Below are 56,324 nucleotides of genomic sequence, written 5' to 3'. Positions count from 1 at the left end.
GGTCTGGACGCCAGCGGCCAGGCGCCGCGGGCGCTGAACATCGAGGCAGTGCGCGGCGCCGGGCACAGCCGCATGCCGCTGCACGGCTGGACGCCGGTGACGGTGCCGGGCTGCCCGGCGGGCTGGGCCGAGCTGTCGCGGCGCTTCGGCCGCCTGCCCTTCGCCGAGCTGCTGGCGCCGGCCATCGAGCTGGCGCGCGACGGTTTCCCGCTGTCGCCGGTGATCGCCTCGCTCTGGCAGAGCGGGCTGGACAAGTTCCGCGCGGCGCTGCCCGAACACCCGGAGCTGCACGCCTGGTTCGCCGAGTTCCTCATCGACGGCCGCGCCCCGCGCGCCGGCGAACTCTTCAGCAACCCGGCCCAGGCCGACACCTTACAGGCGCTGGCCGAGAGCCAGTGCGAGAGCTTCTATCGCGGCGCCCTGGCACGGCGCATCGCCGCCCACGCCGAGAGCGGCGGCGGCTACCTGCGCGAGGACGACCTGGCCGGCTACCAGCCACGCTGGGTCGAACCGATCTCGCTGAACTACCGTGGCTACGATGTCTGGGAAATCCCACCCAGCGGCCAGGGCCTGGTGGCGCTGATGGCGCTGAACATCCTCAAGGGCTTCGATTTCAGCGAGCGCGACAGCCCGGACACCTGGCACCGCCAGCTGGAGGCGATGAAGCTGGCCTACGCCGATGGCCGCGCCTATATCGGCCAGCCCGATTGCATGCGCGTCAGCGTCGCCGACCTGCTCAGCGACGAGTACGCCGCGCGCCGCCGCGCGCTGATCGGCGAGCGCGCCCTGGAGCCGCAGCCCGGCAAGCCCAGGGCCGGCGGCACCGTGTACCTGGCGACGGCGGACGGCGAAGGCAACATGGTTTCCTTCATCCAGAGCAACTACCACGGCTTCGGCTCCGGCGTGGTGGTGCCGGGCACCGGCATCGCCCTGCAGAACCGTGGCGCCGAGTTCAGCCTCGACCCACAGCACGTCAACTGCCTGCAGCCGGGCAAGAAGACCTTCCACACCATCATCCCCGGCTTCCTCAGCCAGGGCGGCGTGGCGCTCGGCCCCTTCGGCGTGATGGGCGCCTACATGCAGCCGCAGGGGCATGTGCAGATGGTGATGAACCTGGTGGACTTCGGCCTCAACCCACAGGCCGCGCTGGACGCCCCACGCTGGCAGTGGCTGGGCGACAAGCGCATCGGCATCGAACACGGCGCGCCACGCAGCCTGGCGGCGGTGCTGACGCGGCGCGGCCACCACGTCGAGGTAGCCCACGACCTGAGCAGCTACGGGCGCGGCCAGATCATCCTGCGCGATACCGCCAGCGGCGTGCTCTGCGGCGGCACCGAACCGCGCACCGACGCGCAGATCGCCGCCTGGTAGGCGAGCCGCCCGGCCGGCGGGGATGCCTGACGCGCGCGGCTCTGGCATCATCCGCGCCCGGAACGCGCGGGCAGCCCCGCGACGGAGCCGCCGAGCCGCCCTGTGTAGAAAGGTCACAGGCGTTTTGTATACATAATTCATGTTGATTCAATTCACTACATTGACGTTATGTATCCAAAATCATCGACTCGCGGTCGCCAGAATGGCGCCGTTCTGTACAATCCTGCCCCGTTTCAAGGCAGGACTTGTCCATTGGGTCAATAAACGCCCGCCGCAGAGCCCCGGACGCAACCGCCGGGGCGCAGCCGGATGACGCGTCCAAACCCTTGAAAACCCCTGAATCTGCCCGCCGGAGAGAATAAAAAACGGGCCACGGCAAGCATTGGCGTCGATCTTGCTTTTCCTGGCCAAGCCTGACCAAGCGGACAGGTTCCTATTCCAACTAGATCTGCACTTTCAAGAACACTAGGAGCACCACATGACTCGCACACTCGCATCCCTGCTGCTCGCCGGCGGGCTGCTGGCCGCCGGCCAGGCCATGGCCGGCGGTGAAGACCTGACCCCCGGGCCGGCGACCAACGACGGCCCGCTGCTCTGGCACAACGAGAGCCTGACCTACCTGTGGGGCAAGGACTTCAAGGTGAACCCGCCGATCCAGCAGACCTTCACCCTGGAGAGCGCGAGTGCCTGGACATGGGGTGACATCTGGTTCTTCGTCGATCAGATCAACTACAACGGCAAGAAAGACGCCAATAACGGCAGCAACACTTACTACGGCGAGTTCAGCCCGCGCCTGTCGTTCGGCAAGATCACCGGCACCGACCTGTCCTTCGGCCCGATCAAGGACGTGCTGCTGGCCACCACCTACGAGTTCGGCGAAGGCGACAACGAGTCCTACCTGGCCGGTCCGGGCTTCGACCTGGCGATTCCCGGCTTCGACTACTTCCAGCTGAACTTCTACTACCGCAAGCCCGACGGCCACCGCGTGCCGGCCGGCGCCTGGCAGATCACCCCGGCGTGGGCCTACACCATCCCGGTGGGCAACTCCGACATCCTCATCGACGGCTACATGGACTGGGTGGTGAACAACAAGGACGCCAGCTCGGGCCGCCCGAACCAGTCCGACTACCACGCCAACCTGCACTTCAACCCGCAGATCAAGTACGACCTGGGCAAGGCCATGGGCTACGAGGCCAAGCACCTGTACGTGGGCGTGGAGTACGACTACTGGTCCGACAAGTACGGCATCAAGGACTCCCAGTACTTCACCACCGACCAGAACACCACCAGCCTGCTGGTCAAGTACCACTTCTGATGGCACTCGCCCCGCCGCCAGGGCGGGGCCACGGGGCCGGCGGAGCAACAGCCGCCGGCCTGTGCGAAAGTCCTGCAGTGGATACGGAAAATCCGCCACCCCGGCGTGGCGCCTTCCAATATTCCCGGCCCCCCGCAGGCGGCATGGTTGGCAGTGAACACCTCTGTGCGGAGCCCAACCATGAACAAGTGCTGTTTCACCCTGCTGCTGGCCAGTTTCTGCCTGCCAGCGCTGGCCGCCGACGAACCGGCCGCCAACGACAAGAATCCCCACCGCGCGGCGCTCGCCGCCGCTCCCTGCGCGCCGCTGATCGGAGGCGCCAAGGACGACCAGGAACAGGCGTCCAGACCGCAACGGCAAGGCGAGCCGCAACGCCAGCACGATGAGCGCAAGGGTGCCCTCGCGCCCTTGCCGCCCGGCGATTGCTCGCCCCTGTCGCTGTCCCGTCCGCTGTACGGCAACCTGACCCCGGTCTACGTCATCGGTATCGGTGCGGCCGCCGCGGCGATAGGCCTGGCGGCATCCAACAACGGCGGTGGCAATGGTGGCGGCGGCAACGGCGGCACCAGCGGAACCACCGGCACCACCCGCTGAGACGGATCGGCGCCGCCCCGCCGCGGTGCGGCCCCGGCCCTGGCTGCGCCGACGTGCAGCAGTCCGGCGCGCGGCGGTGCTCGCCGCGATAGCCGACGTCGCCCACGCAGGCCGCGCACGGCGTGGCCTGCGCGGCTCATGTAGACAATTACCTGATCGATTGGACAGATTCTTGCAACGCCTCGGTATCCACTTGCGCAACCGATCCGCACCGAGGCGACCATGCAATCCGCGACCCCCGTCAGCAACGAACTCCTCTACGGCCTGGATGACCGGCCGCGTCCCCTGCCCGCCCTGCTCGCTGCCCTGCAGCATGTGCTGGCCAGCTTCGTCGGCATCATCACCCCGCCACTGGTGATCGGCTCGATCCTCGGCCTGCAGGCGCAACTGCCCTACCTGATCAGCATGGCGCTGATGGTCTCCGGCGTCGGCACCCTGATCCAGGCGCGCCGCCCGCTGGGAATCGGCGCCGGGATGATCTGCCTGCAGGGCACCAGCTTCGCCTTCCTCAGCGCCATCCTCGCCGCCGGCATGCTGGTCAAGCAGCGCGGCGGCAGCGCGGAGGACATCCTGGCGATGATTTTCGGCGTGTGCTTCTTCGGCGCCTTCGTGCAGGTCGCCCTCAGCCGCTGCATCGGCTACCTGCGCCGGGTGGTCACGCCGCTGGTGACCGGAATCGTCATCACCCTGATCGGCATCAGCCTGATCAAGGTCGGCATCACCGACCTGGGCGGCGGCTTCAAGGCCGCCGACTTCGGCGCGCCGATCAACCTGGCGCTGGGCGGCCTGGTGCTGCTCGGGATCATCCTGCTGAACCGCTCGCGGCGGCCCTGGGTGCGTCTCTCGGCGATCGTCATCGGCCTCGCCGTGGGCAGCCTGGCCGCCTGGGCCTGCGGCGTGCTGCAACCGCACGCGCTGCCGGCGCTGCCGCTGATCGCCCTGCCGCAGCCGTTCCGCTACGGCTTCGCCTTCGACTGGACGGTGTTCCTGCCGGTGGCGCTGATCTACCTGATCAGCTCGATCGAGACGGTCGGCGACCTCACCGCCAACTGCATGATCTCGCGCCAGCCGATCAGCGGCCCGGGCTACCTCGCGCGGCTCAAGGGCGGCGTCCTCGGCGATGGCGTCAGTTGCCTGCTGGCGGCCACCTTCAACGCCTTCCCCAACACCACCTTCGCGCAGAACAACGGGGTCATCCAGTTGACCGGCGTGGCCAGCCGCCACGTCGGCCTCTACATTGGCGCGCTGCTCATCGCCCTCGGCCTGTTCCCGCTGCTCGGCGCGATCCTCCAGCAGATTCCCAAGCCGGTGCTCGGCGGCGCCACCCTGGTGATGTTCGGCAGCGTCGCCGCCGCCGGCGTGCGCATCCTCGCCCAGGCGCCGCTGGACCGCCGCAGCCTGCTGATCATCGCCACCTCGTTCGGCGTCGGCCTGGGCATCGCCGCGCAGCCGTCCTTGCTCGACCAGTTGCCGGCGGTGGTCAAGACCCTGTTCGACTCGGCCATCACCAGTGGCGGCCTGAGCGCCATCCTGCTCAACCTGCTGCTGCCGGAGGAAAGCCTGCCGGCCAGCGCCGCGGCGTTGATCGAGGAGCCCTGAAGCGCGCCGCCGGGAACCCCGGCGAGCGGCGATCCGGCGCCTTGTTTCGGTGCATTCGCGGGGGCCGCGCGGCCAGTCAAACGGGCATTTGGATATTTTCCGCCGCGACGCTTGAATCGCCCGGCCCGCCTGGGGTATCCATGCTTCGCCCTTCCGCTGAAGCATGGATACGCCGTATGTCTTTCCCAGTTCCAGCCCACCTCACCGACGGTCAGGAAAAGCCCGCCGGCCGCATTCGCCAGAAGAATGAAGAGGTCATCCTCGCCGCCGCCGAAGAAGAGTTCGCCCGTCATGGCTTCAAGGGCACCAGCATGAACGCCATCGCCCAGCGCGCCGACCTGCCCAAGGCCAACCTGCACTACTACTTCAGCAACAAGCTGGGGCTGTACACCGCGGTGCTGGGCAACATCCTCCAGCTGTGGGACAGCACCTTCAACAACCTGACCGCCGACGACGACCCGGCCACCGCGCTGGCCGGCTACATCCGCGCCAAGATGGAGTTCTCCCGGCGCTACCCGCTGGCCTCGCGGATCTTCGCCATGGAGATCATCAGCGGCGGCGAATGCCTGAGCAGCCATTTCAACCAGGACTACCGCACCTGGTTCCGTGGCCGCGCGGCGGTGTTCGAGGCCTGGATCGCCGCCGGCAAGATGGACCCGGTGGACCCGGTCAACCTGATCTTCCTGCTCTGGGGCAGCACCCAGCACTACGCCGACTTCGCCAACCAGATCGCCTTCGTCACCGGGCGCAAGCGCATGTCCAAGCAGGACTTCGCCGAGGCCGGCGACAACCTCATCCGCATCATCCTCAAGGGTTGCGGGCTGACGCCGCCAGCCACGGCATGAGCTTCACCCTGGCCGGCCCGGCCACCTACGCCGAGGACATTCGCAAGAGCCGCTTCCACTGCCTCGCCGCACCCATCGCCAGCGAGGCCGAGGCCCAGGCCTTCCTCGCCGCCCGGCGCGACGCCAGCGCCGGGCACAACTGCTGGGCCTGGAAGCTCGGCGCGCAGTACCGCTTCAGCGACGACGGCGAACCCGGCGGCACCGCCGGCCGGCCGATCCTGGCCGCCATCGAGGGCCAGGACATGGACCGCGTGGTGGTGCTGGTCAGCCGCTGGTTCGGCGGCATCAAGCTCGGCACCGGCGGCCTCGCCCGCGCCTATGGCGGCTGCGCGGCCAAGTGCCTGCAGGACGCCGCCCGCCTCGAACTGGTGCCGAGCACGCGCCTGGCCTTCGCCTGTGCCTTCGCCGAGCACGCGCTGTTCAAGGCCCGCGTCCTGGCGCTGGGCGCCAGCATCGAGGACGAAGCCTATGGCACCGATGGCGTGGAACTGCGCCTGAGCCTGCCCAGCGCGAAAACCGAGGCGCTGCAGCGCCTGCTCAGCGACCTCAGCCGGGGACGCATCCAGGCCCGCAGCCTGGACGACTGAGCGTCGCCGCGGATTTATCCCCAGGGTCTGTCCAGCGATAGCGCCCCTTTGTCCCCGGTTCCTGTGCGGCATCCTGTGGACAAACTGTGCCCCCTCCCTTGCAGGCCACGCCAGCCGTGGCCTGCGTCACTCTGTTCAGATTTTGCGCAAACCCCGGGAACAGCCCATTCCGGCTATCCCCGGATAGCGTGGGCAAGGCTGTGGACAAGCTGTCGATGAAGGCCTCCGGCGCAGGCGTTTCGGGGCTTGCGCGGGGCTGTACGTTTTTTGTCCTTCGACACGCTGAAAGCCGCGTGGCGCAAGCTCTCCGCGCCGCCCAAAGGGGGCACTGGAAGGGGCCTGGATAAGCCCGGTAAAAGCCCTTGGCAAGCTGTGAATATCCTGGTGGAAAACTACCCCGGAGAGGGCCTTGCCAGGGGTAGCAGCGACATCGCCTCAACACCGCTGAAATCCCGCGTCAGGGCAGCGCGAGCGGTGAATTGCTCACAGAGCCGGTGGACAGTGCTGTGGATATCCTCTGGGGAAAACTTTCCAGGCGAGCCCCCTCGCCGGCTGGCGAAATGTGTACGTTATTTGAGCAGAATGCCGCAAAAAGACTGGGCTGCAGGCAGGTATCCACAGATCGCGAAGGCCGCTCGCCAGGCGCCACGGTCGACAAGCGCGCCAGCCTGCCTGTGGACAGCGAAATGGGCTTTTCAACAGTGGATAAATACCTAGCGCGGGAGCGCCCCGGGGCGACGCCGAACGGCGGATCAGCTCGCCGCTGCCGACATCGGTGTCGATGTTCAGCAGGAGGCCTGGGAGGCGATCAGCGCGCTGAAGGCTTGCTGCGCGGTGCGGATGCCGCCGAGGTAGCAGGCTGAGCAGCAGGGCTGCCGCCCATGCTGAGGATGAGTTGGCTCTGGATACTGCGTAAGCGCATGTTTTTATTGTCCTCGTGGCACGGCGCGGGAGAGGCAAGGCGTGATGACAGGGCCCACCGGCTATCGGCCAGCGGCTGAAGAACCGTTGTCCGATCGGTCGGGAATTTCGCACAAAGAGGGGCACGGGCGGACTAGCCCGGCGTGCTCGTCTCGCTGCACAGCGCCTGCCAGTCGACGCCGGCGCGGGTCGCGCGCGGCGGGGCGTCCTGCTGGTAGCGCGCGATGACCTGGGCGGCCACGGCGATGGCCACTTCCAGCGGGCGCTTGCCAGGCACGCCGGGCAGGCCGATGGGGCAGTGCAGGGTGGCGATGACCTCGGCCGGGACGCCGCGCTGTTCCAGGCGCAACTGGAAGCGCCGGGCCTTGGTCTGCGAACCGATCATGCCGAGGAAGCCGGCATCGCCGCGCTTGAGCACAGCTTCGGCGAGGGCGTAATCCAGCGGGTGGTTGTGGGTCATGATCAGGTAGTAACTGCCCGGCGCGGCCTTTTCCACCGCCTCCAGCGGATCGTCGAGCAGGCGCGCGCGCACGCCTGTGGGTAACTCGGCGGGGAACTCACCGGCGCGGCTATCGACCCATTCCAGGCGCAGCGGCAGCCCGGCGAGCAACGGCGCCAACGCACGGCCGACATGCCCGGCGCCGAACAGCAGCACCCGCGGACCGCGCACCGCGAAGCATTCGAAGAGCAGCGTGGCGCGGCCGCCACAGCACTGGCCGAGACGCGCACCGAGGGGGAAATGCTGCAGGCTCTGCGCATCCGCGCCGGCCTGCAGCAGGTGCCGCGCGTGCTCGATGGCGACCAGCTCCAGGTGGCCGCCGCCGATGCTGTCGTAGCTGGCGTCGCCGGTGACCAGCATCTTGCAGCCGGCCTCGCGCGGGGTGGAACCCTGCACGCCGATCACCGTGACCAGCACATAGGGCTCGGCACCGTCGCGCAGCCGGGCGATGGCGTCCATCCAGCCCGGAGTCATGACTGCGGCTCCTGCTCGCTGGCGCGGAGCCTGGGTTTATCCACAGGGGCGACGGCGCGCAGCGCCTCGCACGCCCACAACACCCGCTCGGGGGTCGCCGGGGTATCCAGCGCCGGGCTGACGCGGTAGTCGGCAAGGCTGGCAATGGCATCGCGCAGCGCCGACCAGACCGAGATCGCGAGCATGAACGGCGGCTCGCCGACGGCCTTGGACAGGTAGACGCTGTCCTCCTCGTTGGGACGCTCGAACAGCGCCACGCGGAAGTCCTCGGGCACGTCGCCGACCGTCGGGATCTTGTAGGTCGCCGGCCCCGTGGTGAGCAGCCGGCCCTTGGCGTCCCAGCGCAGTTCCTCGCTGGTCAGCCAGCCCAGGCCCTGGACGAAGCCGCCCTCGATCTGGCCGATGTCGATGGCCGGGTTCAGGCTGCGCCCGACGTCGTGGAGGATGTCCACGCGCAGCAGGCGGTATTCGCCGCTGAGGCTGTCCACCTGCACTTCGGCGACCGCCGCGCCGTAGGCGAAATAGAAGAACGGGTGGCCCTGGGCCTTGTCGCGGTCGTAGTAGATCTTCGGCGTGCGGTAGAAGCCGGTGGCGGACAGTTGCACCCGCGCGAAATAGGCTGCCTGCACCACCTCGGCGAATTCCAGCGGACGCTCGCCGACGCACACCTTGCCGTGCTCGAAACGCACCTCGGCGGCGGGTACGCCGTCGCGCTCGGCGAGGAACTCGGCCAGGCGCCGCTTCAGCGTGCGCGCCGCGTCGCGGGCGGCCATGCCGTTCAGGTCGGTGCCGCTGGAGGCGGCGGTGGGCGAGGCGTTGGGCACCTTGTCGGTGCGCGTGGCGGTGATCGTCACGCGCTCCAGCGGCACCTGGAATTCCTCGGCGACGATCTGCGCCACCTTGATATTCAGGCCCTGGCCCATCTCGGTGCCGCCGTGGTTCAGCTGGATGCTGCCGTCGGTGTACAGGTGGATCAGCGCGCCGGCCTGGTTCAGGTGCTGGGCGGTGAAGGAAATGCCGAACTTCACCGGGGTCAGCGCCAGGCCCTTCTTCAGCACCGGGCTGGCGGCATTGAAGGCGCGGATCGCCTGGCGCCGGGCGCGGTAGTCGCTGCTGCGTTCCAGGCGCTCGATCAAGTCGCCGAGCAGATTGTGCTCGACCTTCTGCCGATAGGGCGTCAGGTCGCGCCCGCTGCCGCCGTAGAGGTTGAGCTTGCGCACATCCAGCGGGTCCTTATCCACAGCCCGGGCGATATCGTCCATGGCGCGCTCGATCAGCATCATGCCCTGCGGCCCGCCGAAGCCTCGGAAGGCCGTGTTGGAGGCCAGGTTGGTGATACTGCGATAGCCGGAAATCGCCACATCAGGAATGAAATAGGCGTTATCGGCATGGAACATGGCGCGATCGACGATGGCGTCGGAGAGGTCCGGCGAGTGCCCGCAATCACCGATGACCTCCAGTTGCGCGGCGAGCAGCCGGCCGTCGTCGTCGAAGCCGACGCGGTAGTGGTTGTGGAACGGATGGCGCTTGCCGGTCAGGCGCATGTCGTCGCCGCGCGGCAAGCGCAGCTTCACCGCGCGCCCGGTCTTCCAGGCCAGCAACGCGGCCAGGCAGGCGAAGGGCGCGGCCTGGGTTTCCTTGCCACCGAAACCGCCGCCCATGCGCCGCACTTCCACGGTGACCTTGGCCAGCGGCAGGCCCAGCACCTCGGCGACCAGCTTCTGCACCTCGCCCGGATGCTGGCTGGAGCTGTACACCAGCATGCCGCCATCGTCGCAGGGCAGCGCCATGGACACCTGCCCTTCGAGGTAGAAATGCTCCTGGCCGCCGACGTACTGCCGCGCCTCCAGCACATGGGGCGCGGCCGCCAGGGACTTATCCACAGCGGCGCCGCGCTGCATGTGATGCGGCGGACGGACGAAGCGCTGTTCGGCCTTGGCCCGCAACGGATCGAGCAGCGGCGGCTCTTCGAGGTACTCGACCTTCGCCAGGCGCACCGCGCGGCGCGCCTGCAACAGGCTCTGCGCGGCGACCGCGAAGAGCGCCTGGCCGTGGTACTTCACCCGCTCGCCGGCGAGCAGCGGGTCACCGGGGAATACCGGACCGACGTCGGTCTGTCCGGGTATTTCGTCCAGGGTCAACAGCGCGACCACGCCGGGGGCGGCGCGCACGGCGTCGAGATCGAGTCGGCGGATGGCGCCGCAAGCGATGTCGCTCAGGCCGACGGCGGCGTGCAGCAGGTCGGCCGGCGCCTGGATATCGTCGACGTAACGCGCGGCACCGCTGACGTGCAGTTCGGCGCTGTCGTGGGGACGCGGCTGGCCGGCGCTGTGGCTATCGACCGCGACGCCGTTCGCGGCCACGGGCGGCAGGCTACGCATGGCGTACCTCGCGGTCGGTTTGCTTCGCTTCCAGTAATGCACGCTGCAGGAGATTCTGCGCCACCTTCAGGCGATAGGCGGCGCTCGCGCGGAGGTCGTCGATGGGCTGGAAGTCCTCAGCCAGCGCAGCTTGTGCGGCAGCCACGGCGGCACCATCGAATGGCCGCGCGCGCAGCGCCGCCTCGGTCTTGCGGCCGCGTAGCGGCGTAGCCGCCATGCCGCCGCAGGCCAGCCGTGCCTCGCCTACCCGGCCGCTCTCGTCGAAGTCCAGGCGCAGGGCCATGCACAGGGCGGAAATATCGTCGTCGTGGCGTTTGGATATCTTGTCCACACGGAATAGCTGGTGCGGCCGCAGCCTGGGGATAAGTATCCCTTCGATGTATTCGCCAGGCTGCAGGATGCTTTGCCGGTAGCCGCTGAAGAAGCCGTCGAGCGGCACCTCGCGCAGCGCCCCGGCGCGCCGCAGGCGCAAGCGGGCGTCCAGCGCCAGCAGCACGGGCGGCATGTCGCCGATCGGCGAGGCATTGGCGATGTTGCCGCCGAGCGTGCCGCGCTGGCGGATCTGCAACGAGCCGAGACGTTCCAGCAAGGCCGCCACGCCGGGGAATTCGGACAAGGCCGCGGCGCAATCGACATAGGGCCGCGCGGCGCCGATCAGCAGGAAGTCGGGGTGCTCTTCCAGGCGCAGCAGCTCGGCCACGCGCTCCAGGTGGATCAACTGCGGGAAGCTCTTCAGGGCCTGGGTCGCCTCCAGTTGCAGGTCGGTGCCGCCGGCCACCAGGCGCGCCTGTGGATAGTTTTTCAACAGGGCGTCCAGTTCATCCACAGAGGTTGGCAGGAAGGCGTGCTGCGCGCCGTCATGCAATTCGCCCGCAGGGGCGATCGCGCGCAGGCGCGCGGCAGTTTCGCGCGCCGCGGCGGCGAAGCGATCGGCGCCGGGTTGCGCGGCGATGCGCGCGGCGGCATCGAGGATCGGCCGGTAGCCGGTGCAGCGGCAGAGGTTGCCGGACAGCGCGCTCAGCGCCGTGTCGCGGTCATGCGCGCCCTCGGCGTGGCGCCAGGCGAACAGCGACATGACGATGCCCGGCGTGCAGAAGCCGCACTGCGCGCCATGGCAATCGACCATGGCCTGCTGCACTGGGTGCAGGACGGCGCCCTCGGCGAGGTGCTCCACGCTCAGCAACTGGCGCCCGTGCAGCGCGGCGAGCGGCGTGATGCAGGCGTTGATGGCGCGATAGCGCAGGCCGTCGCCGGCCGGTTCGGCGAGCACCACGGTGCAGGCGCCGCAATCGCCGGAGGCGCAGCCCTCCTTGGTCCCGGTGCGCCCCAGTCGGGTGCGCAGGTAATCGAGCAGGCTCGTTTCCGGTGCCAGGCCGTCGGCCTGCCGCAGTTCGTCGTCGAGCAGGAACTGGATCATGCGCGTACCTCGTTGCGGCGCGGCGGCGACGCTCGTCGATGAGCCGTCCAGACACCGCGCCAAAGCTGTCCACCTGGTCAGGTAATGCACGAACTCTGCCAGCCGGCGAGGCCGGCTGCATAAGCAAAGCATAGGCTTGCGGCGTTTTTTGACCAGCTGGCCAGGAATTTGCTTCGACCCTCGCCACTGCTGAATCCCTGACCGAGTCCCGCCCATGCCCACACCCCTTCCGCCCCGCCTGGAGCTGCGCGCCATCAGCAAGCGCTACCCCGGCTGCCTGGCCAACGACCGCGTCGACCTGAGCATCCAGCCCGGCGAAATCCACGCGCTGCTCGGCGAGAACGGCGCCGGCAAGAGCACCCTGATGAAGATCATCTACGGCGTGACCCGCCCGGACAGCGGCGAGCTGTTCTGGGACGGCCGCGCGGTGACCGTGAAGGACCCGGCGCAAGCCCGCGCGCTGGGCATCGGCATGGTCTTCCAGCACTTCTCGCTGTTCGACACCCTGAGCGTGGCGGAGAACATCGCCCTGGCCCTGGGCGCCGGCGCCGGTACGCCGAAGCAACTGGCGCCGCGCATCCGCGAGGTTTCGCGGCGCTACGGCATGCCGCTGGAACCCGAACGCCTGGTGCACAGCCTGTCGATCGGCGAGCGCCAGCGGGTGGAAATCGTCCGTTGCCTGATGCAGGACATCCGCCTGCTGATCCTCGACGAGCCGACCTCGGTGCTCACCCCGCAGGAGGCCGAGGAACTCTTCGCCGTGCTCCGCCGGCTGGCGGCCGAGGGCTGCAGCATCCTCTTCATCAGCCACAAGCTCGGCGAGGTGCGCGCGCTGTGCCAAGGCGCCACCGTGCTGCGCGGCGGGCGGGTGTCCGGCGCTTGCGTACCGGCGCAATGCAGCGACCTGGAATTGGCGCGGCTGATGGTCGGCAACGCCGAAGGGCTGGCCGCGCAGTACCCGAAGGCCAGCGGCGGCGAAGCGCTGCTGCGTGTCGCCGGGCTGCACTGGCGCAGCGCCGATCCGTTCGGCGTGTCCTTCGCCGGCCTCGACCTGGAGGTGCGCGGCGGCGAGATCGTCGGCATCGCCGGGGTCGCCGGCAACGGCCAGGACGAACTGCTTGCCCTGCTCAGCGGCGAGCAGCGCCTGCCGCGCCGCCAGGCCGATTGCATCCGCCTCGCCGGCGACGCGGTCGGCCATCTGCCGCCGGACGCCCGCCGCGCGCGCGGCCAGGCGTTCGTCCCGGCCGAACGCCTCGGCCATGGCGCGGTGCCGGAACTGAGCCTGGCCGACAACGCCCTGCTCACCGGCTTCCAGCGCGGCCTGGTGCGCCATGGCCTGGTGGACCGCCGCCAGGTGCTGGGCTTCGCCACGGCGATCATCCAGCGCTTCGCGGTCAAGACCCCGGACGCGCAGGCCGCCGCGCGCAGCCTGTCCGGCGGCAACCTGCAGAAGTTCATCCTCGGCCGCGAGATCCTGCAGAACCCGCGCCTGCTGATCGCCGCGCACCCGACCTGGGGCGTCGACGTCGGCGCCGCCGCGGTGATCCACAGGGCGCTGATCGCCCTGCGCGACGCCGGCGCGGCCATCCTGGTGATCTCCGAAGACCTCGACGAGCTGTTCCAGATCAGCGACCGCATCGGCGCCCTCTGCGGCGGCCGGCTGTCGCCCCTGGCGCCCACCGCCAGCACCGACGCCCTCGCCGTCGGCCGCTGGATGGCCGGGCAGTTCGACGCCGCCGCGTAAAGGAACCGTACCGATGCTGCTTTCCCTCGAACCGCGCGGCCAGCAATCGCGCGCCATGCTCCTGCTCTCGCCGTTGCTCGCCGGGCTACTCACCCTGCTCTGCGGCTCGGCCTTGTTCGCCGGCCTCGGCCACCCGCCGCTGGCGACCCTGCATACCCTGTTGATCGAACCGCTGCAGGACTGGTACGGGGTCGGCGAGCTGCTGGTCAAGGCCACGCCCATCCTGCTCTGCGCCCTCGGCCTGGCGCTGGCCTACCAGGCGCGCCTGTGGAACATCGGCGCCGAAGGCCAACTGCTGATCGGCGCGCTGGCCGGCAGCGCCGTGGCCCTGCAATTGCTCGACTGGCAAAGCCGCTGGGCGCTGGTCTGGGTGCTGCTCGCCGGGATCGGCGCCGGCGCCGCCTGGGCCGGCCTGGTGGCCTGGCTGCGCACGCGCTTCAACGCCAATGAGATCCTCACCAGCATCATGCTCAACTACATCGCGCTGAACCTCTTGCTGTTCTGCGTGCACGGCCCGCTGAAGGACCCACAGGGCTTCAACTTCCCGCAATCGGCGATGTTCGCCGATTCCGCCCACCTGCCGGCGCTGTTCGACGGCAGCCGCATGCACCTCGGCGCGCTCTTCGCCCTGTTCGCCCTGGTGGCGGTCTGGGTCCTGGTGCAACGCAGCTTCGTCGGCTTCCAGATCAAGGTCCTCGGCCTCGACCGCCGCGCCGCCGGCTTCGTCGGCTTCAGCGAAAAACGCCTGGTCTGGCTGGCGCTGCTGCTCTCCGGGGCGCTGGCCGGGCTGGCCGGGGTCTGCGAAGTCAGCGGGCCGATCGGCCAACTGGTGCCGCAGGTGTCGCCGGGCTATGGCTACGCGGCCATCACCGTGGCCTTCCTTGGCCGCCTCAACCCCATCGGCATCCTCTTCGCCAGCCTGCTGATGGCGCTGCTCTACCTGGGCGGCGAGACCGCGCAGATGAGCCTCAACCTGCCGCTGGCGCTGACCGGGCTGTTCCAGGGGATGATGCTGTTCTTCCTCCTCGCCTGCGACGTACTGATTCTCTACAAGCCGCGCCTGGCGCTGAACTGGACGCGCCGCGCGGCGGTGCGCGACGCCCTGGCCTGAGCGCCCCGAGGAATGCCAATGGACATCGATCTGCTGAGTAATGTGTTGTTCGCCATGGTCCGCACCGGCACCCCGCTGCTGCTGGTGGCCGTGGGCGAGCTGGTGTGCGAGAAGTCCGGGGTGCTCAACCTCGGCCAGGAAGGGATGATGCTGTTCGGCGCGGTGATCGGCTTCATGGTCGCCTTCAGCACCGGCAGCCTGTGGCTGGGCGTGCTCTTCGCGGTGCTCGCCGGGATGCTCCTGGCGGCGCTGTTCGCCGGCGTGGCGCTGGGCCTGAACGCCAACCAGGTGGCCTGCGGCCTGGCCCTGACCATCTTCGGCGTCGGCCTGTCGTCCTTCGTCGGCGCGGCCTGGGTCGGCAAGCCGCTGCAAGGCTTCGCGCCGCAGGCCATCCCGCTGCTCGCCGGGCTGCCCCTGGTGGGGCGCATGCTGTTCGCTCAGGACCTGCTGGTCTACCTGTCCTTCGCGCTCTTCGCCCTGGTCGCCTGGGTGCTGTTGAAGAGCCGCATCGGCCTGATCGTCCAGGCGGTCGGCGAGAACCCCGACGCGGCCAGCGCCATGGGCCTGCCGGTGCTGCGCGTGCGCACCCTGGCGGTGCTCTTCGGCGGCGCCATGGCGGGCCTGGCGGGCGGCTACCTGTCACTGGCCTACACGCCGATGTGGGCGGAAAACATGAGCGCCGGACGCGGCTGGATCGCCCTGGCGCTGGTGGTGTTCGCCAGTTGGCGGGTGTTCCGCGTGCTGCTCGGCGCCTGGCTGTTCGGCCTGGCCAGCATCCTCCACCTGGTGGCCCAGGGCGTCGGCGTGAGCATCCCGGCCAACCTGCTGGCGATGCTGCCCTACCTGGCGACCATCGTCGTGCTGGTGCTGCTTTCCCGCGATGGCGCGCGCACCCGGCTGTTCGCCCCGGTATCGCTGGGACAGCCGTGGAAGGCCGGACATTGAGCGGCGCTGTCACGCATCGGTAGCGCGGGGCGGGCAAGCTCGCCAGCAGGGGAGCGCCTCGCCGTCGATAGCGAGGATCTTCCTTTTATTAATCTTCCGATAGAGAAAGCAAATACTTGCGATGCCTTTAATCAATGAGGCATTTCCAGCGTCCGCGCATAACCTTCACCTCGTCGAATTTCAAACCGACCTTCGAGCAACACTCACTCTACGAGGAATCGCCAAATGTCCCTGATCAATACCCAAGTCCAACCGTTCAAGGTCAACGCTTTCCACAACGGCAAGTTCATCGAAGTGACCGAGCAGTCCCTGAAGGGCAAGTGGTCGGTGCTGATCTTCATGCCGGCCGCCTTCACCTTCAACTGCCCGACCGAGATCGAAGACGCCGCCAACAACTACGCCGAGTTCCGTGAAGCCGGCGCCGAGGTGTACATCGTCACCACCGACACCCACTTCTCGCACAAGGTCTGGCACGAAACCTCCCCGGCCGTGGGCAAGGCTCAGTTCCCGCTGATCGGCGACCCGACCCACCAACTGACCAACGCCTTCGGCGTGCACATCCCGGAAGAAGGCCTGGCCCTGCGCGGCACCTTCGTGATCAACCCGGAAGGCGTGATCAAGACCGTCGAGATCCACTCCAACGAGATCGCCCGCGACGTTTCCGAGACCCTGCGCAAGCTGAAGGCTGCCCAGTACACCGCCGCCCACCCGGGTGAAGTCTGCCCGGCCAAGTGGAAGGAAGGCGCCGCCACCCTGGCTCCGTCGCTGGACCTGGTCGGCAAGATCTAAGGAACGGCCGGGAAGCCGTTGCGCAGCGCTGACGCTGCGTTGCAAGCAGGCGCGGGCGGGTCATTCAGCGCTCGTGAACTTCGCGCCCGCGCCTGGTCGCACCCCTGCCTGAGCGCTTGCTCAGGACACTTCCCAACCCGTTTGACGCAGTACCCCAAGGGGGTCTACCGGCCCCCTCTCCCGACGTAGCCAAAAGCATGCGGTAGGGTGGGCGATTTCGCTCGCCGGGGCCCCTTTTTGCCTGAATTTCGCAGGAGTTGAATCATGTTGGACGCCAATCTTAAAACCCAGTTGAAGGCCTACCTGGAAAAGGTCACCCAGCCGTTCGAGATAGTCGCGTCCCTCGATGACAGCGACAAATCCCGCGAGCTGAGCGCGCTGCTCCACGACATCGTCGGCCTGACCGACAAGATCAGCCTGCGCGAAGACGGCAACGATGCGCGCAAGCCGTCCTTCTCGCTGAACCGCCCGGGCGCGGACATCGGCCTGCGTTTCGCCGGTATCCCCATGGGCCACGAATTCACCTCGCTGGTGCTGGCTCTGCTGCAGGTCGGCGGCCACCCGTCGAAACTGGCGGCGGAGGTGATCGAGCAGGTCAAGGGCATCCAGGGCCGATTCGAGTTCGAAACCTACTTCTCGCTGTCCTGCCAGAACTGCCCGGACGTGGTCCAGGCGCTGAACCTGATGGCCGTGCTCAACCCGAACATCCGCCACGTCGCCATCGACGGCGCGCTGTTCCAGGATGAAGTCGAGCGGCGCCAGATCATGTCGGTGCCGAGCATCTACCTGAACGGTGAGGTGTTCGGCCAGGGCCGCATGGGCGTGGAAGAAATCCTCGCCAAGATCGATACCGGCGCCGCCGCCCGCGACGCCGAGAAGATGAGCGGCAAGGACGCCTTCGACGTGCTCGTGGTCGGCGGTGGCCCGGCCGGCGCGTCGGCGGCCATCTATGCCGCGCGCAAGGGCATCCGCACCGGCGTCGCCGCCGAGCGCTTCGGCGGCCAGGTGCTGGACACCATGGCCATCGAGAACTTCATCTCGGTGCAAGAAACCGAAGGTCCGAAACTGGCCCGCGCGCTCGAAGAGCACGTCAGGCAGTACGAGGTCGACATCATGAACCTGCAGCGCGCCAGCGCGCTGATCCCGGCGAAGCATGCCGGCGAGCTGCACGAAGTGACCTTCGAGAGCGGCGCCAGCCTCAAGGCCAAGACCGTGATCCTCGCCACCGGCGCGCGCTGGCGTGAAATGGGCGTGCCCGGCGAGAAGGAGTACAAGGCCAAGGGCGTGTGCTTCTGCCCGCACTGCGACGGCCCGCTGTTCAAGGGCAAGCGCGTGGCGGTGATCGGCGGTGGCAACTCCGGCGTCGAGGCGGCCATCGACCTGGCCGGCATCGTCGCCCACGTGACCCTGCTGGAGTTCGACAGCAAGCTGCGCGCCGACGCCGTGCTGCAACGCAAGCTGTTCAGCCTGCCCAACGTCGAGGTGATCAGCAGCGCCCAGACCACCGAAGTGAAGGGCGACGGGCAGAAAGTCACCGGCCTGGTCTACAAGGATCGCAACAGCGAGGCGCTGAAGACCGTCGAACTGGAAGGCATCTTCGTGCAGATCGGCTTGCTGCCGAACAGCGAATGGCTCAAGGGCACCCTGGAGCTGACCCCGCGCGGCGAGATCATCGTCGATGCGCGGGGCGAGACGTCGCTGCCGGGCGTGTTCGCCGCCGGTGACGTGACCACGGTGCCGTACAAGCAGATCGTCATCGCGGTCGGCGAAGGCGCCAAGGCCTCGCTCTCGGCCTTCGACCACCTGATCCGCAGCTCGGCGCCGGCCTGATAAGCCCACGCCTGGCAAAACGCCCGGTTCACGCGAGTGAGCCGGGCGTTTTTCTTGCCGCGGCGGACGCGCCTTACAGAATCGGTGACACCAGCCGCGCCACGCGCATGCCCAGTTGCTGCAGGCGGCTGCTGTGTTCCGGGCCCATTTCCACGGCGTTGTCGAAGTCGGCCAGGAGCATGCTTTCCACCTCGGCGGCGAAGCCTTCGTCGACGGTGACCAGCATGATCTCGAAGTTCAAGCGGAACGAGCGGTTGTCCAGGTTGGCGCTGCCCACCGCGGCGCTGTCGCGGTCGACCAGCACCACCTTCTGGTGCAGGAACCCCGGCTGGTAGCGGAATACCCGCACGCCGACGCGCACCGCGTCCTGGGCGTAGAGGCTGGAGGCGGCGTAGACGGTCCGGTGGTCCGGCCGCGACGGCAGCAGGATGCGCACGTCCACCCCGCGCAACACGGCCAGGCGCAGCGCCGCGCTGACGGCTTCGTCGGGGATGAAATACGGCGTGGTGATCCAGATGCGTTCGGTCGCCGAGTTGATCGCCTCGACGAAGAACAGCGAGCAGGTTTCCTGCTTGTCCGCCGGACCGCTGGCGACCACCTGGCAGAGCATCCCTTCGCTGGCGTAGGCGCTGGGCAGCAGCAGCGTCGGCAGCGCGCGGGTGGCCCAGAACCAGTCCTCGGCGAAGCACTCCTGCAGGCAGGCCACCGCCGGCCCGCGCAGCTCCACGTGGGTGTCGCGCCAGGGCGCCAGCGGGGGCTTCTCGCCGAGGTATTCGACGCCGACGTTGTGCCCGCCGACGAAGCCGCGCACGCCGTCCGCGACCACGATCTTGCGATGGTTGCGGAAGTTCAGCTGGAAGCGGTTGAGGGTTCCGCGACCGGTGCTGAAGGCCTGCACCTGCACGCCACCGGCGCGCAAATGCTCGACGTAGCGTCCGGGCAGGCCATGGCTGCCGATGGCGTCGTAGAGCAGGAAGACTTCCACGCCGTTGGCCGCGCGCTCCAGCAGCAGTTGCGCCAGGCGCTGGCCGAGGGCGTCATCGCGGATGATGAAGAACTGCACCAGGAGCACCCGCTGCGCCTCGGCGATGGCCTCGAAGATCGCCTCGAAGCTGGCCTGGCCGTTGATCAGCAGGCGCACCTGGTTGTTCGCCAGGGTCGGCATGCGCGCCAGCTCGGCCAACGCCCGCAGCGCCTTGTAGCTGTGGTACTGGCGCGCCGCCAGGGCTTCCTCGACCCAGGGCCGCCAGTCGAGTTCGGCGGCGGCGGTATGCATTTCTGCGTTGGCCTGGCGCCGCGCGCCGATGTAGGCATCGAAGCGGCCACGGCCGAACACCAGGTAGGGCAGCAGCGTCAGCAGCGGCATGAACACCAGCGAAGTGGCCCAGGCGATAGCGCCCTGGGCGGTGCGCACGGTGAATACCGCGTGCACCGCGGCGATCACCCCGAGGACCTGGATGACCACCAGCAAATGGGCGATGTAGGAGGAGTACGACATGCGCTCGCGCGAATCCTTGTGGCAGGCGTGTTCGCTGAGCTTAGCCGTCGAAGGGCGGTTGCGGCCATGCTGGCACGCCGGGCCAGCAGCGCCGCGCCGGCGAGCACAGCGTTGCCGTCAGGCGCCGCGCGGCAATCTCGTCATGGCCTCGGCACCAGCGCCGGCAGCAGATGCCGGGAAATCGCCTCGCGCACCGCCGGCAGCAGGGTGGCGGTGCCGCCGAGCATCTCTTCCACCAGCCGGCGCAGGGCGCGCGAGCGCTCCGGGGTCAGGGCGCGCACGGCATATTCACAGGCCTGCTCCGCGGAAACGTCCGGCGGCACGGCGAAGCCCAGCGCCTGCAGGCGCTCGCGGAAATCGTCCTGGTCGATCAGGTCGGCGTGCATCATCGCGGAATCCTCCATTTGGGTGGCTGATTCGATTCTCGGAACAGCGCCGGGCCGGTGCAAGCGCCCGGGCGACGAGGTGTCCGGCGCAGGCATGTGCAGGTCGCTTTCGGCATACCGGGTACTGCCGGAGCAGCCACACTGGAGGCATACCGCTGCGGTGAAGACCGAAGCAGGTGCATGACACACTGAGGGCCACAGGCTCGCTTTCTCCCCTGTCACGCGTCGGGCGTGCCGGGGGATTTTTTTGCCTATCGCAAAGGCAGACCGCGCGGATACGCCGGCCGGCGTTCAGCGCAGATGCCGGCCAAGCGCTTCGAACAGCGCCGCGTAGAGGCGCTCCACCTCGGGCAACTGGCGGGCGCGCAGGCAGCCATGCACCAGTCCCTCGCCGGCGAAGTAGTCCACCGCCACCCGTGCGCTGCGCAGGCGTTCGGCATAGTGCAGGCCGTCGTCGCGCAGCGGATCGCATTCGGCGACGGCGATGAAGGCCGGCGCCAGCCCCGCCAGCTCGGCGGCACGCAACGGCAGCGCCAGCGGCCGATGGCGTTGTTCCCGGCGCGGCAGGTAGGCGTCGAGGCAGGCCTGCAGGTCGGCCGTCGACAGCAGCGGCGCGTCGGCGCAGTCCTGCCGCGAGGCCGTCGGCGCATCGCCCAGCGCCGGGTAGATCAGCGCCTGCAGGCACGGCTGCGCCTCGGCGGCGTCGCGCAGGGCCAGGCACAGGGCGGCGGCCAGGTTGCCACCGGCGCTGTCGCCGAGCACCGCCAGGCGGGTCGCATCGATCGGCTCGTCGAGCGCCCCGTCACGCAGCGCGCGCCAGGCCGCCAGGCTGTCCTCCAGAGCGGCGGGGAACGGCTGTTCCGGCGCCAACCGATAGTCCAGCGCCAGCACCAGCACGCCGAGGCGCGCGGCCAGTTCGGCGCAGAGGAAGTCGTGGGAGTCCAGGCCGCCGAGCATCCAGCCGCCGCCATGCAGGAACAGGATCGCCGGCCAGCCGGCGGCGGGCCGGGCGCACGGCGGTCGATAGCGGCGCAGGGGCGCGCAGCCGGACAGGCTCAGGTCGCGTACCTGCAGGCCAGGCGGGCGCGGCGGGGTGAAGGCCGCCGCCATCCGCGCATAGGCGCTGCGCTGGGCGGCCGGCGCGGGATCGGCACAGGCGAAGGCGCGCGTTGCCGCGACGAAGGCACGCATGCCGGCCGACAGCGGGTATTCGCGCGCCACGCTCACCCCGGTAGACCGATGACGCGGCCGACGTGCTCGGGCCGTGGCAGCCCGCGATGGGCTTCGGCCAGGGCCTGCACGCGCGCCAGCAGCACCCCGTCGAAGGGCGCCGAGCGCGGGCCGTCGAGGCTCACGTGCAGCAGCATCTGCTCGCTGGCGGCCAGCGGCTGGTCCTCGCCGGGCCGGTACAGCGCGTGGTGGATGTGCAGGCGCTTGCGGTCGTGGGCGAGCAGTTGCGTGCGCACTTCCACCACGGCGCCCTGCTTCACTTCGTGGAGGAAGTTCAGGTGCGCCTCCAGGGTGAACAACGAGTGGCCGCTGGCTTCGCGGCCGGCGCTGTCCAGGCCCAGGCAGTCCATCAGGGCATCGGTGGCGTAGCTGAAGATCAGCAGGTAGAAGGCATCGCGCAGGTGGCCGTTGTAGTCGACCCACTCGGGGAGGATCGGTGTCTCGTAGGTTTTCAGGGCGGGCATGGCGGTCATTCCGAAGAGCCCCTCTCCCCAGCCCGCCCCCGGCAGGGAGAGAGGGCCGTCCGGAGGGGCGGATGGATCGAGGTTAGTCGGCGAAGGCGAAGCCGTGGCGGGCCTTGCTCTGCTTGATCGCGCCGAGCACCGCCAGCAGGCAGTCGTCGCGGTAGCGTTCCAGCTCGGCGATGCTGCGCGTGCCCTGCTGTTCGGCGGTGCCTTCGACCACCTTGTCGATCAGTTCCTCGGTGAGCGGCGGCGCCGGCAGGTAGGTCCAGGGCAACTGCAGGGCCGGCCCGAACTGCGCCATGAAGTGGCGCATGCCGGCGTTGCCGCCAGCCAGGGTATAGGTCAGGAAGGTGCCCATGAACGACCAGCGCAGGCCGGCGCCGAAGCGGATCGCATCGTCGATCTCGCCGGTGCTGGCGACGCCGTCGTTGACCAGGTGCAGCGCCTCTCGCCAAAGCGCTTCGAGCAGGCGGTCGGCGATGAAGCCGGGAACTTCCTTGCGCACGTGCAGCGGGCGCATGCCCAGCGCGCGGTAGACCTGCATGGCGGCCTCGACCGCCGCCGGGTCGGTCTTCGCGCCGCCGACCACTTCCACCAGCGGCAGCAGGTACACCGGGTTGAACGGGTGGCCGACCACGCAGCGCTCGGGGCGCACCGCGTCGGCGTAGAACTCGCTGGGCAGCAGGCCCGAGGTGCTGGAGCCGATCAGGGCGTCGGGCTTGGCCGCGGCGCTGATCTTCGCGTGCAGGTCGAGCTTGAGGTCGAGGCGCTCGGGGGCGCTTTCCTGGATGAAATCGGCAGCGCCCACGCATTCTTCGATAGTGGAGACGACGCGCAGGCGATCTGCCGAAGCGCCGGGCGCCAGGCCCTGCTTCTCCAGCGCCGGCCAGGCGTTGGCGATGCGCGCGCGCAAGGCGGCCTCGGCGCCCGGCGCCGGGTCCCAGGCCACCACGTCGAGGCCGTGGGCCAGGGCGCGGGCCACCCAGCCGCTGCCGATGACGCCGCTGCCAAGGGCGGCGAAGGTCTTGATTTCGGTGATGTAAGGCATGACGACTCCTAGGGAAAAGCGATGGCCCGGCTTGGCGCCAGCGGTCGCGGATCGCTGCGCTGCCCCCAAGCCACGGCGTAATGGGCAGGCTGATGGTTCAGGTGCGCGCCTTGAGGTTCATCTTCTTGCGCCCTTCGGCCGGGCTCAGGACACGGCCGCCGAGACGTTCGATGATCTCCACGGCGCGCTCGACCAGTTGCCCGTTGCTCGCGTGCACGCCCTTGTCCAGCCAGATGTTGTCTTCCAGGCCGACGCGCACGTTGCCGCCCAGCAGCATGGCCTGGGCGACCATCGGCATCTGCATGCGGCCGATGCCGAAGCCGGCCCAGGTGCAGCCCGGCGGCAGGTTGTCGGCCATCGCCTTCATGCTGGTGGTGTCTGCCGGCGCGCCCCACGGGATGCCCAGGCAGATCTGGAACAGCGGGTCGTCCAGCAGGCCTTCCTTGAGCATCTGCTTGGCGAACCAGAGGTGGCCGGTGTCGAAGATTTCCAGCTCGGCCTTCACCCCCAGCTCGGTGATGCGCCTGGCGCCGGCCCGCAACTGCGCCGGGGTGGAGACGTAGATGAAGTCGCCGTCGCCGAAGTTCAGCGTGCCGCAGTCCAGGGTGCAGATTTCCGGCAGCAGCGCCTCGACGTGGGCCAGGCGCTCCAACGGGCCGACCAGGTCGGTGCCCATGCCGAACTCCAGCGGCTGTTCGCCCTTGCCGATCTCCAGGTCGCCGCCCATGCCGGCGGTGAGGTTGATGATCACATCGGTGTCGCTCTCGCGGATGCGTTCCACCACTTCGCGGTACAGCGCCACGTCGCGGCTCGGCTTGCCGGTCCGCGGATCGCGCACATGGCAGTGGGCGACGGTGGCGCCGGCCTTGGCCGCCTCGATGGCGGCGGCGGCGATTTCCCTGGGGCTGACCGGGATGGCCGGGTGCTTGCCGACGGTGTCGCCGGCGCCGGTCACCGCGCAGGTGACAATGACTTCGTAGTTCACGGTACGGGTCCTTCTTTCAGGCGTGCGGGGGCCGTGCGCGGCCAGTGCCGCGCAGCGGGGATCGGTCGAGTCAGTTGAGGGCGGCGATGGCCGCGGCGTCGGCGGGCTTGCCGTCGAAGGTGGTCACGCCGTCGAGCCAGCGCTTGAGGTCTTCGGGGTGGTCCTTGAGCCACTGGCGGGCTACGTCTTTCGGCTCCTTGCGCGCCATGATCGGCACCATCAGCTGGCTTTCCTGGGCGGAGGTGAAGGTCAGGTTGCCGAGCAGGCGGCTGACGTTCGGGCAGCGCTGCGCGTAGTCCGGCGCGGTGACCACCGAGACGGTCGCCTGGCCCTCGTTGGGCCCGAACACGTCCTGGCTGCCGCTGAGGTAGTCCATCTTCATGTTGATGTTCATCGGGTGCGGCTTCCAGCCGACGAAGACCACCCACTCGTTACGCTTGGCCGCGCGCGACACCGCGGCGAGCATGCCGGCCTCGCCGGACTCCACCAACTGGAAGCCCTTCAGGCCGAACTGGTCCTTGTCGATCATGCCCTTGATCGCCGTGTTGGCGCCGGTGCCCGGCTCGATGCCGTAGATCTTGCCGTCGAGCTTGTCCTTGAACCGGGCGATGTCGGCAAAGGTCTTCAGGCCGCCCTGGTAGACATAGTCGGGCACCGCCAGGGTGGCCTGGGCGTCGGCCAGGCTCGGCTGCTCCAGCACCTTGACCTGCTTGGCGTCGAGGAAGGGCGCGATGTTCTTGTCCATCGCCGGCTTCCAGTAGCCGAGGAACACGTCCAGGCGGTTATCGCGGATGCCGGCGAAGATGATCTGTTGCACGGCGTTGGTCTGTTTGACGCTGTAGCCCAGGCTCTCCAGCAGCACCTCGCCCATGGCGCTGGTGGCGACCACGTCGGTCCAGGCCACCACGCCCATGCGCACGTTCTGGCAGGCGGCCTGTTCGGCGGCCCACGGCGCCTGGCTGGCGAGTACGAGCGCGGCGCAGCCCACCGCTTTGATCAATCGCTTCATGACGTCTCCCTCAAGGCCTTTGCGGCAATGGTTATCGTTGTTGTGTCATGCGCCCCGCCCGGCGGTGGCTGGAATCCAAGTTACGCAGCCGGCGGGGGGAAAAATCGCACCCTGGCGACCAGCTCTTGCACAGTAGCGACCTCCCCGATTGCCAGCGCCGGACAAATGTTCTATGCCGTGGGATGCCCGCCCGAATCGCCCGGATGACGCCATGTCCCACGACTACTGGTTCCTCCTGCTGCCCGGTTTTTCCGTGATGGGGTTCGTCTCCGCCGTGGAGCCGCTGCGGGTCGCCAACCGCTTCCGCGGCGAGCTTTACCGCTGGCACCTGCTGAGCCCGGACGGCGGGCCGGTGCTGGCCAGCAACGGCATGTCGATGAACGCCGACGGCGCCCTGGAGGCGCTGAAGAAAGGCGACACGCTGTTCGTCGTCGCCGGCTTCGACCCCTTGCGCGCCTGCACCCCGGCGCTGTTGCACTGGCTGCGCTGGCTGGATCGCGAAGGCGTGACCCTGGGCGGCATCGACACCGGCAGTTTCGTGCTCGCCGAAGCGGGCCTGCTCGAACGCCGGCGCTGCACCCTGCACTGGGAAGCGCTGGACGCTTTCCGCGAGAGTTATCCACAGTTGCAGGCGACCCAGGAGCTGTTCGAGATCGACGGGCCGCGCATCACCTCGGCCGGTGGCACCGCGTCGATCGACCTGATGCTCGACCTGATCGCCCGCGCCCATGGCCCGGCGCTGGCGGTGCAGGTTTCCGAACAGTTCGTGGTCGGGCGCATCCGCACCCGCCAGGACCACCAACGCCTGCAACTGGCCAGCCGCTACGGGGTGACCAACAAGAAGCTGGTGCAGGTGCTCGGGGCGATGGAACGGCACACCGAACCGCCCCTGAGCACCCTGGAGCTGGCCGAGGGCATCCAGGTCACGCGCCGCCAACTGGAGCGCCTGTTCCGCCTGTACCTGCACGACACGCCGTCGAACTTCTACCTCGGCCTGCGCCTGGACAAGGCCCGCCAGTTGCTGCGGCAGACCGACATGAGCGTGCTGGAAGTGGGCCTGGCCTGCGGCTTCGAATCGCCCTCCTACCTGTCGCGCAGCTACCGCGCGCGGTTCGGCCTGTGTCCGAGCCAGGATCGCGCGGCGCTGCCGAAAGTGGCGACGTAGGTCGCTCCTCGTAGCAAGGGAGGCGCACAGCGATACCCATCGATGGGTATCGCTACGCTCCACACCATCCTACGGGGAGGCGAAGCGCGGCTTGGCAATATCCGTGGGATCGATGTCGTTTATCCACAGGCGTTCGCGGCGCAACATGGCCGCAACGTCATCACCCGCGTCGCAGGAGCCCTGTCATGAGCGAAGTCCGCCCCCCACTCCCTCCCTTCACCCGCGACAGCGCGATGCAGAAGGTCCGCGCCGCCGAGGACGGCTGGAACAGCCGCGACCCGCAACGGGTGTCGCTGGCCTACAGCGCCGACAGCCGCTGGCGCAACCGTGCGACCTTCATCCGCGGTCGCGCCGAAATCGTCGAATTCCTCACCGGCAAGTGGCGCCGCGAACTGGATTACCGGCTGATCAAGGAACTCTGGGCCTTCGACGGCTCGCGCATCGCCGTGCGCTTCGCTTACGAGTGGCACGACGACTCGGGCAACTGGTTCCGCTCCTACGGCAACGAGAACTGGGCCTTCGACGACAACGGCCTGATGGTCGAGCGCCACGCCAGCATCAACGACCTGCCGATCCGCGAAGACCAACGGTTGTTCCACTGGCCGCTGGGCCGCCGCCCGGACGAACATCCGTCGCTCTCCGAGCTGGGCCTCTGAGCATCCGATGGCGGAACGCCCGCAGGATGGCGTGGCGCGCAGCGCTACCCATCGCCGTGAGCCGCATGGGTAGCGCAAGCTCCACCGATCCTACGCCGGAACTGCGGCCTCGCGCGGCGCGCCGGCGAAGCGCTCGGCGAGAATCAGCGCCGCGGCCTTTTCGCCGATCATGATGCAGGGCGCGTTGGTGTTGCCGCTGACCAGGGTCGGCATGATCGACGCATCGACCACGCGCAGCCCCTCCAGGCCGTGGACTTTCAGCCGTGGATCGACCACCGCCAGCGGGTCGGTGCCCATCTTGCAGGTGCCCACCGGATGGAACACGGTGGCGGCGTAGTCGCGCAGGTGCGCCAGCAATTGTTCGTCGCTCTGCACCTGCGGCCCGGGCAGCATCTCGGCGCCGCGCAGGGCGTCGAACTCCGGCTGGGCGAGGATCTTGCGCGCCAGCTTGATGCCTTCCAGCAACACCCGGCCGTCTTCCTCATCGGCGAGGAAGTTGTAGTCGATCTCGATGTCGCCGCCCGGCTTCACGCGCAGTTCGCCGATGCTCTTCGGGCGCAGCACGCAGGTGTGGATGGCATAGCCGTGGCCCCACTCGAACAGGCGCCCCCGGTGGCTGCGGTAGCCCGGCACGAAGTGGAACTGCACGTCGGGCAGGCCGTCGCTCAGCGGGGTGCGGGCGAAGCCGCCGGCCTCGACGTAATTGGTGGTCAGCCAGCCTTTTTTCTGCAGCAGGTACTTGAACGGCGACAGCAGCACGCTGGGCAGCGAGCCGAGGGAGAAGCCCAGACTCAGCGGGCTCGGCGAGCGCACCGTGACCAGGCCGTCGAGGTGGTCCTGGAGGTTCTTGCCGACCCCGGGCAGGTCGTGACGCACGACGATGCCGGCGGCTTCCAGTTCGGCGCGCGGGCCGATGCCGGAGGCCAGGAGAATCTGCGGCGAGCCGAGGGCCCCGGCGCACAGCAGCACCTCGCGGCGCGCCTGCAGCACGCGCGGCTGGCCGCCCTGCTCCAGTTCCAGGCCGCTGACGCGCTGGCCGTCGAGGCGCAGGCGACGCACCCGGCAGTCGGTCAGCACGCTGAGGTTCGGCCGCCGCAGCGGAGCGACGAAGGCGCGGTAGCTGCTCAGGCGCTTGGCGTCTTTCTGGGTGACGTTGTAGATGCCCACGCCTTCCAGCTCGCGGCCGTTGAAGTCGTCGTTACGGCGCAGGCCCATGCCCACCGCGGCTTTGACGAACAGCGCCGACAGCGGGTTGGGATCGCGCGGGCGGTCCACCACCAGTTCGCCGAGGGTGCCGTGCAGGGCCGGGTCCTGGCCGAGCAGGTTGCGCTCGGATTTCCTGAAGAACGGTAGCACGTCCTGCCAGCCCCAGCCGGGGCAGCCGGCCGCGGCCCAGCGGTCATAGTCGGACGCGTGGCCACGGATGTAGATCATGCTGTTCATCGAGCTGGAACCGCCCAGTGCCTTGCCGCGCGGGCAGTGCAGCGAGCGGTTGTTGAGACGCTTCTGCGGCGCCGAGAAGAAGTTCCAGCTATAGCGGCGGCTCTTGTACAGGGTGATGGTGCCGGCCGGGGTCTGGATGCGCGGGCTGGCATCGCTGCCGCCGGCCTCGATCAGGCACACGCGCACAGACGGGTCGGCGCTCAGGCGGTTGGCCAGGACGCAGCCGGCGGAACCGGCGCCGACGATGATGAAGTCGTAGCTTGGGTCGGAGAGAGACATGCTGATTACCGCTTGGCGTGGGAGATGGGGGCCATCAATGCGCCTCTTCGAGGTCGTCGTGGAGCAGGCCGAGGATCTCGCGCTTCATGTCGATGAAGCCGCGGTCCATGACCATGTCCAGCGAGCGCGGGCGTTCGATCGGCACGTCGAGGATGCGTTTGATCCGCCCCGGCCGGGCGCCCATGACGTAGACACGGTCACCGAGCAGGATGGCTTCGTCGATGTCGTGGGTGACGAACACCACGGTCTTCTTGCTGTGGTCCCAGACGCGCAGCAGCAGCTTTTGCATCTGCATGCGGGTCTGGCTGTCGAGGGCGCCGAAGGGTTCGTCCATCAGCAGGATCTGTGGGTCGTTGGCCAGCGCGCGGGCGATGGCCACGCGCTGCATCATGCCGCCGGAGAGCTGCTTCGGATAATTCCCGGCGAAGCGCGCCAGGCCGACTTCGTCGAGGTAGTAATCGACTATCTCGCGGCGCTCGGCGGCCGGCAGGCCACGGCGCTTGAGGCCGAACTCGATGTTCTCGCGCACCGTCAGCCAGGGGAACAGGGTGTAGCTCTGGAACACCATGCCACGGTCGGCGCCGGGCCCCTCGACGCGCTGGCCGCCGACGTAGATGTCGCCCTCGGTGGGCTCGGCGAGGCCGGCGGTGAGGTAGAGCAGGCTCGACTTGCCGCAGCCGGACGGGCCGACGATCACCGCGAACTGCTGGTCCGGCACCTCGAAGGAGACCTTCTCCAGCGCGCTGAAGGTGCCCCCCTCGGGGGTGCGGTAGCGCAGGCTGACCTCTTCCACGCGCAGCCGCGCCGGTTGCGCCCCCGGTGCGGCCTGCGCCGCGTCGTTGCGTTGCATCGCTGCTACTGCGCCCATGACGCCACCTTCAGTCGAATGATGCGGAACAGTTGGTCGGTGATCAGCCCGAGCAGGCCGATGATGGCGATGGCCAGGAAGATCACGTCGACCTGGAAACCACGCATGGCCTTCAGGCTGATGTAGCCCAGGCCGCTGCTCGCGGCGACCAGCTCGGCCACCACCAGGTAGGTCCAGGCCCAGCCCATGGTCACCCGCAGGGTATCGAGCACGCCGGGCAGCGAGGCCGGGCCGAGCACGTGCAGGACCACGTCGCGGCGGTTGCAGCCGAGGGTGTAGGAGGCGTTGACCAGGTCCTTGGCGACGCCGCGCGAAACGTCGGCGATCATCACCAGTTGCTGGAAGAACACGCCGAAGATGATCACCGTCACCCGCTGCTCCAGGCCGATGCCGATCCACAGGATGAACAGCGGCACGAAGGAGGTCACCGGCAGGTAGCGGATGAAGTTGACCAGCGGCTCGATGAACGCCTGGACGATGCGGAAGCTGCCCATCAGCAGGCCCAGGGGCACGGCCACCACCGAGGAGACGATGAAGCCGATCATCACCACTTCGACACTGGCCAGCACATGGGTGCCGAGGGTGCCGTCGCGCGTCAGGCGCACCGCGGCTTCGAGCACCGCGCCGGGGCTGGGCAGGAACATCGCGGGCACCAGCCCACCGTAGGAAAGCAGGGCCCAGAGGCCGAATACCAGCAGCCAGCAGATGGCGCTGGCGGACCACACCAGGCGGACCGGCAACTCGACCTTGGGGGTCAGGCAGCGGTTCAGCCAGGATTGCGAAGGACGTGACATCGCGGAATACCTCCATGCGGATGGCCATGGCCATCCGTCAGGACGTGGAACGGTTGGGGACGCTTGGGGCGGGCGCGTGGCCCGCCACCGTCACTGCACGACGAAGCGGGTGTCGATCAGGTCGTCGTAGCTGACCTGGAAGGTCTTGCCCTGCAGCGAACTCCAGGTCTCGTTGGCCAGGCCGATGATGGCCTTGATGTCGCCGGGCTTGCCGGCGCTGCCGAGGAGCTTCTCGCTCATGGCCTCGTCGTAGAAGCGCACGCCCTTGGCCGCGTTGGCCAGCTCCTTGGGATCGGAGAGGTAACCGCCGACGCCCTTGGCCATGATCGCGTAGGCCTCCTGCGGGTGCTCCTGGGTGTACTGCACGGCCTTGTACAGACCCTTGACCAGCGCCTTGACGTCCTCCGGCTGCTTCTCGATGACGTCGCAGTTAAGCGCCACCACGTCGACGATCACGCCAGGGGTGGCGGTGCTATCGACCAGCACCTTGCCCTGCTGCTTTTCGCGCACCAGCGACAGGTGCGGCTCCCAGGTCACCGCGGCGGGCACGCGGCCGGCGATGAAGGCGGTGGCGGCGTCGTCGGCGGTCATGTTCTGCACCTTGATGTCGCTCAGCGACATGCCGGCGTTCTTCAGCAGGTAGGACAGCCAGAACTGCGACACCGAGCCTTCGTTGACCGCCACTTCCTTGCCTTTCAGCTCGGCCAGGCTGTTGACCTCCTTGCCGACCAGCACGCCGTCGCCGCCATGGCTGTCGTCCAGCGCGGCCACGGCCTTGAAGCAGAACTGCGGGCGGTACTTGAGGATCTCATCGATGGTCGAGGCCGAGCCGGAGAGTTTCCCGGAGGCCTGCGCGGCCATGTACATCGAGGCCTCCTCGATGGGCGTCAGTTGCAGGTCGAGGCCCTGCTCCTTGAAGTAGCCGAGGTCGCGGGCGAGGTACAGGGTGCCGTAGCCGACCCAGGTGGTGTGGCCGATGGACAGGGTACCGGCCTGCGCGCCGGCGGCGGCGCCGAGCAGCCCGGCAAGGGCGAGGGGACGAGCGAAACGCACGAGCAAGGACTGGTTCATGAAGCACTCCCACAGCCGATTTGGCTTGTTATTGATGAACTGCGGCAGTGGCCAGAAGGCCGAAGGAACGAATCTCACCGGAACGTGCGTGGCGCGGGACTCTGCGGACCCTGCGGCCGATGTCGTCCTCGACGGGCAAGACGAACGACGGCACGTGACAGAGCGATGGTGGCCGAAGCGGGAGGCTCGGAAAATTATTAAATATGTGGTCGCGACATAAGAAAAAGCTGGCTTGCGCCGACGCCCATGGCCATCGGCGAAGCGCCGCCGCGGATGTCCCGTGCCCCCACGCGAAGCCCCCGACCGATGGGGGTCAGCGAAATGTGTCAACTTCTTTACAATCTTGACCAAGAAGGAATATCCACATTCCGGACGCCTGCTAAGGTTGCCTGGCAATGACCCAGACCGGCGACACCGCGTCCCGACCGATCACCCAATGCAACCGGAGAGACCCTCTGGAGCCATGAGGGCCCCCATGCTGCAACGCTATTTCTGGAAACTCCTGCCCAAGCGCCAACGGGCCTTCCTGCTCGCGCGCCTGCCCGCGCACGAGCGGCAGATCGTCAACAAGGCGATGTCGGGCAATCTGCGTTTTCCCGATTACTTCCGCCAGCGTGCCTGCCTGTTCATCCATGTGCCCAAGTGCGCCGGCAGCAGCCTCTGCGCCGCCCTGTTCGACAACGGCCGGCCCGGCCACCTGCCGTTGCACTGGTACGAGCAACAGTTCCCCCGCGAGTACGCCGAGAGCTTCAAGTTCAGCTTCGTCCGCGACCCGCTGGAGCGCGCCTATTCCGCCTATGCCTTCCTGCGCGGCAATCCGCTGGGCAAGCGCGACCAGGCGGCCCAGCAGATGGTCGGCAAGTACCGTGACTTCGATGACTTCGTCAGCCACTGGCTGCACCCGGACAACCTGCATAAGCTGCTGCACTTCGTGCCGCAGACCGACTTCCTGATCAATTCCCTGGGCCACCTGGAAATGGACTTCATCGGCCGCCAGGAGCGCCTGGAAGAAGACTTCCGAGCCCTCTGCGAGCGCCTGGGCAACGACGCCCGGCTGCCGCACCTGAATGCCACGCAAAAGCGCGAGCAAGGAACCATCCGCGACTTCTGCAACACACGTACCCGCCGCCTGGTGCGCCGCGCCTATCAACGCGACTACCAGTTGCTTGGCTATGAGTGAAGAGAGCCTACGATGACCCGCGCTACACAAATACACCCCCACGCCTTGAGCGTCGCCCGCGAGGCCCGCGCCACGCAGAAAGGCCAGCGTCCCTGCTGCGTCTGGCTGACCGGCCTGTCCGGCGCCGGCAAGTCGACCCTGGCCAACGCCCTCGACCTGGCGCTGCACGACGCCGGCGTACACAGCTTCCTGCTCGATGGCGACAACGTCCGCCGCGGGCTGTGCAACGACCTGGACATGAGCGCCGAAGGCCGCCGCGAGAACATCCGTCGCATCGCCGAGGTGGCCCGCCTGATGGCCGACGCCGGGCTGGTGGTGATCGTCTCGGCGATCTCGCCGTTCCGCGCCGAGCGTGATGCCGCGCGCGCCCTGTTCAGTGCCGAGGAGTTCTTCGGCGTGTATGTCAGCACGCCCTTCGAGGTCTGCGCGCAACGCGATCCCAAAGGCCTGTACCAGGCCGCCCTGGAAGGCCGCATCAAGCACTTCACCGGCCTCGACAGCCCCTACGAGGCACCGCTGGACGCCGACCTGGAGCTGGATACCTCCAGCCTCGACCTCGACGAAGCGAGCCGCCGCCTGCTGCACCAGGTGCTGCTGCGCTGCCGTCCCGACGCGGGACACTGAGCCACGGCGATTCGACTTGCCGGGCCCGCCGCGGGCTCGGCAAGATGGCCGCACCAGCCGCCTCGCGGAGTCACCGTGACCCTCCTGTTCCAGGCCCTCTGGCCACTCTTCGCGCTGATCGTCGGCGGTTTCCTGCTGCGCCGCCGCGGCTTCCCCGGCGAGGCCTTCTGGCCGGCGGCGGAACGCCTGAACTACTTCATCCTGTTCCCCGCCCTGCTGTTCGCCAGCCTGGCCAAGGCGCCGCTGCGCGAGCCCGGTCTGGCGCGGCTGGCGCTGGCGGTGCTGCTCGGCCTGGGCTGCGCCTGGCTTGGGCTGCTGCTCTGGCGGCGCCTGCGCGGCTGGGACGCGGCGCGCTTCGGCGCCCTGGCGCAGGGCGTGCTGCGCTTCAACACCTACCTGGGCCTGGCGGCGGTGGGCAGTCTCTACGGCAAGCCGGGGCTGACCCTGGCCGCACTGCTGCTGGCGCTGATGGTGCCGGCGGTGAACCTGCTGTCGGTGTGGGCGCTGACTGCCGAACGCGGCATCAGCCCGCGCGCGCTGCTGCTACCGGTCCTGAAGAACCCGCTGATCCTCGCCTGCGCCGCTGGCGCGCTGGTCAATCTCGCCGGGGTCGAGCTGGACGGCGGCAGTGCGCGCCTGTTCGACCTGCTGGCCGTGGCCAGCCTGCCGCTGGGCCTGCTCTGCGTCGGCGCCGCGTTGCAACCGCGCGAGCTACGCGCCGCACTGCCGACCTTGCTCGGCGCCTGCGCCGTGCGCCTGCTGGGCATGCCGGCACTGGCCTTCGGGATTGCCCGGCTGCTCGGCCTGGCGCCCCTGGAAAGCGCCGTGCTGATCCTGTTCTTCGCCCTGCCCACGGCGCCCACCGCCTATGTCCTGACCCGCCAGCTCGGCGGCGACAGTCACCTGATGGCCGGCCTCATCACCCTGCAGACCCTGCTCGCCGGCGCCAGCCTGCTGGGCCTGCTCTGGCTGATCCAGGCCGCGGCCTGAGCGCGGCTATTTCAGCGTGCCGGTCGGGGCCGGCCAGTCGAGCACGCCCTGGTCGTGGAAACGCACGGTGCTGAACAGTCCGGCGGCGAGCTTGCCGTTGAGTTCGTAAGGCAGTCCCTGACGCGGCGCCCAGCTGCTCAGCCCCCAGGCCTGGCGCGCCAGGCGGAAGGCGGAAATGCTCACCGGCACCTTCAGCACGGTCTCGCCGAAGCGCGGCACCTGGCCCGGCTGGTCGCTGACGCCGCTGGCCAGCGGCTGGCCGTTGATGCTCAGGTCCAGCGCCACGCCGTTATAGTCGATGGCCCGCTCGTTGGGGTTCTGCACCCGCAGCTTGACCGCGAAGCGCGCCTCCATGCCCTGCCCGGGCAGGGGCTCCAGGCCCACCAGGTCGACGCGCAGCGGATCGCCGGGGCCGAACAGGCTGCTACAGGCGCCGAGGCCGAGCACCAGCAGCAGCGGCGCCAGCAGACGGAACAGGGAAAGCGACGGGCGGTTAGGCATGAAGGCTCCTGTGACGATGGGCCGAACCGTGCGGCAGGCCGGCAGGCTATAGCCCGGCAGTCTAGCCGGAGCACTTATCCACAGCGGGAAAATTCTCGGTGCGAAAGCGGCCAAGAAGCCGTCGGCGGTCTTTACTCATGGGAAAGAAGCTCGACGAATCAGGCGCTTGGCGAACCTCCACGGGAATGCGGGGGTCTACCATGACATCTGGCTGACAATACGCCTGGCCGTCGCCAGCCCAGCCCATGCGCCAACGCGTCTGGCACGGGCACTGGCGGCTGGCGACGCTGTACGAGGGGGCCGCCATGCTGAAATTGCTCGATCTGCTCTCCGCCGTCGCCCTGCTCGTCTGGGGCACCCATATCGTCCGCAGCGGCATCCTGCGGGTCTACGGCGCCAACCTACGACGCATCCTCAGCCGCAGCGTGCGCAAGCCTCCGCTGGCCTTCGCCGCCGGCATCGGCGTCACCGCCCTGGTGCAAAGCAGCAACGCCACCGCGCTGCTGGCTACCTCCTTCGTCGCCAGCGGCCTGATGGCCCTGGCCCCGGCGCTGGCGATCATGCTCGGCGCCGACGTCGGTACGGCGCTGATGGCGCGGGTGCTGACCTTCGACCTGTCGTGGCTGTCGCCGCTCTTGATCTTCTTCGGGGTGATCTTCTTCCTCAGCCGCAAGCAGACCCGCATCGGCCAGCTCGGCCGGGTGTTCATCGGCCTCGGCCTGATCATCCTGGCGCTGCAACTGATCGTCGCCGCCGCCGAGCCCATGACCCAGGCCAAAGGCGTCAAGGTGCTGTTCTCCAGCCTCACCGGCGACGTCATGCTCGATGCCCTGACCGGCGCGCTCTTCGCCATGATCTCCTACTCCAGCCTGGCCGCCGTGCTGCTCACCGCGACCCTGGCGACCTCCAAGGTGATCTCGCTGAAGGTCGCCCTGTGCCTGGTGGTCGGCGCCAACCTCGGCAGCGGCATCCTGGCGCTGATCAGCGCCTCCGCGCAGAACGCCGCCGGCCGCCGAGTGGCCCTCGGCAGCCTGTTGTTCAAGGTCGTCGGCTGCGCCCTGGTGCTGCCCCTGGTCGGCCCCCTGGCGCAGTGGATGGACGGCTGGCCGTTCCGCAGCCAGGAGCTGGTGATCGCCTTCCACGTCCTCTACAACTCGCTGCGCTGCCTCGCCTGCCTGCCGCTGACCACCCAGATGGCGGCCTTCTGCACGCGCCTGATGCCCGACCGCGCCACCCCCGAGGACCGCGTGCGGCCGCGCCACCTCGACCCGGCGGCGCTGGACACGCCGAGCCTGGCGCTGGTCAACGCGGTCCGTGAAACCCTGCGCATGGGCGATATCGTCGAACAGATGCTGCTCGACCTGCTGCAGATCATCCGCGGCGGCGACGCCCTGCTCGGCAAGCAGATCCGCAAGCTCGACGACGACGTCGACGCGCTCTACACAGCGATCAAGCTGTACCTGGCGCGCATGCCCCGCGAGGACCTCGGCGAACGCGACAGCCGGCGCTGGGCCGAGGTCATCGAACTGGCGATCAACCTGGAGCAGGCCGGCGACATCATCGAGCACATGCTCAGTGCCGTGCAGGACAAGAAGACCTCGCGCAGCCGCTCGTTCTCCGCCAATGGCCTGGCCGAGATCACCGCCCTGCACAGCCAACTGCTGGTCAACCTGCGCCTGAGCCTGTCGGTGTTCCTCAACGGCGACCAGGAAGGCGCCCACCGCCTGCGCCGGGCCAAGCAGCGCTTCCGCCTGCAGGAGCGGCGCTACGCCCACGCCCACGTCGACCGCCTGCGCCAACAGGTGGTGCAGAGCATCGAGACCAGCTCCCTGCACCTGGACCTGATCAGCGACATGAAGCGCCTCAACTCGCTGTTCTGCGCCATCGCCTACGCCGTGCTGGACAACCCCGAGGCAGCCGCCAGCGCCGCCGAAGAATCCTTCGCCGAGGCCGGCGAGCCCGGCGCGGCGGCACTCGACGGGCTCGCCGTGGAGGTCGCGGCGCCGGGCTCCGGTGCCGCCGGTTGAACCTGTTCCCGGTCGGATTGCCGGGCAATGCCCCTGGCGGAACTGATCCACGTCAATGCCAGCGGCAAGTAATCGGCTAGGGTTGCTGGCTATTTGCTATCGATGACCGATCCCATGACTGTCTCCCGGCCACCGGCGCAGCTTTTGGTGGCCACCCAGGACGAACCCCTGGCCCGCCAGATACGCGCCCTGCTGGCCGCCTGCAATGTGCCCTGCACCGTGCTCAGCAGTCACCAGGACTGCCAGCAGGCGCCCCTCTGCCGCTGGTTGCAGAACGAACCCTTGAGCGATACCGCGCGCATCCACGCTCTGCTGGCCGACGCCATCAGCGTGCTGGAGCACAGCCGGCATGCCTTCAAGTCCCGCGAACTGGGCCAGCTACGCCACCGCTTGCGTGATGCGCTGAAAGAGTTGTCTGACGGTCCGCGAGTAGTGTAAAACTTCCCGACCCGCGTTCCGCCTCTGTGTGTGGAAGCTGGCTTTGCCGGGCAGGATGCCAAAGGCCTGCAAGACAAAGCGCTGTGTTCGTCGCTGTTCATTCGAGCGACGCACCGGCGCTTTTTTTATGCCCGCAAAAAAAAGAAGAACAGCAAGGAGAAGAGGCATGGGCCTGGGACCCAAGCTTGACAGCGTGCTCAACCGCATCGGCCTGTCGCCGGCGGAAATCGGACAGCGCTTGCGCTATCTGCAATGGCAAGACAGCGACATGTGTCCGCTGCTCGACAAAGCGGCGGATCAGGAAGACAGCCACCGACGCTTCATCGAGCGGCTCTACGAACACCTCGGCCACTTCGAGCCGATGGCCGGCATTCTGCGCGACCCGGTGATCCTCGAACGGCTCAAGCGCAGCCAACTGGCCTACTACCAGCAACTCTGGGACGCCCCCTTCGACTCCGGCTACGTGCACGACCGACTGCGCATCGGCCTGGTGCACCAGCAGGTCGGCGTCGAGCTGAAGTGGTACCTGGGCGCCTACCGCCTGTACCTGGAGCACATGCTCGACGAACTCTTCGCCGAGCATCCGAACGCCGCGGCCTTCTCCAGCCTGCTCAAGCGCGTGTTCTTCGACATGTCACTGGCCATCGACACCTACGGCGCCGCCCAGCGCCAGGCCCTGGAAGACAGCGAGGCGCGCTTCGCCCGCGCCCTGCGCGGAGCCAACGACGGCATCTGGGACTGGGACCTGGCCAACGACCGGCTGTACGTCTCCGAGCGCTGGACCAGCATGCTCGGCCTGAGCCGCGACAGCCTCGGCGAAGGCAGCGCCAGTTGGTTCGCCCGCGTGCACCCGGACGACCTGCCCGGTCTGCGCCAGGCCATCGACGCCCACCTGCGCGGCAACAGCGCCTTGCTCAACCACGAATACCGCATCCGCCAGCGCGACGGCGGCTACCTCTGGGTGCTCACCCGCGGCGTCACCACCGACGGGCGCATGGCCGGCTCGCAAGCCGACATCAGCCAGCGCAAGGCCAGCGAACACCAGCTCAGCCACGCCGCCCGCCACGATCCGCTCACCGGCCTGGCCAACCGCCTGCGCCTGGACGAACTGCTGCAACAGGCCCTGCTGCGCCAGCAACGCCCCGGCGCGCGCGAGGCCGGCCTGCTGTTCGTCGACCTCGACCGCTTCAAGCTGATCAACGACAGCCTCGGCCATGCGGTCGGCGACCGCGTGCTGGTGGAGGTCGCCCAGCGCCTGCTGCGTTGCCTGCGCCCCGGCGACCACCTGGCGCGTTTCGGCGGCGACGAGTTCGTCGTGCTGCTCGACGACATGGCCAGCCTGGACGACGCCGAGAAGGTCGCCCAGCGCATGCTCGACTGCCTGCACCAACCGCTGCACCTGGAAGGCCGCACCCTGGTGGTGAGCGCCAGCATCGGCATCACCGGGCTGATCGCCGAGGGCCAGGCGATCAATTCGCTGCAGGCCGCCGACCTCGCCCTGTACCGCGCCAAGGAAGCCGGCAAGGCGCAGTACGCGCGTTACAGCAGCGAGCTGCAGGCCGCCGCGCAACAGCGCCTGGAACTGGAAAGCGCGCTGGCCCAGGCGCTCGAACGCGACGAGTTCAGCCTGCATTACCAACCGATCCTGCGCATCGACGTCGAACCGCCGCAATGGGTCGCGGTGGAGGTGCTGCTGCGCTGGAGGCACCAGGGCGAAACGGTGTCGCCGTTGCGCTTCATCCCGGCGCTGGAGGAGTCCGGCGAGATCGTCCGGGTCGGCGACTGGGTGTTGCGCCAGGCCTGCCGGCAGACCCTCGCCTGGCAACGCAACGGCCATCCGCAGCTGTACTGCTCGGTGAACCTGTCCATCCGCCAGTTGCAGCAGCCCGGCTTCGCCGAGCGGGTCCGGCAGATACTCACGGAAACCGGCCTGGCCGCGTCGAGCCTGGTGCTGGAAATCACCGAAAGCCTGCTGATGCAGGACGGCGCCGAGACCCTCGCCTGCCTGCGCGAGCTGGCCGCCTACGGCGTGCGCCTGGCACTCGATGACTTCGGCACCGGCTACTCGTCGCTGGGCTACCTCAAGCGCTTCCCGCTGCACATGCTGAAAGTCGACCGCAGCTTCATCACGCAGACCCCCGACGATACCGAGCTGAGCGCCATCTGCCGCGCCATCATCGGTCTCGGCCGCAGCCTGGGCCTGGAAGTGGTGGCCGAGGGCGTCGAACGCATCGAGCACCTGAACTTCCTGCGCGAGGAGCGCTGCCGCTTCGCCCAAGGCTTCCTGTTCAGCCCGCCACGGGCGCCAGAGCAGTTGTTCGAGGCAACCCAGGAGAACGCCCTATGAAGATCAACCTGCCGGTCAGCGGCCGCGAGGTGGACGTACCGGCCACCGCCAATATCCTCTCCACCACCGATCTCAAAGGCGCCGTCACCCACATCAACCCCGACTTCATCCAGATCAGCGGCTTCAGCCCCGAGGAGCTGCTCGGCTACAACCACAACCGCGTGCGCCACCCGGACATGCCGCCGGCGGCCTTCGCCCATCTGTGGCAGACCCTGCAGGCCGGGCGGAACTGGATGGGCCTGGTGAAGAACCGCTGCAAGAACGGCGACCACTACTGGGTCAGCGCCTTCGTCACGCCGATCCGCCGCGATGGCAAGGTGGTCGAATACCAGTCGGTGCGCACCCGCGCCAGCGCCGCCGAAGTCGCCGCCGCCGAACAGCTCTATGCCCGCCTGAGCGCCGGCTGGCAGCCGCGCAAGCCGCGTCTGAGCCTGGCCATGCGCCTGCTCGCCGGGCTGGCCGTGGCCCAGGGCGCCGGTGCCCTGCTCACGGTGCTCGCGCCGTCGCTGGCGCCAGCCGCGTTCGTTCTCGCCCTGGGCCTGGGCGGCGCCTGGCTGTGGCACGGCCTGCGGCCCCTGCAAGCGTTGCTGGCGCACGCGCGCAAGGTCGCCGACAACCCGGTCAGCCAACGCCTGTACAGCGGGCGTGTCGACGAATTCGGCGAACTCGACTTCGCCCTGCGCATGCTCGAAGCCGAGACCGCCGCGGTGGTCGGACGCATGGCCGATGCCTCGCGCCAGCTCGCCGAACATGCCGGCGAGCTGGCCGCCGCGGTGGACTGCGGCAGCGTCGGCACACGCCGCCAGCAACAGGAAACCGACCAGGTGGCCAGCGCCATGCAGCAACTGGCGCAAAGCGTCCAGGAGGTGGCGCAGCACGCCCAGCACAGTGCGGTGGCGGCGCAATGCAGCGAGCGCGTGACCCAGGTCGGCCATGGCGAGGTGGAGGTGACCCGCGCGCAACTGGCCACGCTGGAGAACGGCGTGCGCCAGGCGAGCGACGCGGTGGAGCAACTGCAAGGCCACAGCGGCGCGATTTCGCGGGTGCTCGAAGTGATCCAGGAAGTCGCCGGGCAGACCAACCTGCTGGCGCTCAACGCCGCCATCGAAGCCGCCCGGGCAGGGGAAGCCGGGCGCGGTTTCGCCGTGGTCGCCGACGAAGTGCGCGCCCTGGCCTCGCGCACCCAGGACTCGGCCCAGGAAATCCACGGCCTGATCAATGACCTGCAGCGTGGCGCCAGCGATTCGGTCGAGGCCCTGCAACGCAGCTGCGAGCAGGCGCTGGCCAGCCTCGACCAGGCCGGACGCGCCGCCGGGGCGCTGGAGGAAATCCGTGGCCAGGTGGCGGCGATCCAGCGCATGAGCCTGGACATCGCCGGCGCCATCGAGGAGCAGAGCACCGCCAGCGAAGACATCCAGCGCAGTCTGCTGGCGATTCGCGAATCGGCCGACGGCAACGCCGCCAGCGCCAGCAGCAGCCAGACCAGCGCCGCGCGGGTGGCGGCCCTGGCCGAGGAGTTGCGCCTGCTCGCCGGGCATTTCTGGGAGGGTCGGCGCAGCGGCACCTGAGCCGCGCCGGTGGCTGGCCTACTCGCGCGCGGCCAGCCCGCGCGCGGCAAGGAAGGCCATGAAGGCCTCGCGGCTGGAATAGCGCGGGCAATAGCCGAACTCTTCCTTCAAGCGGCGGTTGTCCAGCACCGGGCGGTAGCGCAGGAAGTCCACCTGCTCGGGGCCGTAGCGCGACAGCCCGAGCGGCTTGAGCACGGCCAGCGCGCCGCGCAGCAGCGGGGCCGGCAGCGCGCGATAGGGCTTGTCGAGGATTTCGGCGATCTCGCGCAGGCTCAGCGCGCCGTCGCCGGCCAGGTTGTAGATGCCTTCGCTGCCGCGCTCCAGGCCCTGGCGGATGACGTTGACCACGTCCTGCACCCAGATGAACCCGACGCCACCGCAACGACCGCTCAGGCCGAGAATCGAACGGCGGCGGAACAGGTCGATGACCGGATTGTGCGCGCCACGGCCAAGGATGGTGCCGGGGCGCAGGATCAACTGGCGCATCTGTGGATAAGTGCTCCGGGCCTCTTCCAGCAGTTGCTCGATTTCATGCTTGTGGCGGGCATAGACGAACTGCGAATGGCCGCGCAGCGGGTGACTTTCGTCGATCAGTTCGGGATTGTCCGGGTGGAAACCATAGGCCGCGCCGGAACTGGCGACGATCAACTGGCGCACGGCATTTTCGCCGGCCGCCGCGATCAGCCGCTTGCTGCCGCCCACCTCGATGGCGTGCAGGCGGGCGAGCGACATGTCCGCGGGCGGATTGATCACCGCCGCCAGGTGCACGATGGCATCGGGACGGCAGGCGCGCACGCCATCCATCACCTGCTTGGGGTGGCCGATGTCCAGCAGCATCGGCTCGACGTTGTGGCGCAGTCCCTGGCTCGGCAGGCTGCGCACATCGGCGGCGATCAGGGTCCAGTCCAGGTGCTGGATGGCCAATTCGTTGATCAGGTGCTGGCCGATGTAGCCGGCAGCGCCGGTAATCATGACCCGCATAGGCTCGCTCTCGGCTTAAGGCTGAAACGACAGTCTGCATCCGCTGGCCAACGCGCCACAGGGGATCGTCCCCCCCGCCCGCTGGTCGACCGGCCTCCAGGCGGCGACGGCGGGACACGCTGTCCGGGCAGATCCAGGCTCTCCATCGGATAAGATTCCAACAACCATAGCCGACTGAGGCGAATACGCCGCATGACCATTCGGCGCGCGCTCGCCAGCCGGTCGCCAATGGGTAGGTAGATCACCGCCAATCCGCTATCCTCGTGGCTTTGTTTTTCCAGGCTTGGCCCATGCGTTGCTTGTTCGTCCCCCTGCTGTTGCTGCTGTTCAGTCCCTGGTCGCTCGCCGACACGCGCTCGGCGGTGGAGGGCTACCAACTGCAGAACGGCATGGGCGTACTGTTCAAGCCCACCGACCAGCGCGGCTCGGTGTCCATCCGGCTGGTGGTGGGCGTGGGCTTTTCCGACTTCTCCTGCCAGGACCGCCAACTGCCGCACCTGATGGAACACCTGTTCTTCAGCGGCCTGGACGGCGGTGACGAGGCCGACCTGGAAGCGCGCATGCAGACCCTCGGCGGGCAGTGGAACGCCTACACCAGCGAGGGCGACACCACCTTCGTCATCGAGGCGCCGGCGGCGACCCAGCGCCAGGTCCTCGACCTGCTGCTCGAAGCGCTCACCCGCACCCGCCTGGACACGGCGAAGATCGAATCCACCAAGCAAGTGCTGATCCGCGAGGACGGCGGCCACTATTCGCACCTGCAACGCTTCCTCGACCACCAGAACATCAGCCGCAGCGGGCAGGAACAACTGGCCGTGGAACTCGGCCTGGCCTGCGCCGAGCGCCCGCAGGTGGCGCAATTGACCCAGGCCCAGCTGGAAAAGCTGCGTAGCGACTGGTACGTGCCGAGCAACATGACCCTGATCGTGGTCGGCGACCTCGACCCGCGCCTGCCGGCCTACCTCAGTCGCACCTTCGGCAGCCTGCCCGACCACGCCACCCCGGAGCGCCGCGAACTGCCGGAAATGAAAGGTCCGGCGGCGCCAGAGCGCACCCTGAATACCGGGCTGTTCGGCGAAGGCGCGGTGCTGCACTGGATCTTCCCCGAGCCGGAGGACGCCGACGGCGCCGCCCTCGACCTGCTGCAGGCCTACCTCAGCGACGCCCTCTACAGTGACTTGCGGGTACATCGCGAACTGTCCTACGGCCCCTGGAGCGAACGCGCCTCCTGGTCCAACCAGAGCTTCCTCAGCCTCAACGCGGATATCGAACGCAGCGACCAGGCAGCCACCATACAGGCCATGCGCGAACTGCTCGACGGCATCCGCCAGCATGGCCTGGACCCTCAGCGTTTCGCCCGCATCCAGCGCGTGGCGCGGGCGCAACTGGCCTGGAGCACACCGAGCAACGCGACCCTCGCCGACTACTACTGGGGCGCGCTCTCGGACTTCGATGGCGAACACTTCCCCAACGAAGAACGCCGCCTGGCCAAGGTCAGCCTGCAACAGGCCAACGACACCGCGCGGCAACTGTTCAAGGGTGACGGCTACCTGCGCATCGAACGGCCGCTGCTGGACGACGACAGCGCCTATCCGCTGGGCGCCGCCGCAGCGCTGGCGCTGTTGCTGCCCTTCGCCCTGCTGCTGCGCCGACGCCGCGGCTGAAGCGCGGCGCCGACGGGCCTCACAGCTCCAGGCTGCGGATCACCCGGGTGGAATCGTCCGGGTCGCGCTGGGCGCGGAAGCCGAGCTGCACGGCGAGGTCGCGCATGTCACGGTCGATCGCCTGGTCGATGCTGTACATCTGGGTGAAGCCATTGCGCCGCGCCACCTCGATCAGATGGCGCATCAGCGTCAGGCCCAGGCCCTTGCGCTTCCAGTCGTCGGCGGTGGTCAGGGCGCATTCGCACTGGCTGCCATCCTCGGCCGCGGCATAACGGCTGATACCGACTTCGCGCAGCTCGCCGTCCTCGTGCACCAGGGCGACGAAGGCCATGGTCTGCTGGTAATCCACATCCATCAGGCTGTCGAGCAGCGCTTCGTTGACCTTCACCTCGCCGTGGAAGCGCAGCTTGCGGGTCATCGGCGACAGACGATTGAGGAAATCGCGCTCCAGCTCGCGGTCTTCCGAGCGCAGCGGGCGGATCAGCACATGGCTGCCGTCTTCCAGGGTCTCGATCCAGTGGTCATTGCCGACAGCGGCGAGCGCTGCGGCGTGCTGGTGAAGGGGGGTAGGCATAGCGTTTTCTCCGCTGGCGGATGAAAGGGAAATCAATGTCCTATCCTTCTCCGCCCGCCGCCGTCCCCCCTTGATCGGCGTCAACCTCGCCTGGCAAGCCCCCGGGGCAAATCGCCGCAGCGACTCAGGTCTCCGCCAGGGCGCCCGCCGCTGCCCGCGCCTTGCCGCCGCGGCGGAACAGCACCAGAGTGGCGAGCAGGCCGAGCAACGCCGCGCCGCTCAACCACAGGCCCGGGGCGGCCTTGTTGTCCAGGCTGTGGATAAGCCAGGTGCACACCGCCGGGGTGAAACCGCCGAAGGTCGCGGTGGCCAGGCTGTAGGCCAGGGAGAAGCCCGTGGTGCGCACATCGGCCGGCATCACCTCGGTCAGGGCTACCACCATGGCGCCGTTGTAGCTGCCGTAGAGGAACGACAGCCACAACTCGACCATCAGCAGGCGGGCGAAGCTCGGCTCGGCGACCAGCCAGGACAGTGCCGGGTAGGCAGTGAGCAGCGCCAGCCCGGTGGCGGCGATCAGCAGCGGGCGACGGCCGATGCGGTCGGACAGCGCGCCCATCAGCGGCAGCCAGAAGAAGTTCGACAGGCCGATGCACATGGTCACCAGCAGGCTGTCGAAGTCCGACAGGTGCAGCTCGTTCTTGCCGAAGGTCGGGGTATAGGCGGTGATCAGGTAGAAGGACACCGTGGTCATCACCACCATAGCCGTGCCAGCCAGCACCAGGCCGAAGTTCTGCCCGATGGAGCGCAGTACCTGGCCCAGGCTCGGGTGATGCCTGCGCTGCTGGAAGGCTTCGGTTTCCTCCAGCGAGCGGCGGATGAGGAACAGCGCCGGGACGATCAGGCAGCCGACCAGGAAGGGCACTCGCCAGCCCCACTCGCCCATTTCCGCCGGGCTCAGCCACTGGTTGAGCAGCACGCCCAGCAGGCCGGCGAAGACCACCGCCACCTGCTGGCTGGCCGACTGCCAACTGACGAAGAAGCCACGCCGGCCGGGGGTGGCGATTTCCGCCAGGTAGACCGACACCCCGCCTAGCTCGACGCCGGCGGAGAAGCCCTGCAACAGGCGCCCGGTCAGCACCAGCAAGGGGGCGAAGACGCCCAGGGTCGAATAGCCGGGGACGAAGGCGATCAACAGGGTGCCCATGGCCATCAGGCCGAGGGTGATGATCAGCCCCTGGCGGCGGCCATGGCGGTCGATATAGGCGCCGAGGAAGATCGCCCCCAGCGGGCGCATCAGGAAGCCGGCGCCGAAGGTCGCCAGCGACAGCATGAGCGAGGCGAAGGGGTCGTCACCGGGGAAGAAGGTCTTGGCGATGGCGGTGGCATAGAAGCCATACACCATGAAGTCGTACATCTCGAGGAAGTTGCCGCTAACCACACGGAAAACGGCTTTGGCTTTGGAATTATTCAAGGCCATGGGGGACATCACTCAGGCGGACACAGGGCCTTCCCACGGGCGGAAAAATCATCCGCCAACCCGGGAAATCATTTGTAACCCTATGTGTAAAAGCCCCCGAGGATCAACGTGAAAATGGCTGAAAGCCTTGAAATACACGGCTTTGAAAACCTGGTGAAAGCTTCGTGAAGGCGCGTCGGAAAATCCTTTGGCTCCTCCGTGGGGGCTCGCCAGTTGCGCCCCGCTCGCCTCCGGCGAGCCCCCACAGCGGAACCCCCACCCCGGGTCAGACGCCCGAGCCGGACACCGGGCGGGGTTGCTCGGCCAAGGGAACTCCATCCTTTCCCTTGGCCTGGCCCTGCTGCGCCATGCGCGCCTGGAACAGCTTCCACTCACGCTCGATCACCGCATAAGGCACGAACACACTGACGCGCTTGGCGCCTTTCAGCCCCGGATGGCTGATGCCCCGGAACGTGGTGCCCTGGTAGCCGATATTGATGCCCAGCACATCGCCATCGTTGCCGATCAGCGGCCCACCGGACATGCCCTGGGCCAGCGCGGCGTCATGGATGCCGTACATCTCGTTGTTGCGCTCGTTGAGGTTGACGTAGGGCACCGGCCAGTAGCGCCCATGGGAACTCATCGGAATCAGCAAACTGCTGGAGCCCAGCGCGGTCACTTCCTCGCCATTGCGCGCCGAACGCCAATTGGGCAGCGGCCCGCTGGCCTTGTGTTTGATGAACACCAGGTCGCAGCGGGTGCTGCAGGAATAGACCTGGCTGGACAGGTAAGGCACGTGGCCAGCGGTTACCGCATAGTCGGCGTTCCACTGCACCGCAGAAGCGACGATCAAACCCGGCACAGGCAGGCCGGAGGTCACGGTGAAATAGCGAGAGGTCAATTGACTGTCGGTTTCGGGTTTTACCCAGCCATTGCAGCCAGTCAACAGCGTCATCATGGCAAGACTCAGGACTTTCCCTTTCATGGAGTTTTCTCCGGTTGTTTTCGGGAAAAGCTAAAGCCAAATAAAGGAAACTTCCTATATAAAATAAGCTGTGCATTTCGCGCTAAAGTCAGGCAATTCGCTCCGACAATTCGAATAATTCCGAAGGAATACTCTTAGTCTCAATTATCAATAAGGGAAATCTGTAGTCCATTACCTTCGGCTCATCCCAAAGAGCCAGAGAAACATCCCGAAGAGACTTGACTGGAATCTGTTGGTGGCTGTGCTTTCGGCAAATCCGCTCGACGACAGGATGGATCGATGGCCTCTTGGAACAGGGCGATTGCACCAGCGATCAAGCAATTGTGCGCCACCGTGAAAAGCGCACTGGACCGCTGGCGAGTGCTAAACGCCAGCCAGCTACAGAAAAGCCTGGATCGCTTCAGTGTCAGGTACAACGCCGAGCGCCCCCACCTGAACCTGGGCGGACGCACACCACTGAAAGCGTGACGCAGGATCGATCCGTACGCCCCCGCGGACGGCTTGGTTCGACGCCTGGGATGGGTTGTTGACCGGCTATTACTTCCATTGGTGATTCGGCGGTTCGATCCACCCAGTCACCGAAAAAGTCCTTGTCCAGGGATCAGGCGGAGAGATTCGTTGCGATGGCGAGAAGGGCGACTTTTCGGCCATTTCAGTCGGAGGAATCAGGTGAAAAATCGATTAGCGGTAGCGAAGAGAATGGAGGGATCAATGGTTTGACGTAAAAACCTCCCTGCTGCAATGACGGGGAATTTGGTTTGGACAGTTGTCTGTCCTTACTCAAACGCATCCATTTTGGTAACCTTCAAATTCCCACAAGCCTAATCTTGATACTTTCATTGAAACCTCACTCCAGTTCTCCCCCGAACAACCCAGCAAGAATTTCTCGATGGCGTGAACAATTTTTTGATAATTGTAATCTCGGACAATAAGGTAATGTACCCCTATAATAACCTCATTTGACCCAAGTTTTTTTTCAATCCATTTTGGAGTACAAACCTCTATATCAAATGACTCTTCGCCTTCCTCATCCGCTGGCCCAATCATCGCCTGCAGGAGGAAACCAAAACTATCCGGAAACTCCGGATGGTAATTCTCAAGATTGTAAATATCGGGGCTATGAAGCCGCTTTAGCTTTGCATCCATAGTTTAGTCCGTAATATCCAAGTGGGCATTTGATTGCCACTTCTTTGTCTCTTGGTCTGGAAACCTTTGTTCGAAATTAGCCTGAGTTCCCTGCTGATATGTCTTGCCGGGGTCTCAGGACTGCGCTGAAGTAGCGAGAGGGATGTCTTGCACCCGCTGCGTGTTCAGTGAACGAAGGTCAAGATACACCGCCGAAGGCAATGTTCTATGTCCCGTAGCACATTGATTTGTTAAAGAGCGGCTCGGCGAAGCTTCGCATGGAGCTGTCAACACGCGGACAGCTCGGACTCCGGCATCGCGGTATGAAAAGTCTTTCCAGACGTGCCGAAACGGGACGAGTGGTTCGACGCCTGGGATGCTGACGAGGTGCTGCTTGCGCTGGTAGCACAACAGCTCAATTTCAAGCCAATACACAAAGCCTTGTCCACGGAACAGGCGGAGAGATGCGTTCCAATGGTGAGAAATACTGACTGTTTGGCCACTTCAGCCGGGGAAATCAGGTTAAAAGTCGATCATCGGTAGCGGCGAGGACGGCAGATTCGATGATTTGACGTAAAAACTTCCCCGCTGCAATGGCGGGGAGGCTGGTTTGGACAGTTGGACGGGACAACTCAGCTCCTGCAACCACCCTCAATAAAGTTTTAAAAGTTTAAGATCCGCTTTAAATTCTTCAGCCTCTTCCTCTGGTAACTCTTTCAGCATATCAGAAAGATTATTCTCACTTAACAACTCAGAAATTATACCCCTGTGATATTTCTGAGACTGATCTGAAGACCGTCCCGCACCAAGAATAAGAGAAATAACCTCCAGCATTAAATTCTCAACAGGCATATCAAAAGATTTTTCAAGCTCACTATACGCATAGCCAGCCTCACTTTCCCCCTCAACCCAGGGACTATTGTTCTTAACTTTCGCCCTGCAATAGTTGTAATAGCACCCTAGGAACCACGCTCGAATTTCTCTATAGGTTATGCGCTCTTCCATTATGGAGTCTTCCTTGGGGGGCGGAGCATGCCACCCTGATTATCAAATATATTAACAGTAATATTTGGATACTTTGCTTTGAATTGTTCAGCCACATTCAGACAACTCGCGCATGCGGGCTTCTCAGTAAGTATATTTACAGTTTCTCTAGCAGAGGTGTTACTACCCAGCTTATCAGCAATATTATCGAGAATCTTATATTCCGTATCTATTCCTCGATAAACCATATCCCCTGCTTTATTGGGGACAGTCTGAGCCGTAAAGTTTCCACTTCCGGAGCCAATAAGACCCTTACCAGCCTCAGAGACCTGGCTATGCGCGGCCATTTGTTTGGGCAATCCTTGGATATCGATTTCAGCGACAGCTACGTTGCCACTACGCCGCAGATAAGATGGCAGCCCTGCGCGAACATCCATCACTCTTTGCGCAAGAGGAGCACTGTCAATTACTGCCGCAGTCCCTTTTCCAAAAACCCCGCCTTCGGCCTTCACTTTAGACCAATAAGCATAGGCCTTTTCAACCTGCGCCGAGCCAACGGTCGGGGTACTTCCCGGTGGACGGGTGCCATTGCTGGTAGGACGAGTGCCCGCAACCCCCGCCGCTACACCGCCAATCGCACCGAGAATCGGCTCCCACTCGCCAACCACATCGGCCAAACGGGCGTAACTGGTCAGTGCCCGATCAATCAGGGTGAATTTGTACTGTTCGCAGGTCGCCGTCACACAGGTCAATCCCTCCAAAGCGGCAAGGCCACCCGTGATCTGCAGCATTTGGTCCTTGGCCCAGGCTGCCCCTCCAGTAGCCATGGCCTCATCGAAGTTTGCTTGGCTCAGTTGAGCAAAACCTGCGTCCCATGCTTTGCGCTGGCAGTTCTCATCGTTCCCGCATTCCTTCATGCTTGAAACGAAGTCTTTGCCATCGTCATGGTTCAGGTAGTTGTACTGCGTACCGTTTTGCGCTACCCGGGCACCAGTTTCCAACTTGCCTGCGCCCGCAGCCGAGTCCTGCACCACCGTGGCGACCAGTCCCACCAGTTGCGAACTTATGCTCAGCAAGGCGATGCTTCGTGGCCCGTTGAACATTGATTTGTTAAAGAGCGGCCCAGCCAAGCATCGCATGGGCCTGTCAACACGCGGACAGTTCTGACTCTGGCATCTCGGTATGGAACGTCTTTCCAGAAGTGCCGAAACGGCTCGGGTGGATTGACGCCAGGGATGGGAACGGACCGGCTATTACTTCCATTGGTGATTCGGCGGTTCGATCCACCCAGCCACTGAAAAAGCCCCTGTCCACGGATCAGGCGGAGAGATTCGTTCCGATGGAGGGATGTGCTGATCTTCGGGCCATTTCAGCCGGAGGAATCAGGTAAAAAATTGATCAGCGGTAGCGGCGAGGACGGCGTACTCGATGATTTGACGTAAAAACCTCCCCGCTGCAATAGCGGGGAGGTTGGTTTGGACAGTTGGACGGGACAAGCAGAGAACTCTACAAGGGATTTTGTTCTAGATACCTCTGAATATCTTCCTCAGCAATCCCTGGAACCCCCTCATCTAGCCATTGCTCAAACTCTTCAGGATAAGGGCTCAAGTACTTACCGTCCTTGAATTTTTTATCTGGAGTATTGCCAAACTCTGAAATAAACCTCAAATGATGCACCACCATTATCCAGATTCGCCGAAGTTCCGGACTTTGTGGAGCACCTTCCGACGCAGCAGAAATGTAGATCGAGTCGCCTTCAACAAAAGCTAGAACATCCTGCACTCGACCAAAACTTATCAGCGCCTTGATAGCTTCAACCTTACCCATAGCTCACTCTCACCGAAGAAACCTCACGCTAGCCCCAGAAACTTCAACACTCCTGAATCCTAGAGAGTTCATCGTTTTTTCCAAATGGAGTGCTCCATACAGCCTGCTCTTTAGAAAGTCCTGCCGAAGTTCCTGCCCTGAAAGCCTCTAGATTGTCATTTCCTAACTGGGCTGAAACGGCTTTAACCTTATCCGGCCCCACTGTTTCAATTGCCCGCGACACCATCTCACTGCCTACACCTTTTCCGGAGACGGTCGTGCCATACCAATCGATATGCAAATTCCCATCGGGCGAGTACCGGGCAACCAAGTCGCTTTGAGCAAATTTTCTGTCAACAACGGCACCGGTTTTATCGAATTTCTGCCTGGCGGATAGTTCAACATCGATATACCCATCCGATTTATTTGCAACTTTTGTTTCAAAGTTAAGTCCTGTTCTTTCAGCAGGGACAAATCCTTTGGCGCCCGCAGCCCCTTTTGCAGCAGATGAACCTACCTTAGCAGAGGTAATCACCTTACCCGCAACCGCACCCTCGGCACTCCCGATCAGAATGCCTGCCATGAGCGACCCACCGCCTAGACGCCAAGCACCTAGCTCATCGTTAGCATCAAGCGGCTTCCCTTCGATTGCCTCGGCGATCCTCCGCCCCAACTGGGCCTGCAGCTCCTCCTTAACCTGAGCGACCGCCTGCCCAACCGATGTCTCCCCCAGGGCCTTCTGTGCAGCCCACATCAGAAGCCCTTTCGGCCCCTGTGCAGCGGCGAGAACAATGCCAACCGCCTCGCCCTGCTCGGGATGCTCTTGTAAATACTTGTTGATATCGGAGACCCGATCCAACGCGAGCTTATCGTTGGTAATGCTCGGTAGCTTTACGCTGATATTTTTTTCGATAAGGCCTTGCTGAGCCTTGGTAATCAACTCCGGGCTGGTCTTGTAGAGCGTTTCAATCGCTTTCAGGTTACCGAGGACTTCACTCTGGAAATCCGGATCTGAAAGCCGTGCCTTGGCCTCTCCCAGCGTCCTTCCAGACGCGATCAAGGCCTGGAGGGCCTGATCGGCGATTTCCTGTCCTCCTGCGGAAACAGCTCCCTTGGGCACGGCTTGTTCAATGAACCAAGGTCACGAAACACCGCCGAAAGCGATGTTCCGTGCCCCGTTGAACAGTGATTCGTTAAAGAGCACTTCGGCCAAGAGTCGCATGGGACTGCCAACGCGCGGTCAGCTCGGACTCTGGCATCGCGGTATGAAAGCTCCTGCCCGCCGCAGCGAGCGCGTCGCCGCGAATGAGCCATTTCAGTTGGGCGGATCAGGGGAATAATCGATCAGCGGTCGCGGCGAGGACGGCGTACTCGATGATTTGACGTAAAAACCTCCCCGCTGCAATAGCGGGGAGGTTAGTTTGGACAGTTGGACGGGACATATTTTCAAACGTCTGGGATTTCAATGTGGAAGGACTTCGCATAAATATTCCACGACATCCAGCCCGGTCCTGGCGGAGTTTCAAGAACCCCTTCTAAGAAATATTCTTTGGAAAGAGCATCAACAAAAGAGCGGGAGCCAAGCTCTTGCACCACTTCATTCCCGGTGGAGCTTTTTCTATATTCCGTGTACTTGGTGGTTATCATTTTTGAAAATGAGAAGCCCTCAAAAACAAACCAGCATCCACCAACGAATTCATGCATAGCATATTGACTATCAGCCTTGCTCTTATATTGAATCCACTCGCCAGATTTAGTACGAGCTCTCAAAAGGCAATCATCAGTCAGCTCCCACTCAAAATACCTAACCCGCCTTGACGGATCGAAAATGTAGTGCCTGGGAAATATGACCTCTACGCTCTTCGATTTGTCTTTATCGCATTTAACAAAGCGAACACCGCTATTTTCTCTTAAAAGTATGCCATGCGGAAATGCTAGCCCTCCCTCAACGAAAACTCTAAGCGCTCCAGATTTTTGCTCTGAAATCCCATATGTACAATTAAACGTATCAAGATCATCAAAATCGACAGAAAGCATCATTTTATTTTCTCCAAAACGATAGTTTTCATACTGTCGAGATTCGTAATTACACTTCCGTCTGTACGGAGGAATATTTGCCCTGAAAATCTAGAGTCAAGAGGGCCATTTTGTATAACTCGTAAACCTAGAGATTCTAGTTCAGGTGCACCTGGAATTTTGCCGTAAGGATTCGCAGCATTTGCATTGATGAATATTTTTCCTCCTGGTTCTACTACACGAGTAGCTTCCGGCAGAAAGTCCATCATTGAGTTAGTACCACCCGCACTCTTGGGAATGAAGGGATTACTAGCAACAACCTCCCCCAACGAATTATCCCTAAAAGGAAGCTTCGTAGCATCTGCTCGAATGCCTGACTGAATATCAGCCCGGATATCTACGTTTATTGCACCAGGGGTCTGAGCATTCATCCCCCCAAATAGCTCAACGGTAGGCTTCGGTAATTCAGCAGCCCCTTTTGTCGCAAGCTTAGCCTCAACCCACCCGGAAATCGTCTCCCCAAGCTCCTTGGCCACTCTACCGGCAGTCGTGCCGGCGACCTTGCCGGCCGGTCCTCCTCCCAGCAGGGTTTCCTCGATGGTCGTATCGCGAATGGCCTGATCGCCGACGAGGTTGCCCAGTGCATCGCGAAGATAGCCCTGGCTGTCTTCCTGTCCCTTGAATGTACCGATCTCGCCAGCGTGGGCATTGGCTTGAGCCTGGCCGTATTGCTGCACCGCCTGGTAGACGTTCGCCCAACTGGCCGAGCCCTGGTTGCCTTGGTAGGGCGTGTTGAACAGGCTGCTGTCAGCGAACTGTTCCGGCGTGGCCTGGAAGGCGTAGACCGGTTGGCCATGGGCGACGATCGGCGAGCCGTCGGCCCAGCTCAGCGGACGGTTTTCCAGTTGCAGGCCGCCCAGAACGCTCTCGGCAATGTCGCGGCTGGAATCGAACTTGGCCTTGATCGGGTTGTTGTCGTTGCCGGTGTTCAGTTGCTGCAGCAGGGCCTGCTATCGGCTGGCTTGCGTCTGGTCCACGGCGGCGCCAGAGCCCACCGTCAGCATGTCCTCCCAGCTCAGGTTGAGGGCGAGCCGGGAATTGGCAACGCATGCGTTGCCCCGGCGAGCGACCCGCCATGGATGGCGGGGCCGGGGTTTCAGGACTGCGCTGAAGTAACGACAGGGAGGTCTTGCACCCGATGCTTGTTCAATGAACCAAGGTCACGAAACACCGCCGAAAGCGATGTTCCGTGCCCCGTTGAACAGTGATTTGTTAAAGAGCACTTCGGCCAAGAGTCGCATGGGACTGTCAACGCGCGGGATGGGAACGGACCGGCTATTACTTCCATTGGTGTTTCGGCGGTTCAATCCACCCAGTCATCGAAACGGTCCTTGTCCACGGATCAGGCGGAGAGACTCGTTCCGATGGCGAGATTTGAGGTGAAAACCTCCACGCCGGTGGGGTGGGGTGGGGAAGTTGGGTTGGGGCAACCAGGCTGATCACGAGCAGAGACAGGGGGGCGGTGACGAAGTAAAATTAAAATCCCCGGCTAAGCCGGGGATTTTAATTTTAGGCTAATCAAGAATATAAGAAAATTTATCTTCCCATCCGAAGCTCTCATCCTGCTGCTTCACTCTCTCCAATACCTCTATAATTCCATCAAATTCGTGTGGAATGTTCCCTCTGGAACAATCATGGTCATTCCATACCAAGACCAACGGCCGTTCAACACTTGCACTGAGCAAGTCCCATAACGCATCCAAGTTATATCCATAAAAATCTTGGACACCTAAAGCCTCCGCCAACTGACGATGGAAATCTTGCTCTGTAACGACTTCATGGCCATCAATCGTGATTTTCATAGACCTATGCTATTTCCAAGTCCCAATAGGGGCGACGGTTTTATAGTGATCCGTAGTTATATAAAGAAGCCCATCATTTGAATACAGCAACCTCGTTCCTGGCTGATTGCTGCGGGATATCGTGCTATTCAAACCGATATCAGCTTCAAACCACGTTCTGCCTGAGCTCAATGGAAGTATATTCGTCGTATTATGGAAAATATCTCCGCCAATCTGCCCACCCGGAACACTGTTATTTAAAGCCTTTCCTGGCTGCCAACCTTGCTGCGCCGCTTGAGCTTTATTTACATAGTTAGCAGGAAGCTGCCCTGTGGCTCGAAGACTATCAACAACATTATTAGCCGATTCTGTTGTTTTAAGATCAAGCTTCAGCTGAGCGAAACTTGCCGCGTTATGTGCAGAATTGTCAGCAGCACCCGCAACCTCCTTCGCCCCATCCCCTACCGCAGCCCCCCCTCTGCGCAGCGGCAAGCCCAGCAGCTCCCCCCAACAAAGCACCGCCAATCACTCCAGAGCCTTGCAGGAACGACTCCAGCCAGGCGTGCTGGGCAACACGCTCCTCATTGTGGTTGATGTCCTGGAAGTGTCCAATGACATCCTGTTCATCAGCGTTCAGCGTTCCCAGCCCGAACAACCAGTCCAACTTGGCGGAGCCTGCCTCCACGGCATTGCGCTGCGCGTTGCAAGCCGTCTCCCCCTCGCCCTTGCAGCCATACAGAGACGCACCGGCCTTGCGGTCATTGATCGCCTGGTACTTGCCCTGAACCTGACCACGGCAGGCAACAGGATCGGGATTCGACCGGCAGCCCACCAGTTCCTTGGCCAGTTCATCCACATCCCGATGGTCCAGGTAGTTGTTCACCGTGGCTTGTTGAGCAACCCAACCGGCCTTTTCCTGATCCTTATCACTGCCACCGGCGGCCGCGGCCACGGTCATCCCAAGCAACTGGGAGGTCATGGCCAGAACGCGCTCATGGGCCTCACCGGGGAAGAGCTTTTCCCCCACCAGATTCACCAATGCCTCGTTCGCCCCTGCCGCCAGGGCGGCCGTGCGGAAATCACCGCCAGCCGCTTCGCCGATCAGACCACCCACGATGGCATGCACCGCCACCTTCGTTGGCAGTCCAGCGCCGGCAAGACCGTCACCGACCTTTTCGTAGAGCGCGCCACTGAGTAGGTCCGCCGCCATGCTCACAGCCGCCTGTGCAAGGTTGTCCTTGAACTTGCCGCCTTGCAGCACGGTCTTCATCGCGGAATTAACCGCCAGTTGCAGACCCAGATTGGCGTTACCGATGCCGCCGCTGACACCCGCGGCGACATAGCTCTTCAGGCTATCGCTGGAGGTGACATCCTTGGTCACCGCGCCCAGGTCGCCGCGGTTGTTGACCGTGCTGATGGCCGCGTTGCTGCTGACAGCGGCGGCGACTGAGTTGGCAACGACGCCCGGCACGCTGTTGGCAGCGACACCAACTAGGGAACTACCGGCCCCCCAGGTCAGGTACGTCACGACGATCGCCACCGCCAACTGAGTGGCCGGCCCCATGCCGGACTGGCTGTAGCTGTACGAGTCGTGGATTTCCTTGACCCTGCGCCAATCCACATCGCCGCGCTGCTCTGCCTCTTTCAGCCAGGCCAGCTTAGGGTCGGCCTGGACCATGGCGTCGATGGTCTGGCTGACGGTTTTCTGGTCGATGTGCTTGAGGGCGAGCCGGGAATTGGCAACGCATGCGTTGCCCCGGCGAGCGAACCGCCATGGATGGCGGGGCCGGGGTTTCAGGACTGCGCTGAAGTGGCGACAGGGATGTCTTGCACCCGCAGCTTGTTCAGCGAGCCAAGGTCACGAAACGCCGCCGAAAGCGATGTTCCGTGACCCGTTGAACAGTGATTTGTTAAAGAGCACTTCGGCCAAGAGTCGCATAGGACTGCCAACGCGCGGAC

51 protein-coding genes and 1 pseudogene (1 of these 52 running past the window's edge) are annotated in these 56,324 nt (G+C 65.6%); 23 read left to right on the top strand and 29 right to left on the bottom strand.

What is annotated here, in order from left to right; translation table 11 throughout:
- From BLQ74_RS26080 to BLQ74_RS26055, 6 genes are all read left to right on the top strand, one after another.
- On the top strand, positions 1–1,371 hold the 3' portion of the coding sequence (locus BLQ74_RS26080; RefSeq protein ID WP_090268299.1) for a gamma-glutamyltransferase family protein. Its footprint begins 246 nt before the window's first position; only the last 1,371 of its 1,617 coding nucleotides appear in the window; the start codon falls outside the window, past its left edge; its stop codon occupies positions 1,369–1,371.
- Between the two features lie 478 nt (positions 1,372–1,849).
- The gene (locus tag BLQ74_RS26075) at positions 1,850–2,686 is read left to right on the top strand and encodes an outer membrane protein OmpK (RefSeq protein WP_090268296.1); all 837 of its coding nucleotides are present in this window, start codon (positions 1,850–1,852) and stop codon (positions 2,684–2,686) included.
- Between the two features lie 180 nt (positions 2,687–2,866).
- Positions 2,867–3,280, top strand: coding sequence for a hypothetical protein (locus BLQ74_RS26070; protein ID WP_090268294.1), 414 nt, complete (start codon positions 2,867–2,869; stop codon positions 3,278–3,280).
- Positions 3,281–3,502: 222 nt separating this feature from the next.
- On the top strand, positions 3,503–4,879 hold the full coding sequence (locus tag BLQ74_RS26065; protein WP_090268292.1) for a uracil-xanthine permease family protein: 1,377 nt from the start codon (positions 3,503–3,505) through the stop codon (positions 4,877–4,879).
- Positions 4,880–5,055: 176 nt separating this feature from the next.
- Positions 5,056–5,724 (top strand): TetR/AcrR family transcriptional regulator, encoded by a 669-nt coding sequence (locus BLQ74_RS26060; protein ID WP_090268290.1) that lies wholly within the window; start codon positions 5,056–5,058, stop codon positions 5,722–5,724.
- Positions 5,721–6,311 (top strand): IMPACT family protein, encoded by a 591-nt coding sequence (locus BLQ74_RS26055; protein WP_090268288.1) that lies wholly within the window; start codon positions 5,721–5,723, stop codon positions 6,309–6,311. Before BLQ74_RS26060 ends, BLQ74_RS26055 begins: the two co-directional genes overlap by 4 nt.
- Before the next feature lie 1,054 nt (positions 6,312–7,365).
- On the opposite strand, the gene xdhC is transcribed toward BLQ74_RS26055, so the two are convergent.
- From xdhC to xdhA, 3 genes are read right to left on the bottom strand one after another with little or no spacing between them, the layout of a single operon-like run.
- Complete coding sequence (gene xdhC / locus BLQ74_RS26050; protein WP_090268286.1) at positions 7,366–8,205, bottom strand: xanthine dehydrogenase accessory protein XdhC; 840 nt, start codon at positions 8,203–8,205, stop codon at positions 7,366–7,368.
- The gene (xdhB, locus tag BLQ74_RS26045) at positions 8,202–10,586 is read right to left on the bottom strand and encodes a xanthine dehydrogenase molybdopterin binding subunit (protein WP_090268284.1); all 2,385 of its coding nucleotides are present in this window, start codon (positions 10,584–10,586) and stop codon (positions 8,202–8,204) included. The genes xdhC and xdhB overlap by 4 nt, the downstream gene beginning before the upstream one ends.
- On the bottom strand, positions 10,579–12,003 hold the full coding sequence (gene xdhA, locus BLQ74_RS26040; RefSeq protein ID WP_090268282.1) for a xanthine dehydrogenase small subunit: 1,425 nt from the start codon (positions 12,001–12,003) through the stop codon (positions 10,579–10,581). Before xdhA ends, xdhB begins: the two co-directional genes overlap by 8 nt.
- Before the next feature lie 214 nt (positions 12,004–12,217).
- On the opposite strand from xdhA, the gene BLQ74_RS26035 reads away from it, so the two are divergent.
- The 5 genes from BLQ74_RS26035 (at position 12,218) to ahpF (ending at position 18,422) form a co-directional block, all read left to right on the top strand.
- Positions 12,218–13,747 (top strand): ABC transporter ATP-binding protein, encoded by a 1,530-nt coding sequence (locus BLQ74_RS26035; RefSeq protein ID WP_090268280.1) that lies wholly within the window; start codon positions 12,218–12,220, stop codon positions 13,745–13,747.
- A gap of 13 nt (positions 13,748–13,760) precedes the next feature.
- Complete coding sequence (locus tag BLQ74_RS26030) at positions 13,761–14,858, top strand: ABC transporter permease (protein ID WP_090268279.1); 1,098 nt, start codon at positions 13,761–13,763, stop codon at positions 14,856–14,858.
- An 18-nt stretch (positions 14,859–14,876) separates the two neighbouring features.
- Positions 14,877–15,803 carry an ABC transporter permease gene (locus tag BLQ74_RS26025; protein ID WP_090268277.1) on the top strand — a complete coding sequence of 309 codons (927 nt, stop codon included), beginning with the start codon at positions 14,877–14,879 and terminating at the stop codon, positions 15,801–15,803.
- 225 nt (positions 15,804–16,028) lie between these two features.
- Positions 16,029–16,592, top strand: a complete 564-nt coding sequence (gene ahpC, locus BLQ74_RS26020) for an alkyl hydroperoxide reductase subunit C (protein ID WP_090268275.1) — start codon at positions 16,029–16,031, stop codon at positions 16,590–16,592.
- Positions 16,593–16,856: 264 nt separating this feature from the next.
- The gene (ahpF, locus tag BLQ74_RS26015; RefSeq protein ID WP_090268273.1) at positions 16,857–18,422 is read left to right on the top strand and encodes an alkyl hydroperoxide reductase subunit F; all 1,566 of its coding nucleotides are present in this window, start codon (positions 16,857–16,859) and stop codon (positions 18,420–18,422) included.
- 73 nt (positions 18,423–18,495) lie between these two features.
- Here ahpF and cls read toward each other — a convergent pair whose 3' ends face one another.
- From cls to choX, 7 genes are all read right to left on the bottom strand, one after another.
- Positions 18,496–19,920 carry a cardiolipin synthase gene (gene cls, locus BLQ74_RS26010; RefSeq protein WP_090268271.1) on the bottom strand — a complete coding sequence of 475 codons (1,425 nt, stop codon included), beginning with the start codon at positions 19,918–19,920 and terminating at the stop codon, positions 18,496–18,498.
- Positions 19,921–20,060: 140 nt separating this feature from the next.
- The gene (locus BLQ74_RS26005; RefSeq protein WP_090268268.1) at positions 20,061–20,309 is read right to left on the bottom strand and encodes a hypothetical protein; all 249 of its coding nucleotides are present in this window, start codon (positions 20,307–20,309) and stop codon (positions 20,061–20,063) included.
- Positions 20,310–20,597: 288 nt separating this feature from the next.
- Entirely contained in the window at positions 20,598–21,527 is a 930-nt protein-coding gene (locus tag BLQ74_RS26000; protein ID WP_090268332.1) for an alpha/beta hydrolase, read from the bottom strand.
- 2 nt (positions 21,528–21,529) lie between these two features.
- Positions 21,530–22,000 (bottom strand): thioesterase family protein, encoded by a 471-nt coding sequence (locus tag BLQ74_RS25995; protein ID WP_090268330.1) that lies wholly within the window; start codon positions 21,998–22,000, stop codon positions 21,530–21,532.
- A gap of 82 nt (positions 22,001–22,082) precedes the next feature.
- Positions 22,083–23,048, bottom strand: coding sequence for an L-carnitine dehydrogenase (locus BLQ74_RS25990; protein WP_090268265.1), 966 nt, complete (start codon positions 23,046–23,048; stop codon positions 22,083–22,085).
- Positions 23,049–23,145: 97 nt separating this feature from the next.
- Complete coding sequence (cdhC, locus tag BLQ74_RS25985; protein ID WP_090268262.1) at positions 23,146–24,033, bottom strand: 3-dehydrocarnitine:acetyl-CoA trimethylamine transferase CdhC; 888 nt, start codon at positions 24,031–24,033, stop codon at positions 23,146–23,148.
- 70 nt (positions 24,034–24,103) lie between these two features.
- Complete coding sequence (gene choX / locus BLQ74_RS25980; RefSeq protein WP_090268260.1) at positions 24,104–25,042, bottom strand: choline ABC transporter substrate-binding protein; 939 nt, start codon at positions 25,040–25,042, stop codon at positions 24,104–24,106.
- Between the two features lie 211 nt (positions 25,043–25,253).
- Between choX and BLQ74_RS25975 the strand changes: the two genes are divergently transcribed.
- Positions 25,254–26,207 (top strand): GlxA family transcriptional regulator, encoded by a 954-nt coding sequence (locus BLQ74_RS25975; RefSeq protein ID WP_090268258.1) that lies wholly within the window; start codon positions 25,254–25,256, stop codon positions 26,205–26,207.
- 185 nt (positions 26,208–26,392) lie between these two features.
- On the top strand, positions 26,393–26,863 hold the full coding sequence (locus BLQ74_RS25970) for a nuclear transport factor 2 family protein (RefSeq protein ID WP_090268256.1): 471 nt from the start codon (positions 26,393–26,395) through the stop codon (positions 26,861–26,863).
- A 90-nt stretch (positions 26,864–26,953) separates the two neighbouring features.
- Here BLQ74_RS25970 and BLQ74_RS25965 read toward each other — a convergent pair whose 3' ends face one another.
- The 4 genes from BLQ74_RS25965 to BLQ74_RS25950 all read right to left on the bottom strand — a co-directional run bounded on the left by BLQ74_RS25965 (position 26,954) and on the right by BLQ74_RS25950 (position 31,318).
- On the bottom strand, positions 26,954–28,585 hold the full coding sequence (locus BLQ74_RS25965) for a GMC family oxidoreductase (protein WP_090268254.1): 1,632 nt from the start codon (positions 28,583–28,585) through the stop codon (positions 26,954–26,956).
- Positions 28,586–28,619: 34 nt separating this feature from the next.
- Positions 28,620–29,453 carry an ABC transporter ATP-binding protein gene (locus tag BLQ74_RS25960; protein WP_090268252.1) on the bottom strand — a complete coding sequence of 278 codons (834 nt, stop codon included), beginning with the start codon at positions 29,451–29,453 and terminating at the stop codon, positions 28,620–28,622.
- Complete coding sequence (locus BLQ74_RS25955) at positions 29,441–30,247, bottom strand: ABC transporter permease (protein ID WP_090268250.1); 807 nt, start codon at positions 30,245–30,247, stop codon at positions 29,441–29,443. Before BLQ74_RS25955 ends, BLQ74_RS25960 begins: the two co-directional genes overlap by 13 nt.
- A 90-nt stretch (positions 30,248–30,337) precedes the next feature.
- Entirely contained in the window at positions 30,338–31,318 is a 981-nt protein-coding gene (locus BLQ74_RS25950; RefSeq protein WP_090268248.1) for an ABC transporter substrate-binding protein, read from the bottom strand.
- Between BLQ74_RS25950 and BLQ74_RS27505 the strand changes: the two genes are divergently transcribed.
- The 4 genes from BLQ74_RS27505 (at position 31,317) to BLQ74_RS25930 (ending at position 34,112) form a co-directional block, all read left to right on the top strand.
- Positions 31,317–31,538 carry a hypothetical protein gene (locus BLQ74_RS27505; RefSeq protein WP_090268246.1) on the top strand — a complete coding sequence of 74 codons (222 nt, stop codon included), beginning with the start codon at positions 31,317–31,319 and terminating at the stop codon, positions 31,536–31,538. The genes BLQ74_RS25950 and BLQ74_RS27505 overlap by 2 nt on opposite strands.
- A gap of 255 nt (positions 31,539–31,793) precedes the next feature.
- Positions 31,794–32,498 (top strand): sulfotransferase family 2 domain-containing protein, encoded by a 705-nt coding sequence (locus BLQ74_RS25940; RefSeq protein ID WP_090268244.1) that lies wholly within the window; start codon positions 31,794–31,796, stop codon positions 32,496–32,498.
- A gap of 12 nt (positions 32,499–32,510) precedes the next feature.
- Positions 32,511–33,122, top strand: coding sequence for an adenylyl-sulfate kinase (gene cysC, locus BLQ74_RS25935; RefSeq protein WP_090268243.1), 612 nt, complete (start codon positions 32,511–32,513; stop codon positions 33,120–33,122).
- A gap of 9 nt (positions 33,123–33,131) precedes the next feature.
- On the top strand, positions 33,132–34,112 hold the full coding sequence (locus tag BLQ74_RS25930) for an AEC family transporter (protein WP_244507275.1): 981 nt from the start codon (positions 33,132–33,134) through the stop codon (positions 34,110–34,112).
- A gap of 6 nt (positions 34,113–34,118) precedes the next feature.
- On the opposite strand, the gene BLQ74_RS25925 is transcribed toward BLQ74_RS25930, so the two are convergent.
- Positions 34,119–34,613, bottom strand: coding sequence for an LEA/WHy family protein (locus BLQ74_RS25925; RefSeq protein WP_090268239.1), 495 nt, complete (start codon positions 34,611–34,613; stop codon positions 34,119–34,121).
- A 305-nt stretch (positions 34,614–34,918) separates the two neighbouring features.
- On the opposite strand from BLQ74_RS25925, the gene BLQ74_RS25920 reads away from it, so the two are divergent.
- The 4 genes from BLQ74_RS25920 (at position 34,919) to BLQ74_RS25905 (ending at position 40,993) form a co-directional block, all read left to right on the top strand.
- Positions 34,919–36,640, top strand: a complete 1,722-nt coding sequence (locus tag BLQ74_RS25920) for a Na/Pi cotransporter family protein (RefSeq protein ID WP_244507274.1) — start codon at positions 34,919–34,921, stop codon at positions 36,638–36,640.
- A gap of 114 nt (positions 36,641–36,754) precedes the next feature.
- Entirely contained in the window at positions 36,755–37,078 is a 324-nt protein-coding gene (locus BLQ74_RS25915) for a hypothetical protein (protein ID WP_090268237.1), read from the top strand.
- A gap of 166 nt (positions 37,079–37,244) precedes the next feature.
- Positions 37,245–39,425: a putative bifunctional diguanylate cyclase/phosphodiesterase gene (locus BLQ74_RS25910; protein ID WP_090268235.1), complete on the top strand. Its 2,181-nt coding sequence runs from the start codon at positions 37,245–37,247 to the stop codon at positions 39,423–39,425.
- A complete protein-coding gene (locus tag BLQ74_RS25905) occupies positions 39,422–40,993 on the top strand; it encodes a methyl-accepting chemotaxis protein (RefSeq protein WP_090268233.1) in 1,572 nt (523 codons plus the stop codon). The genes BLQ74_RS25910 and BLQ74_RS25905 overlap by 4 nt, the downstream gene beginning before the upstream one ends.
- An 18-nt stretch (positions 40,994–41,011) precedes the next feature.
- Here BLQ74_RS25905 and BLQ74_RS25900 read toward each other — a convergent pair whose 3' ends face one another.
- Positions 41,012–41,974, bottom strand: a complete 963-nt coding sequence (locus BLQ74_RS25900) for an NAD-dependent epimerase/dehydratase family protein (RefSeq protein ID WP_090268232.1) — start codon at positions 41,972–41,974, stop codon at positions 41,012–41,014.
- A gap of 290 nt (positions 41,975–42,264) precedes the next feature.
- Here BLQ74_RS25900 and BLQ74_RS25895 point away from each other — a divergent pair, with 290 nt between their 5' ends.
- On the top strand, positions 42,265–43,638 hold the full coding sequence (locus BLQ74_RS25895; protein WP_090268230.1) for a M16 family metallopeptidase: 1,374 nt from the start codon (positions 42,265–42,267) through the stop codon (positions 43,636–43,638).
- A 19-nt stretch (positions 43,639–43,657) separates the two neighbouring features.
- Here the strand turns inward: BLQ74_RS25895 and BLQ74_RS25890 are convergent, their stop codons facing one another.
- From BLQ74_RS25890 to BLQ74_RS25880, 3 genes are all read right to left on the bottom strand, one after another.
- The gene (locus tag BLQ74_RS25890) at positions 43,658–44,212 is read right to left on the bottom strand and encodes a GNAT family N-acetyltransferase (protein WP_090268228.1); all 555 of its coding nucleotides are present in this window, start codon (positions 44,210–44,212) and stop codon (positions 43,658–43,660) included.
- Between the two features lie 124 nt (positions 44,213–44,336).
- Positions 44,337–45,629, bottom strand: coding sequence for an MFS transporter (tcuC, locus tag BLQ74_RS25885; RefSeq protein ID WP_090268226.1), 1,293 nt, complete (start codon positions 45,627–45,629; stop codon positions 44,337–44,339).
- A 265-nt stretch (positions 45,630–45,894) separates the two neighbouring features.
- Positions 45,895–46,593 (bottom strand): S1 family serine peptidase, encoded by a 699-nt coding sequence (locus tag BLQ74_RS25880; protein WP_090268224.1) that lies wholly within the window; start codon positions 46,591–46,593, stop codon positions 45,895–45,897.
- Between the two features lie 279 nt (positions 46,594–46,872).
- Between BLQ74_RS25880 and BLQ74_RS28295 the strand changes: the two genes are divergently transcribed.
- A complete protein-coding gene (locus BLQ74_RS28295; RefSeq protein ID WP_139199132.1) occupies positions 46,873–47,061 on the top strand; it encodes an integrase core domain-containing protein in 189 nt (62 codons plus the stop codon).
- Positions 47,062–47,373: 312 nt separating this feature from the next.
- Here BLQ74_RS28295 and BLQ74_RS25875 read toward each other — a convergent pair whose 3' ends face one another.
- The 10 genes and pseudogenes from BLQ74_RS25875 to BLQ74_RS28290 all read right to left on the bottom strand — a co-directional run.
- Positions 47,374–47,739 carry an immunity 8 family protein gene (locus BLQ74_RS25875; protein WP_090268222.1) on the bottom strand — a complete coding sequence of 122 codons (366 nt, stop codon included), beginning with the start codon at positions 47,737–47,739 and terminating at the stop codon, positions 47,374–47,376.
- Positions 47,740–48,369: 630 nt separating this feature from the next.
- Positions 48,370–48,723, bottom strand: a complete 354-nt coding sequence (imm2, locus tag BLQ74_RS25870; RefSeq protein ID WP_090268220.1) for an Imm2 family immunity protein — start codon at positions 48,721–48,723, stop codon at positions 48,370–48,372.
- On the bottom strand, positions 48,723–49,778 hold the full coding sequence (locus tag BLQ74_RS27500; protein ID WP_212633174.1) for a deaminase domain-containing protein: 1,056 nt from the start codon (positions 49,776–49,778) through the stop codon (positions 48,723–48,725). The genes imm2 and BLQ74_RS27500 overlap by 1 nt, the downstream gene beginning before the upstream one ends.
- A gap of 430 nt (positions 49,779–50,208) precedes the next feature.
- Complete coding sequence (locus tag BLQ74_RS27265) at positions 50,209–50,529, bottom strand: hypothetical protein (protein ID WP_139199131.1); 321 nt, start codon at positions 50,527–50,529, stop codon at positions 50,209–50,211.
- 43 nt (positions 50,530–50,572) lie between these two features.
- Positions 50,573–51,628, bottom strand: a complete 1,056-nt coding sequence (locus tag BLQ74_RS25860) for a hypothetical protein (protein WP_090268218.1) — start codon at positions 51,626–51,628, stop codon at positions 50,573–50,575.
- 326 nt (positions 51,629–51,954) lie between these two features.
- On the bottom strand, positions 51,955–52,548 hold the full coding sequence (locus BLQ74_RS25855; RefSeq protein ID WP_090268216.1) for a hypothetical protein: 594 nt from the start codon (positions 52,546–52,548) through the stop codon (positions 51,955–51,957).
- Positions 52,545–53,261: a class I SAM-dependent methyltransferase gene (locus tag BLQ74_RS27855; RefSeq protein WP_244507273.1), complete on the bottom strand. Its 717-nt coding sequence runs from the start codon at positions 53,259–53,261 to the stop codon at positions 52,545–52,547. Before BLQ74_RS27855 ends, BLQ74_RS25855 begins: the two co-directional genes overlap by 4 nt.
- A gap of 837 nt (positions 53,262–54,098) precedes the next feature.
- Positions 54,099–54,386, bottom strand: coding sequence for a barstar family protein (locus tag BLQ74_RS25845; RefSeq protein ID WP_090268214.1), 288 nt, complete (start codon positions 54,384–54,386; stop codon positions 54,099–54,101).
- A gap of 9 nt (positions 54,387–54,395) precedes the next feature.
- Positions 54,396–54,884, bottom strand: coding sequence for a ribonuclease domain-containing protein (locus BLQ74_RS25840; RefSeq protein WP_244507272.1), 489 nt, complete (start codon positions 54,882–54,884; stop codon positions 54,396–54,398).
- A 511-nt stretch (positions 54,885–55,395) separates the two neighbouring features.
- Positions 55,396–56,109, bottom strand: a pseudogene (locus tag BLQ74_RS28290) (DUF637 domain-containing protein); the annotation flags it as partial.
- Between the last annotated feature and the right edge of the window lie 215 nt (positions 56,110–56,324).

It is taken from the genome of Pseudomonas panipatensis, from assembly GCF_900099785.1.
Taxonomy (GTDB): Bacteria; Pseudomonadota; Gammaproteobacteria; order Pseudomonadales; family Pseudomonadaceae; genus Pseudomonas; species Pseudomonas panipatensis.
The sequence above is the reverse complement of the archived record's forward strand: the minus strand, read 5'-3'. Positions and strand labels throughout refer to the sequence as shown.

Bases quoted from the DNA above. Each gene is read 5' to 3' on its own strand.
- BLQ74_RS26030 (WP_090268279.1), top strand. From the start codon at position 13,761: ATGCTGCTTTCCCTCGAACCGCGCGGCCAGCAATCGCGCGCCATGCTC.
- BLQ74_RS27265 (WP_139199131.1), bottom strand. From the start codon at position 50,529: ATGGGTAAGGTTGAAGCTATCAAGGCGCTGATAAGTTTTGGTCGAGTG.
- BLQ74_RS25990 (WP_090268265.1), bottom strand. From the start codon at position 23,048: ATGCCTTACATCACCGAAATCAAGACCTTCGCCGCCCTTGGCAGCGGC.
- BLQ74_RS25905 (WP_090268233.1), top strand. From the start codon at position 39,422: ATGAAGATCAACCTGCCGGTCAGCGGCCGCGAGGTGGACGTACCGGCC.
- BLQ74_RS26055 (WP_090268288.1), top strand. From the start codon at position 5,721: ATGAGCTTCACCCTGGCCGGCCCGGCCACCTACGCCGAGGACATTCGC.
- BLQ74_RS25855 (WP_090268216.1), bottom strand. From the start codon at position 52,548: ATGATGCTTTCTGTCGATTTTGATGATCTTGATACGTTTAATTGTACA.
- BLQ74_RS25995 (WP_090268330.1), bottom strand. From the start codon at position 22,000: ATGCCCGCCCTGAAAACCTACGAGACACCGATCCTCCCCGAGTGGGTC.
- BLQ74_RS26025 (WP_090268277.1), top strand. From the start codon at position 14,877: ATGGACATCGATCTGCTGAGTAATGTGTTGTTCGCCATGGTCCGCACC.
- xdhB (WP_090268284.1), bottom strand. From the start codon at position 10,586: ATGCGTAGCCTGCCGCCCGTGGCCGCGAACGGCGTCGCGGTCGATAGC.
- BLQ74_RS25940 (WP_090268244.1), top strand. From the start codon at position 31,794: ATGCTGCAACGCTATTTCTGGAAACTCCTGCCCAAGCGCCAACGGGCC.
- BLQ74_RS25950 (WP_090268248.1), bottom strand. From the start codon at position 31,318: ATGAACCAGTCCTTGCTCGTGCGTTTCGCTCGTCCCCTCGCCCTTGCC.
- BLQ74_RS25915 (WP_090268237.1), top strand. From the start codon at position 36,755: ATGACTGTCTCCCGGCCACCGGCGCAGCTTTTGGTGGCCACCCAGGAC.
- ahpF (WP_090268273.1), top strand. From the start codon at position 16,857: ATGTTGGACGCCAATCTTAAAACCCAGTTGAAGGCCTACCTGGAAAAG.
- imm2 (WP_090268220.1), bottom strand. From the start codon at position 48,723: ATGGAAGAGCGCATAACCTATAGAGAAATTCGAGCGTGGTTCCTAGGG.
- BLQ74_RS28295 (WP_139199132.1), top strand. From the start codon at position 46,873: ATGGCCTCTTGGAACAGGGCGATTGCACCAGCGATCAAGCAATTGTGC.
- BLQ74_RS25880 (WP_090268224.1), bottom strand. From the start codon at position 46,593: ATGAAAGGGAAAGTCCTGAGTCTTGCCATGATGACGCTGTTGACTGGC.
- BLQ74_RS26035 (WP_090268280.1), top strand. From the start codon at position 12,218: ATGCCCACACCCCTTCCGCCCCGCCTGGAGCTGCGCGCCATCAGCAAG.
- BLQ74_RS25965 (WP_090268254.1), bottom strand. From the start codon at position 28,585: ATGTCTCTCTCCGACCCAAGCTACGACTTCATCATCGTCGGCGCCGGT.
- BLQ74_RS25900 (WP_090268232.1), bottom strand. From the start codon at position 41,974: ATGCGGGTCATGATTACCGGCGCTGCCGGCTACATCGGCCAGCACCTG.
- xdhC (WP_090268286.1), bottom strand. From the start codon at position 8,205: ATGACTCCGGGCTGGATGGACGCCATCGCCCGGCTGCGCGACGGTGCC.
- BLQ74_RS25895 (WP_090268230.1), top strand. From the start codon at position 42,265: ATGCGTTGCTTGTTCGTCCCCCTGCTGTTGCTGCTGTTCAGTCCCTGG.
- BLQ74_RS26070 (WP_090268294.1), top strand. From the start codon at position 2,867: ATGAACAAGTGCTGTTTCACCCTGCTGCTGGCCAGTTTCTGCCTGCCA.
- BLQ74_RS25970 (WP_090268256.1), top strand. From the start codon at position 26,393: ATGAGCGAAGTCCGCCCCCCACTCCCTCCCTTCACCCGCGACAGCGCG.
- BLQ74_RS25955 (WP_090268250.1), bottom strand. From the start codon at position 30,247: ATGTCACGTCCTTCGCAATCCTGGCTGAACCGCTGCCTGACCCCCAAG.
- choX (WP_090268260.1), bottom strand. From the start codon at position 25,042: ATGAAGCGATTGATCAAAGCGGTGGGCTGCGCCGCGCTCGTACTCGCC.
- BLQ74_RS25910 (WP_090268235.1), top strand. From the start codon at position 37,245: ATGGGCCTGGGACCCAAGCTTGACAGCGTGCTCAACCGCATCGGCCTG.
- xdhA (WP_090268282.1), bottom strand. From the start codon at position 12,003: ATGATCCAGTTCCTGCTCGACGACGAACTGCGGCAGGCCGACGGCCTG.
- BLQ74_RS25960 (WP_090268252.1), bottom strand. From the start codon at position 29,453: ATGGGCGCAGTAGCAGCGATGCAACGCAACGACGCGGCGCAGGCCGCA.
- ahpC (WP_090268275.1), top strand. From the start codon at position 16,029: ATGTCCCTGATCAATACCCAAGTCCAACCGTTCAAGGTCAACGCTTTC.
- BLQ74_RS25845 (WP_090268214.1), bottom strand. From the start codon at position 54,386: ATGAAAATCACGATTGATGGCCATGAAGTCGTTACAGAGCAAGATTTC.
- BLQ74_RS25875 (WP_090268222.1), bottom strand. From the start codon at position 47,739: ATGGATGCAAAGCTAAAGCGGCTTCATAGCCCCGATATTTACAATCTT.
- BLQ74_RS25925 (WP_090268239.1), bottom strand. From the start codon at position 34,613: ATGCCTAACCGCCCGTCGCTTTCCCTGTTCCGTCTGCTGGCGCCGCTG.
- BLQ74_RS26005 (WP_090268268.1), bottom strand. From the start codon at position 20,309: ATGATGCACGCCGACCTGATCGACCAGGACGATTTCCGCGAGCGCCTG.
- BLQ74_RS26065 (WP_090268292.1), top strand. From the start codon at position 3,503: ATGCAATCCGCGACCCCCGTCAGCAACGAACTCCTCTACGGCCTGGAT.
- tcuC (WP_090268226.1), bottom strand. From the start codon at position 45,629: ATGGCCTTGAATAATTCCAAAGCCAAAGCCGTTTTCCGTGTGGTTAGC.
- BLQ74_RS25890 (WP_090268228.1), bottom strand. From the start codon at position 44,212: ATGCCTACCCCCCTTCACCAGCACGCCGCAGCGCTCGCCGCTGTCGGC.
- BLQ74_RS26060 (WP_090268290.1), top strand. From the start codon at position 5,056: ATGTCTTTCCCAGTTCCAGCCCACCTCACCGACGGTCAGGAAAAGCCC.
- BLQ74_RS25920 (WP_244507274.1), top strand. From the start codon at position 34,919: ATGCTGAAATTGCTCGATCTGCTCTCCGCCGTCGCCCTGCTCGTCTGG.
- cysC (WP_090268243.1), top strand. From the start codon at position 32,511: ATGACCCGCGCTACACAAATACACCCCCACGCCTTGAGCGTCGCCCGC.
- BLQ74_RS26075 (WP_090268296.1), top strand. From the start codon at position 1,850: ATGACTCGCACACTCGCATCCCTGCTGCTCGCCGGCGGGCTGCTGGCC.
- cls (WP_090268271.1), bottom strand. From the start codon at position 19,920: ATGTCGTACTCCTCCTACATCGCCCATTTGCTGGTGGTCATCCAGGTC.
- BLQ74_RS25975 (WP_090268258.1), top strand. From the start codon at position 25,254: ATGTCCCACGACTACTGGTTCCTCCTGCTGCCCGGTTTTTCCGTGATG.
- BLQ74_RS27505 (WP_090268246.1), top strand. From the start codon at position 31,317: ATGAAGCACTCCCACAGCCGATTTGGCTTGTTATTGATGAACTGCGGC.